We start from the raw sequence: 57671 nt of genomic DNA, 5'->3' as shown, positions 1-57671 counted from the left end.
GCTTCGCCTACCACGATCTCGTCCGGCTCTACGCGAGACAGCGCTGCCTCGACGAGGATCCGCCGCACGGGCGGCACGAAACCGTCGAGCGCGCCCTCGCCGCTTGGTATTCCGCGCCCAGAACGTCGAGCACCGCCGCTCGTACCGACCCCACGACACCGGGCGCGAACCCGGGGCATCGGCCCTGGTCCCGCTCCCGGCCCGGCCGCGGTCCGCTGCCGCGGCTCGCCGAACCGGGATCGGTACGGAACCCCACACCGGCGGCGTAGCCACAGGAGAACCAGAGTTGATCGAACGCTACTCACGCCCGGAAATGGCCGCGCTCTGGACGGAGGAATTCAAATACGCCACCTGGGTCCGGGTCGAAGTGCTGGCCAGCACCGCGCACGCCGAGCTGAACATCGTGCCCGCGGCCGACCTCGACATCATCCGGCGGGCCCCCGTTCCCGCGCCCGGCCGGGTCCGCGAGCTCGAACACACCCGTGACCACGAGATCCTCGCCTTCCTCGCCGCTTACACGGAGACGATGCCGCCGGACTCGGCACGCTGGGTACACCACGGCCTGACCAGCTATGACGTGGTCGACACCGCCCTGGGTCACATCCTGGACCGTTCCTGCGCCCTAGTGTTCGATGCCGCCCGCGCTTTCCTGAAAGCCTTGGTGCAGCGGGCATTCGAGCACTGGGACACCCCCTGCATCGCTCGTACCCACGGCGTGCACGCCGAGCCCACGACCTTCGGGCACAAGCTCGCCGTCTACGCCCACGCCATGCATCGCGGCCTGACCCGGCTCACCGCGGCCCGCAGCGCGGTCGCCGTGGGCACCCTCTCCGGCCCGGTCGGCACCTACTCCCACATTCCGCCCTATGTGGAGGAATTCGTCTGCGCCGCACTGGGTCTGGGCATCGAGCCGATGCCGACCCAGGTGGTCGCCCGGGACCGCCACGCCCAACTGCTCAGCGCACTGGCCGAAACCGGTGCGGTGGTCGAGCAATTCGCCCAGGAGATGCGAATGCTGCAGCGCACCGAGATCGCGGAGGTGGAGGAACCCAGAACCAGCGCCTACCAGGGTTCCAGCGCGATGCCGCACAAACGCAACCCCACCACCAGCGAACGGCTGTGCGGCCTGTCCCGCATTCTGCGGGCGAATGCCGGTGCGGCCCTGGAGAACATCGCCCTCTGGCACGAGCGCGACCTGGCGCACTCCTCCGTGGAACGGGTCATCCTGCCGGACAGCCTGACCGTCGCCCACTACCAATTGACCTCGGCCACAGACCTTCTCGAGGGACTGCGGATCTTCCCGGATCGAATGGCACGCAATATCGACGCGACCCACGGGCTGATCTACAGCTCGGAGGTGTTCCTCGACCTGGTCGCCGGTGGCGCCCACCGCGAGGAGGCGTACCGCCTGGTCCAGGCGGCGTCCGCCGCCGCCTGGGAGACCGGGTCGAGCCTGGCCGCCGCGCTCGCCGCCCGCGATGTCACCGTCGCGCCGGAGCAATTGAGCCCGCAACGATTCCTCGGCAACCGCACGCATTTGAGATCCCGGCTGGAAATTCTCGACAAGGAGCTAGGTAGTCATGTGGAAATGTGAGTCCGTCGTCGGCGCCGCGCTCGACGTCGACGAAGTGGCCGCGCTGTACCGGGCCTCGACCCTGGCCGACCGGCGCCCGGTCGACGATCGCGACCGGTTCGCCCGGATGCTCGCGGGCGCAAACCTTTTCATCACCGCCCGCATCGATGACCGGTTGATCGGCATCGCCCGCTCGCTCACCGACGGCGCCTACGTGACCTACCTCAGCGATATCGCCGTCGACGTCGAATTCCAGCGTCGCGGCGTGGGACGCGACCTGATCAAGGCCACCCGGGAAGCGGCGCCGCGGGCCAAGATCGTGCTCCTCTCGGCGCCGGCCGCCACCGACTACTACCCGCACATCGGTTTCACCCGTCACGAATCGGCCTGGACGCTCGATGCGCTCGGCTGATTCCCGATCGCGCATGCCCGCCCATGCGCCGATCCCCGCTCGCAATCACTCCGAACAGGCTCTGGTGATCAACAATGCGCTTGAAGACGCAGGGGTTCGATGCTCTGATCACCGCGGCCGCGCAGCAGGCGCGCGGTTGCGGTCTGGCCGCCGACGCGGTCCGGATCGCCGTCACATTGGACGGCAAAGTACCCGAACAGGTCGGCCGCGAGGCCATGAACCTGAGCGAACGGGTATGCGTGGAACTCGCGGAATCCTGTGCCGCGGGATTCGACGCGACCGCCTCCGACGGCGACCTGCTCATGCTCTCCGAATCCGGACGGCTCCGGCTCTTCCCCGATGAGATCCAGCCACCCGACCAGGGTCATCACCTGCTGGGCGCGCTGAAATGGCACTCCCGCCCGGCCTCGGTGGCCAGGCTGTGGGAGCTCACGGAGAACATCGAACGACGCCAGTTCGAGGAGATCCGCCGCTGGCTCGCCGGCCACAGCGCCGAGCAGGTCCGGCAGCGCGTCCAGACCATCGGCCACGCCCTGATCCACATGGCGCCCGTGCTGTTCTATGTGGGCGACCGCTTCTACAGCAACCTCGGCCGGTTCACCAACCTGCCCGGCCGCTCGCTGCCCATCGGCGCGCCGGCCTCGGTCCTCACCCGGCTCGCCGAGTCTCCCGCTGGACAGTGGTCGGCCGAGGACGCCACCTTCGTCGCGTGCCTGCATGCCTTGATCAACTCCGGAACACCGGTGCGCGCAGAGGAATTCAACGGACTCCAACTCGATCCCGACACCGTGGTGTCCTTCCTCGAGGAACGCGTGCAGGCATATGGCGCGCACCTGCCCGAGCCTCCGGACGGCGGCCTCGGCGCCCGCCTGGACCAGCTCGCTGACGCCTGCGCGCGGGCCCGGGCCGCGCTGCTGCGTGAAGGCGCCACCTTCTATCGGGTCATCAACGGGATCAACCTGCACAAACGCGAACAGATCATGACCGAACCGATCGGACCGCATGATCTGCCACCGATGCTGGTGGAGTTCCTCGAGGAAGTCGCGGGCCGGTCCTTCCCCGCCGATGCCGCGACCCCGGCGGTCGAGGAATTCGTCGCCCAGGCGATCCACGATCTGCCATCGGATGTCCCGGGCGGATTCACCACGCCGTACGAGAGTTTCCTGCACAGGTTCTTCGAAACCGCGGCCACCGCACTGCACTGCGATGTCGCCATGGGCCGCGGCCCGCGGCGAGTCGTGGACCTCGGCAGCGACGTGCCCGTGGCCCAGCGCGCCGGCCTGGCGACTCGTGACTTCTACTGCTGCGTCGCCCCCAGCGCCGCGTTCATCGAACGCTTCGACGCGGACTACGGGGCGCTGGCCCGCACCCTGTCCGCGTACAGCGCCCGAATGCGTTACAACACTTGGCATTACCTCCCGCACACCATGTCCTGGCCCGAGGAGGAGTCGGGCCGCGACGACTGGTTCTTCGCGCCGGTGATGCCCGATATGACCCGCTGGTCCGATCAGCACCACACCGGCCACGTCACTTTCGGTGTGCGACACGCCTTGCGGATACCGCTGGGCATCGTGCTGGGCGGCAGATACCGCCCGGGCCTGTACGACCTGCGGCTGATGCGAACCAGCGGTGGCGAATTCGGCCTCGATGATCTGCGGGCCGCGATCGCGGTGGGCCGGATCCAAGCCATGGCGCATCAGGCCGCCGCGGACCGGGGCCTGGAGATCGAGGACTTCGACAACACCTGGTATCGGGAATTCCATGGAGTCTGAGCTCCAATACGCGGGCATCGACACCATCCGCCGCCTCTACACCGACGGCACCTTGTCCCCGACCGAATACCTGGCCGTCACCTTCGACCTCCTCGACCGGCTGGAGCCGGAACTCGGCGCCTTCGTCACCCTCGCCCGCGAGCGGGCGACAGCCGAAGCCACTGCGGCACAACGGAGAGTGCGCGCGCTGGGCGTCGCCGCCTGGGGCGATCGCCCACTGCTCGGCATGCCCGTCTCGATCAAGGATTTGACGCCGACCGAGGGCATCCGGACCACTCGCGGTTCCCTGCTGCATACCGCGACCGTCCCGGCCGAGGACGCCCCCGCCGTCGCCCGGCTACGCGCGGCGGGCGCCATCATCATCGGGAAAACCAATACCTCCGAAGGTGGTTGGAGCGCGTCGGGCGTCAACCGGCTCCACGGCCCCACCCGCAATCCCTGGGATCCGGCACTGACTCCCGGCGGATCCAGCGCCGGCGCGGCCGCGGCGGTCGCGATGGGTGTCGGCGTCGCCGGCACCGGAACCGACGGCGCCGGGTCGATCAGGATCCCGGCGGCCTACTGCGGGGTGGTCGGGTTCAAGCCCACGCTGGGACGCATTCCCTACGTGCCGGCGAGTCCCGACGAGCTGTCCCATATCGGGCCGCTCACCCGCACCGTCGACGACGCCGTACTGCTGTTGCGGGTCATGTCCGGGTTCGACGCCCGCGACGCGCTGACCTTCCGGACACCACGTTGCCCCGCAACGGAATCCGACGCCGCGCCGCGCCCGCTGCGGATCGGCTGGATCTCCTCGCTCGGGGCGCCGGACCCCCATCCGGAGATCGAATCGCTCGCGCGCAGTGCGGCATGGTCCCTGGTCGCGCGGGGACACGTGGTCGAAGAGATCGCGCCACCGTTCGAGGATCCCTACCCGATTCTGGAGGTCATCCTGTCGAGCTGGGAATCCGCCACGTACGCGGATGATTTGGAGGTCGTCGCCGACCGGCTCGATCCGGACCGGTTGCGGGTCATCCGATTCGGCAACACCCTGGACGCGACGCAGCTCGTGCAGGCCTACGCGGGCCGCAGTCGACTGCGCACCCAGGTCCACGACATCATGACCCGCTACGACCTGCTGGCCATGCCCACCGTCCCCATCCCGCCGTTCGCCGCCGAACTCCACGAGCCGGCCGAACCGGTGCGGAAAGGCCGGCTGTCCTGGCTGTCGTGGACACCCGGGACCTACCCGTTCAACCTGACCGGCCAGCCCGCGGTCTCGGTGCCCGCGGGGCTCACCACGAGCGGACTCCCCGTCGGGCTGCAGCTGGTCGGCGGCATGCACGCCGACGCACTGGTCCTCGCCGTCGCACGACAGCTCGAGCAACTGAACCCCTGGCACCACCTGTACGCCGAGCTCTCGAAACGCTGGTCCTAAGGAAGATGGACAATGACGACTGTCTGGACACACCCCGCCGGCACCCGGCGCTACGCGCGGTTCTCCACCGGCAGTGTGGGTTTCGTGGAACGGCACGACGTGTGGAGCGCGGAACAGCACGCGGCGGCCGAACGACTGGAAGACACCCTCGCCACCCTGGAGTTCGTGCGGGTCGGCTTCGGTGACCCGCACGGGCTGGTGCGCTCGAAGACCCTGACCACCGACGCTTTCCGGACCGCACTGCGCAACGGCCTCGATATGAGCCCCGGGCCCTTCGTCTTCGACACCGGACACGCGGTGGGCGTCGACTTCTTCCGGCCGGGCGGGGGCATCGGGGTCCCGGAACTGACCGGCGCCGGTGACTTCCTGCTCGTCCCTGACCCGCTCACCTTCCGGGTGCTGCCCTACACCGAAGCCGCGACCGGCTGGATCATCGCGGACGAATACCTGCGCGACGGCACGCCACACCCCCTGTCCAGTCGCCACGTGCTGCGCCGGATGACCGATCGAGCGGCGGCTCGTGGCCTGGACTTCGTCGTCGGCCTCGAAGTGGAGTGGTATCTGACCCGGCTGACCGGGCAGTCGCACGCGAACATGGTGGGCGGCTTCGGAATTCAGGGTGAGCCGCCCGCGGTGGCGCCGGTCGACAGCGGCTACCAGTTCAACCTGGACACCTTCACCGACGGCGTGATGCCGGTGGTCACGCCACTGGTCCGGGCCATCCGGGAATTGGGACTGCCGCTGCGTACCGTCGAACACGAGTCGGGGCCGGGTCAGCTGGAATTCACCTTCGATCCCATGGACGGCTCGGCGGCCGCCGACGCAATGTTGTTGCTGCGCACCGTGATCAAACAACTCTGCGCCCGGCTCGGCCATCACGCCTCCTTCATGGCGCTGCCCGGGCTCCCCAACTTCGATCCCAGTGGCTGGCACCTGCATCAGTCGCTGTTCGACGTGGCCGAGGACCGCAATGTCTTCGCCGTGACCGACGGGGCCGGGCCACTGTCGGAGATCGGGCTCGGTTATGTCGCCGGTCTGCTCGAGCACGCCGCGGATCTGGCCCTGCTGGCGGTGCCGACCGTCAATGGCTATCGCCGTTTCGGCGAACGGTTTTCGCTGTCCCCGGACCGGGTCGTATGGAGTCCGGAGAACCGCGGCGCCCTGATCCGGGTGCTCGGTGGCCCGGGCGAGGAAGCCACGCATGTGGAGAACCGGATCGGCGAGCCGTGCGCCAATCCGTATCTCTACCTGGGTTCGCAGCTCGCCGCCGGACTGGACGGCATCGAGCGCGGGCTGCGACCCGACACCGCGGCGATCGATCCGCACGCCGATGCCGCGGCCAGACTGCCGGCCGACTTGGCGGAATCCGTGGACCGGCTGGAACGCGCGACCCTGTGCCGGGACCTGCTCGGTGATCCATTGCTGCAGTGCCTGATCCGGCTCAAGCGCAGTGAGGCGGCACGGTTCCGGGACTGGCTGGCGACCGCGGATCGGACCGAGGCGAACGCGGTCACCGAATGGGAGCAGCGTGAGTACTTCGGCGTGTATTGACGACGGTCATGCCTCTGGAATGTGCTTGGAAATCTGCCTGATCGGTGCCGGGCCGCGCGGTCTGTCGGTGCTGGAACGAATGGTGGCCAATACCGAAGAGTTCCTCCCGGCCGGTGCCCGGTTGCGAATCCATGTGGTGGATCCGCGACCGGGCAGCGGGCAGGTCTGGCGCACCGACCAGTCATCCGAGCTGCTGATGAACACCGTGGCCGCACAGGTGACCCTCTTCACCGACGAGAGCGTGCGCATGAACGGCCCTGTCGTGCCGGGGCCCAGCCTCTACGAATGGGCCATCGACCCTGCTCATCACACACCCGAGGAGTTCGCGAATATCATTGGGCTGGGGGCGAACTCGTACCCCACCCGCGCGCTGTACGGGCGGTATCTGGAATGGGTACTGCGCACCGTGGTGGCCCGATCATCGCCCCGCGTGAGCATCTGCTTGCACCGGCAGCGGGCCGTCCGCCTGGACGACGACCCACGCGGCCGGCAGATCGTCCATCTGGACGACACAACGGTGTTGCGGGCCTTGGACGCGGTGATTCTCGCCCAAGGACATCTGCCCGCCACGCCGACTCCGCAAGAGCGGGGGCTCGCCGAGTTCGCCAACCATCATGGGCTGTCTTACATTTCGCCGGGAAATCCGGCCGACAGAGACCTCGCCGGGATCGGGGCCGGGGAGCCGACACTGCTGCGTGGACTCGGCCTCAACTTCTTCGACTACCTGGCCTTGCTCACGACAGGTCGCGGCGGAGTCTTCGAGTACGCCGGCGGCAAGCTGGTCTACCGTTGCTCGGGTCGGGAACCACAGCTGTTTGCCGGGTCCCGGCGCGGCGTGCCGTACCACGCGCGGGGAGAAAACGAGAAAGGCGCCTATGGCAGGCACCTCCCCATTGTGCTTACCGCGCACGTGATTTCGGAGTTGCGCCGCCGTGGTGAGCGGAGCTCGGGGTTGTCCTTTCGGCGTGATGTGTGGCCCTTGGTAGCCCAGGAAGTGGAAACCGTCTACTACGCGACCCTGCTCCGCGCACGACCCGCGCCGCAGGCAGCCGCCGAACTGCTGGCCGTGAGTTCGACAGGCCCATGGACACCTCGGCAGCGCGATCGCCTGCTCGACGACCTCGGTGTCGAGACCGGACAGCGCTGGAACTGGGACCGGGTCGCCCGCCCTTGCGGTGACCGGCGATTCACCGGCAGCGCCGAGTTCACCGCGTGGGTACTCGCCCACCTGCGCACCGATGCCGCCGAGGCGCAAAAGGGGAACGTGAACAATCCCTACAAGGCGGCGCTCGATGTGCTGCGCGATCTACGCAACGAGGTCCGTCTCCTCGTCGACCACGGCGGACTGTCAGGTTCGTCCTATCAGGACGACCTGCGCGACCGGTACACCCCGTTGAACGCCTACGTCTCGATCGGTCCACCGGTCAGCCGAATCCAGGAAGCAATCGCCCTGATCGAGGCCGGGATACTCACGATCATCGGGCCCGACGCCGATTTCGGCGCCGACCCGGTCACCGGCCGTTTCATCGGTGGCTCCCCGCGCGTCGATGGGTCGCGGATCCAGGCGTCGGCCCTGATCGAGGCGCGGCTACCCGAAATCGACCTGGCCCGAACAGCGGACCCGCTGCTTACCTGGCTACGAGACACCGGCCAGTGCACGGGCCATATCGTCGACGACCCCCGGCGTCCGTTCCGGACCGGCGCGATCGCGGTCACTCAACGGCCCTATCGAATGATCGACGCGGCCGGACGAGTACATCCCCGCCGGTTCGCCTACAGCGTCCCGACCGAAGGCGTCCACTGGGTGACCGCCGCGGGCGTACGTCCCGGGGTCGACTCGGTGATCCTCGGCGACGCGGACTCGATCGCGCGTGCCGTGCTGGCACTGGCCGAGCCGATAGCGTGCCGCTCCGCCGGGACACCATCAGCTGATTTCCGCCCGGTGCGTGATGCGCACAGGATCAACGAGAGGATTGGCAAACAGTGATCGTGGCAATGGACGGACCCGATGGCGCGGGCAAGAGCTCGCAGGTCAAGCGGCTCGCCTCGTGGGCGCACAGTCTCGATATGTCCTTCCGCGTGGTCGGGAAGTGGCAGGTGCTCGAGGAGGCGGCCGTCCCGCAGGCCCGATTCCTGCGCGGGACCACATTGGACGAGCTGCGCGTGTGTATCGCGGAAATGCCCAGCCCGTCCCGCATGCTGTTCCTCGGCTGGCTGAATACCTTTGCGGCGGAACGCACCCGGCAGGCCGAAGAGGATCTGGTTGTGCTGGACGGCTATTGGATCAAACACGCCGCCACCGAACTGCTGGCCGGGTGCCCGCAATCGCTGGTCGACGCGATCGTGGACGCCATGGCGCCGGCCGATCTGGTCGTCTTCTTCGATGTCACCCCGGAGGAAGCCCTGCGCCGCAAGAAGGGTGACATCACGCCGTACGAATGCGGTCTGGATCCGGAATGCCGGCCGGAACGGTTCCTGTCGCATCAGGCCGCGGTGCGCGACGTCATGCTCGACTGGGCGCGCACCCGTGGCTGGGACGTGATCCGGGCGAATACGGCCGACGCGGCGCACCATCGGATGCGGACACTGCTGGCGCCGCACCTGGCGGCCACCGGGTCCTGATCGGGCGGCGCCTCCGGCTACGGTGCGGGATCCAGGATCCGAATGCCGGAGGCGCCCTGATCGATTCGCAGAAAGGCCAGGCGGGCGCCGGTCGCGCCGTCGCGGGCATACATCTCGGTCACCTCGGCGTGCAGGGTATCGGGGTCGGCGTGGCCCGCGGACTCCTGGAAGTGCGACATAGTGGTCTGAACCAGGGCCGAATCGGCGTCCACCGGCATTCGGTCGGTCAGCGTGACGGTGAGGCCGCACTCCGCCGTGCAGGCCCAGTCGCGCAGTTCCTCCTCCATCAGCAGCTTGCCGTCCGAGTGGAACAGCAGTGCGGTGAGGTGCGCGGTACCGCCCGGTGCGAGACGTCCCGGCAGGCCGGCGAGGACCCGGCGGCCGATGTCGAAGCCGTCCGCCCCGCTGGCTCGCACGTCGGCCGGCTCCCGGGTCGAAAAGGTAGGCAGGAACGGAACATTCGCCACGACATGGTCGTAGGTCGTCTGGTCCGGTAGCGGCTCATAGAGGTCGCCGGCGAATACCTCGACACGGTCGGAGAGGCGGTTCATCGCCGCGTTGAGCCGGGCCGCCGTGGCGGCGTCCGGGAGCAGTTCGACCAGGGTGGCCCGGCCGCATCGCTGGGCGGCCACCAATCCTTGAAAGCCGGGACCGGCGCACAGATCGAGGACCCGGGCCCCGGGCCGGTAGACGGCCCGCCGGGCCAGGTTGATCGAATCGGTGCCGAAGTAGTGACGCGGTGTGAACGGCGAAGGCGGCTCGGCGAAGAGCCATATTCCTTGCGCCCGAAGGAGACTCACGTCGACGAGCTGAACCTCGGCGCCCTGGCGTACGGCGATGCCGTGGTCGGCGAGCGTCGGCACCGCGTCCGCGACGGGGTCGGGAAGCCGGTCGATCCGCATCGGCCGCCCGAGCAGCAGCAGCCCGACCAGGTCCCGCAGCACTCCGTCGAGAGTTTCTGCCCCGCAGGCCCATTGGTGGCAGTCCACCGAATCGCCGGGGAAGGAGGCCAGGAATTCGGCCAGGCCCAGGCGTTCCAGTTCGGCGGCGAAGCGGGTCATCGTGGATTCGGCGCCCGGTGCCGGGTGTGCCGAGATGTGGCCGAAGGGCATTGCGCGCGTTCTCTTCCGATGTTCGGGGTGACGGGTCAGGGCATGGCGATCCAGGTCCGGAGCAGCAGTCGGCCGCCGGCGCCGGATCGGTCGTCCTCGAACTCGGTCCTGCCGTGCACGATGGAGCGGTTGTCGATGAAGATCATTTCGCCGGATGCGAGGCGGCCGTGCACCTGCAGATCCCGCCGGTCGAGCAGGGTGTCCAGGAAGTCCATCGCGTCGACCTGTGCGGGGGTCAGCGCCGGCACGTGCTCGTGGCGATGGCCGAGTTCGATGTATTCCCGCAGGTAGTACATGCGTGCGTGGCTCCCGCTGAGGTCCAGGATCGGGCGCTGGGTGGTCGGGGGAGTGCCGGGGGAGTCGTCCCTGGTGTCGAAATGGACCGGCAGTTGCAGGGTTTCCAGCACGTCCGGGTGTTCCCGCAGGATCTCCAGTAGATCATCGACGTGCACCGTGACCAGCGCGCCGCCGCGCGCGGCCGGGCGCAGGCAGAACAGGGTGAAGCAATCCGGCAGTCGTCCCGGCCGGTGTGCCGCGTCGGTGTGGAGGTTGCCGCCGTGGCGGCTGTCGGAATAGCGGGCGGTCGCGTCGTCGCCGATGCGGACGCCGCGGTCGCGGACTTCTCGCAGGATCGCCCCGGCGCCGTCCTGTGGGAGCAGTTCCCCGACCGTGCGTGAGGTGGCGAGGGCGAACTCGCGGGCCTGCGCCTCGGTGAGCCCGTCCAGTCCGGACAGTACGAAGTAGCCGGGTCGCCGGTCGAGGTGACGCCGGAGGTAGGACCGGAGGGTCTGCTCGAATTCGCGCCGGTGGCCTGCGGCGTGCTGGTCACCGTCGGTGATCGCCTGCGCCGCTGCGGCATCGACGTGATATCTGACGTCGGAGAACGGGTCGTTCGCGGTCATCTCAGACTCCCAGGACGTGGTGGTCGATCAGGTCGGCGCGGGCCGGATCGGAGGCGCGCAGCCAGCTGACGATCTCGGGTCCGCAGTGGTCGATCCCGGTGACGTCGGAGGCTTCGAGCGCGCGCAGTATCGTCCGGGCGACGGTGACGCGGTCGGCGCCGGCGGCCAGGACCTGAGTGATGATGTTGTCCAGCGTGATCGGCCGCGCGCGGTCGAGGGCGCAGTTGTAGACCGCCCCGGGCTCCGGAAACAGCTCGAGGGTCCGGAGCGAGCCGGTGTGGCCGGGCCGCAGGAACATTCGAGCTTCCAGGCAGTGCACCGCCGGGTCCACGGTGATCTCGCCGGGGGTGAAGGACCGTCCCCGGGCGAGTTCCAGTTGCAGCGCGATGAGGTCGGCGCCGGTCTGCGTTTCGCACATTCGAAAGGCCAGCGGCAGGCGGCCGTTCAGTTCCAGGAAGTAATAGCCGTGCGGGCCGACGATGAATTCGACGGTCGCGATATTGCGCAGCCCGATGCCGGTGACCAGCCGGGCGGTGTCCTGCCGCATCCTGGCCAGCAGCTCGGGGGCGACGCCTAATACCGGCGTTGCTTCCAGCAGCTTCATGCTTCCCGTGACCAGCAGGCTTTCCCGCTCGCCGAGTTCGAGCACGGTGCCGGTGTCGTCCACGGCGACCGTGACACCCACGACCTGTCCCGCTTGCACGTATCGCTCTGCGTACCAACCATTTTCGCCCGGCAGTGCGGCGAGGATCTGCTCGGCCGCTGCCGTCGTGTGTGCGATCTGCACACCCTGGCCGCCGCAACCGTCGGTGGGTTTGACGATGACGGGAGCGCCGATCTCCGCGACCAGCCTGGTGATCGCCGTGCGCCCGGCAGCATGCGGTAGCACCGGGATGCCGAGGCGTTCGGCCGTGGCGACCGCATGCTCCTTGTCCCGGGCCTGCGCCAGCACTTCGGCCGTCGGTCCGATGTATCCGATGCCGGCCGCCGCCAATCGATGCGCGAGTTCCGGATCTTCCGCCAGCGCACCGTATCCCGGATATACCGCGTCGGCGCCGCACCGCTGTGCGGCGGCCACGATCTGCCCGGGATTGTCGTAGGTTTCCGCGAGGCCGTCACCGTCGAGGTACTCGCAGCCGTCGGCGGTGCGCGTGTGCGAGGTTTGCGGGTCGGACCGTGCGGCGACCGCGATCGGTGAAAGTCCCAGCGCCCGTGCGGAATCGATCGCCCTGGTAGCGATCGCGCCACGGTTGGCGATCAACAGCTTTCTCATGGCCTGCTCCCGGTCCGTCATGGTCGGCGCCGCCTCAGTCGAGGGTGCGGAAGTGCGTGACCAGGCGGCGCTGGTCGTCGAGGATGTGGAAGGCCAGTCCCGGGGCGAGTTCGTAGTCGACGTCCGCGCGGCCTTCGAAGGGCAGCGGGACGGTCGAGGCCACACCGGGACCCACGCAGAGCGGGATGCCGTCGAAGGTCGTGACGGCCGCGACATGGGCATGCCCGCACAACAGCGCCACGACCTGCGGATGGCGGGGCAACAGCTCGGCCAGGCGCTCGGCACCGAACTGCCGGACACGGTCCACGAAGGGGGTATGCAGTTCCACGGGCGGATGGTGGAAACACACGAAGACCGGCAGATCGCCGGTCTCGGCGGTGAGCGCCTCGTCGAGCCAGGTCAGCGTGCGGTCGCTCAGCAGACCCTCATCACTGCCGGGAATCGTGGAGTCGCACAACATGAATACCGCGCCCGGCGCCCGCACGATGCGGTTCACCTCGTCGTCGGCGGCGCTCTCGTCGAGCAGGCCGACCCGGAACGCGGAGCGGATGTCATGGTTGCCGGGCAGCACGAGTACCGGGCACGGCAGCTTCAGCAGGGCTCGCGCCTGGTCGTATTCGGCGGCCGCGCCGTGGTCGGCGATATCGCCGGAGACCAGGACCACGTCGAGCCGGTGGGCCATATCGCGCAGGTAGTCCAGGACGCGCTCGGCCCGCCGGGTGGCCCGCGGACCGGTGTCCAGGTGCAGGTCGCTGACGTGCGCGATGGTGATCATCCCTGCCTCCCGGTGCCGGCGGCCGACGGTGTGGCTTCCCGCTGGAATCGGGCTCTGACCTCGCTGTTGGTGTGTGTGCCGGTGACCCGTGGCGGTGTCGCGCCGCCCTTGCCGATATGGATGGCCACCAGGTGCGGGCCGGGCAGGCCGGCGATCTTCTCCAGGTGGGCGTGGATCTCAGGCACTGTCCGGCAGGCTTGGCCGGTGCGGTAGCCGGCCGCGAGGGCCAGATCGGCCCATTGCATGACGGAGTCCCGGGTGCGCTGGCCGCCGGTGGAGTCGTAGGAGGCGTTGTCGAGCACGAAGTGCGTGAGATTCTCCGGCTGTCGCTCACCGGCCAGAGCCAGTCCGCCGAGATGCATGACGGCGGCGCCGTCGCCGTCGATGACGGCAATCCGCCGATCGGGGCGGTTCAATGCGGTGCCCAGGCCCAGGCCGATGGCATGTCCCATCGAGCCCTGCATGTAGAAGTTCCGTGGATTGTCGTCGGCTCCGAACAGTTCCCGGCTGATCATCCCGGTAGTGCTGTAAACCAGTGCGTCGCCCAGGTGTTCGGCCAAGGCCGCCACGGCGTCCTTGCGGCTCAACTCGTTTCGGTCGGCGGCGGGTGCTGCGTGGTAGGTGCCGATGGTCTCGGCCGGTACCAGGATCACGAACGATCGATTCTCGAGCCGCTCTTCTTCGGCGAGATCGAGCAATTCGGTCAGGCTGGACTCGTCGGAGCCGAGGATGCCGTGGGCCACGTCGATGGCTTCCAGCACGCCGATGGTCCCCGCCCCCATCGCCGCGTGGTGCGGTTCGTCGTCCTCGGCGGCAGGCCAGCCCCGCAGGCTGATGAAGAGCAGCAGCGGGATGTCGTAGGCCATGGTCAGGGAGGTGAGCGGGTCCAGCAGATTGCCGAGACCCGAATTCTGTGCCAGGACAACCGCCCGGGTGCCGGTCAACTCCGCCCCGGCGGCCATTGAGAGGGCGATGCCCTCGTTCGGCGCGGGCACATAGGTGTCCCGCTTCTCCAGCAGGGCGAAGGCGCCCTTCAGGAACGAGCACGGGACTCCGCTGAAGAACCCGAAGCCGCGGCGATCCAGTTCGGCGCAGACGAATTCGGCGTCGATCATGCGCTCCACTCCTCCCATTGCGCGACGGCGGTGAGGCTGAACAGTTCCTTCATGGACGCGATGGAGTCCTCGACGCTGTCCGTCCCGCCGTGCAGCCGGATCTCGCTGAGCACATCGCGGGTGGCCGAAACCGACGCGCGCAACGCATGATTCGCGTAGATGACCATGGCGACGCCCGCCGCTTGGGCTTCCGCGAGATTCCAGTGCGGATAGGTGGTGGGCACCACGACGACGGGTGTCCGGGCCTGCCACGCCTGGAGGAACTCCACGATCTCGACCGGAGAGGATTTCTTGGAGTGGATCAGAATGGCGTCGGCATGCGCGTCGGCGTAGAGGTGTGCGCGGCGCAGGGCTTCGTCGAGACCTTGTCCGGCGATGAGCGCTTCGGTGCGGGCGACCACGGTGAAGTCGTCGCTGCGCCGGGTGCGGGTGGCGGCCTCGATGCGGCCCGCGAACTCGTCGGCGTCCTCGAGGGCCTGCTCGCCTTCCAGGAAGCTGTTGCGTTTCGGAAACACCTTGTCCTCGAAGCAGACTCCGGCGATGCCCGCGTCCTCGAAGCGCTGGACGGTGCGGATGATATTGATCTTCCCGCCGAATCCGGTGTCGCAGTCGGCCATCAGGGGCAGGCCGGTGGCCTGGTTGATGAGCGCGGAGGCGTCGAGGAGTTCGGCCATGGTCAGCAGGCCCAGATCGGGCAGGCCGCGGGCCGCGGACAGTTCGAAGCTGGAGGCCCACAGGCCGTCGAATTCCGCGTTCTCGACGAGACGTGCGGTGAGCGCGTCCCGGGAGCCGACGATCCGGGCGATCTCCTTGCGCTGCAGTAGTTCCCGGAAGCGCGCTGCCTTCGACATCATCTCTCGTCCTCTGCGGTGGTGGCGGGCAGCTCGAAGCGGCAGTGCCAGTGGAAGGATCCCGGTGTCGAATGTTCCGAGTCGTCGGCGCTGAGCAGCTGGAACCCGTCGTGCAGGCGAACGATGTCGGCGATGTCCGTGTACAGGTGGGGATGGATCTTGTCGTCGGTGGCGTCCGGTTGTACGAAGGTGTTCGGGCTGATCTCGGTGCCGCGGCCGTATTCCAGGTTCCGTTTGGACAGCATCGTGCACTGGTAGATCCCGCTCGGTCGCAGTACCCGCCGGATCTCGGAAAGCACTGTGGCGAGCCCGGTTTCGTCGGCGTGGTAGACGACGTTGAAGGCCAGTACGTAGTCGAAGCTGTTGTCGGGGTACGGCAAGGTGGCGAAATCACCGACCTGCAAGGCGAGTTCGACGCCGAGTTCGCGGGCCGCGGTCTCGGCCGTCGCGATCGCGGCCGGGCTGCGATCGATGCCGGCGCTGGCAAATCCCTGCTGCGCGAAGAAGAGTGCGTGCCGGCCAACTCCGCATCCGAGGTCCAGAGTGTCCTCGAGGCCTCGCGTGCGCAGGCGGCCGGCCTCGTCCACGACCCAGGGATGCGGTTGCGACCAGTCGGCGCGCCCGGTGTCGGTACGCCAGACCTTGTCCCAGTAGAGATGAGCTGTCATAGGGGTGACCTCATTGATGTGTCCACATCCGGGTCCGGATGCCGAGTGCGAATGGGCTTGCGAGGCAGGACGCCTCAGCGCGTGGGAACGACCTCGCTCGTGACATCGGTGAGCAGGCCGATCTCCAGCGATTCCGCCAGCAGCGGCTGCAGTGCTCGCAGGTCGCAGCCGACGTCGGCGGCCACCTCGGCGAGGCTGCGCCGGCCGTCGAATCCGCGCAGCAGCCGCAGCCAGTCCAGATGGGTGAGGTGGTCGATGACGAACACCAGCGAGCCGTCGACCGCCACGTAGGAAGTGTTGCGGCCCTGCGCGTCATCGAGGATCAGGACATCCGGGGCGACCGCGAGCACGGTGGCGGAGTCGAGCGGGTGCTGCGGGAACAGGTCGCGGACCTCGGTGGCGTCGAAGTCGGAGACGGCGATCTCGTAGGGCGCGGGTCCGGGCGCCGGGCGAGTGGCGGGCACCGCGACCGTCATCAGATCGAGCAGCCCGAGGTTGACCACGCGCAGCAGCAGCTGGACGTGCGCCGAGCCCTGGGCCGCTTCCAACCGGCGCAGCGTGCCCCGGATGTTCCCGGCGTCCAGGTACTGGGCCGCGCGCGGTGACGAGAGCGCCTCTTCGATGAGCTCGTCGCCGTGCTGCGCCAGCATGCGGGTGAAGGTCCGGTGGGTGTGCCGCACGCCCTCGCCCTCGTAGAAGGCGAGCTTCGGCCGGTCGAGCACCTCGGCCGGCAGGATGTCCCGCACGGCTTCCCGGATGATCCGCTTGTCCCAGAACAGTCGTTTGCGGTGCGCCCGCGGCACGGTGGCCAGCAGCTCGACGATGCGATGGTCGAGGAACGGCACCCGGGCCTCGACCCCGTTCCCGGAGGCGGTCCGATCCTCGGCCCAGAGGTTGTACTGCTGCATCTCGCGGAACTTCCACGCGAAGTAGGAGCGGTAGGGGTCGTCCATCGCGCTCGGGGCATAGACGTCGATCGCGTTGTCGCTCAACAGCGGCAGATCGGCGTCCTCCCACCAGCTGGCGACGGAGGTCCGGGCGCCGAGGGCCTTGCGGCGGGCGAGAGCGTTCAGGTTGGCGAGGAAGTCGTCCCAGTCGCCGCCACCGGCCAGGCCGACGCTGTACCCGCCGCTGAATTCGTCCGCGCCGGAACCCAGCAGGATCGCCTTGAGTTCGGGGCGTTCCCTGCGCGCGAACCGGTACAGCTCGCTCTTGTAGAACTGTTCCGGTCCGCACTGCGGCGTTTCCATCAACCACAGCAACCGTTTCCATTCCGCGGTGGAGGGAATCCGGTCGGCGGGGAAGGCCACCTGATGGTTGGGCAGTCCGAGGGCAGCAGCGGTGCGATGGGCGTACGGCGCGTCCTTGTTGACCACGGTACTGCCGGTCAAGGCACTGAACGTGTGCAGACCGGTGTGCGCGGCCATGGCCGCGACGGCGGCCGAATCGATTCCGCCACTGAGGAATACACCGATCTCGGCGTCGGCGATCAGGCATTCCTGCACCGAGGACGACAGCAGATCGCCGAGGGTCTGGACGAAGTAGCTCTCCGGCACCTCGTCCGGGTCGACCGGGGCGGGAAGTTCCCAGTAGCGGTGGTCGCGGGTGGCGCCGTCGCGCAGGCTCACCGTGCGGATGGTGCCGGCGGGGACGTGCTCGACATGCTTGAACCAGGTGATGGGTTCGCCGTCGACCATGGTGAGCGCGGCGCTGAGGCCCTGTTCGGCCAGCGCCAGTTGCCAATCCAGTTCACGCGGGCACGCCGGATGGGCGAAGAGCGCCTTGATCTCCGAGGCGAACAGGATCGTGTCCTGCGCGCGATGGACGAACAACGGTTTGATGCCGAGCCGGTCCCGGGCCAGGATCAGCCGCTGTGCACGGAGATCGATGACCGCGATGCCGAACATGCCGCGCACATCGTCGAGGAAATCCAGGCCCTTTTCCAGATAGAGATGGAGCAGGACTTCGCAATCGGATTCACTGCGGAATTTCGCTTTCGAGCGGAGGCTCTTGGTGAGTTCCCGGTAATTGTAGATTTCACCGTTGGCCGCCAGGATCACATTTCCGTCATCACTGATGAACGGTTGCCTGCCGCCCTCCGGATCTATCAGTGCGAGCCTGGTGAAGGACATGCTGGCCGGCCCGGCGTGATGGAACTGCATGTCATCGGGGCCGCGTGGGCGCAGTGCGCGGGCCATATCGCGCAGAATCCGGTCGGATGTCTCCGCGAGAGAACCTCCGTCGGTACGGGCAAATCCGGCAATTCCACACATATCGATCCCGATTCTCGCGCGTCCTGGTGCGGTGAAATGCAACGTGCCACGCTTCTTGCACGCAAGAAGCGTGGCACGTCGTACGGCTGCTGTTTAGAGGACAGCGCCGATCAGTGCCGCCTGATTGACCTTCACGGCGGTGGGCTTGGTGTAAACCTTCATTTCTTTCACCTCCCGGTGGAATAGTTGCCGACTCTTGCTGTGACCACATTCCCTCGGCCCGGTGGCGTGCCGGTGGTATGCCGGTGGCACGACCGCGGTTTCGCTCCTCCGGGGTCGCCGGCATCCCGCTGAAGCGGGAAGGATCGAGCCATGAGCATGAGTACGGAGATCGAACGCCGGTTCATCGTGCGCGACGGCTTTCCGCACGAGGAGGTCACCGGGACGGAACACATCAGGCAGGGCTACCTGCCCCTCGTCCCCGGAGACAGCGAGGTCCGGGTCCGCCGACGCGGCGGCCGGGAGTTCATGACGGTGAAATCCGGCTCCGGCCTGGTCCGGACCGAGCACGAGGAACCCATCTCACCGGCCCTCTTCGACGCGCTGTGGCCCCTGACCGAGTCCAGGTCCGTCGTCAAGGAACGCCATATAGTCCCCTTGCCCGGGAACCACTCGGCCGAGGTCGATGTCTTCGAAGGCCGCCTCACCGGCCTGGTCACGGTGGAGGTCGAGTTCGAATCGACCGAAGCAGCACACGATTTCGTCGCGCCCGCCTGGTTCGGCCCGGAAACCACCCACGATCCCCGATTCCAGAACCGATCACTGGCCCTGATCGCCGACCTGACGGAGCTTCAGCTCTAGGCCGACCGGCCGGGCGATCGCCCGCGGCGGGGTGGCCCGCCCCGGTGTGGGACGCGTCACGCCGACCGGCCATGGCGGCGATGACCGTGGGTTTTCGCCCCGATTGCCAGGCTTGGGCGTCCGTTTCGTGAACACTCGGGGCGAGCCGGGTGGGTTGCGGGTATGGCGGGAATATCGCCGCGACGGGGGCGGCTATCCTTTACTGGTCATGAAGTCGGCTTTCCCGGGTCCGGTCGGTGCCCAGACGGTCTACCTCGATCACGCGGCCACGACACCCATGTTCCCGGTCGCTGTCGAGGCGATGTGTGCTGGGCTGGGGCAGGCGGGGAACGCGTCCTCGCTGCACGGGTCGGGGCGGGCGGCGCGGCGGTTGCTCGAGGAGGCTCGCGAGTCGATCGCGGCGGGGCTGGGGGCGCGGCCTTCGGAGGTCATCTTCACCTCCGGCGGGACCGAGAGTGACAATCTGGCCGTCAAAGGCATTTTCTGGGCGCGGCGGGATGCCGATGCGCGGCGCAACCGGATTCTGGTGAGCGCGGTCGAGCATCACGCGGTGCTGGACACCGTGGAATGGCTGGAGCGGCACGAGGGCGCGCAGGTCACCTGGCTGGAGGTCGACGCCGACGGACTGGTCTCGCCGCGCACGCTGCGGGAGGCGCTGTCCGCGCACGCCGACGACACCGCGCTGGTGAGCGTCATGTGGGCCAATAACGAGGTCGGCACGATTCAGCCGATAGCGGAATTGGCGGCCGTGGCGCAGGAATTCGATGTGCCCATGCATTCCGATGCGGTGCAGGCGGCGGCGCAGTTGCCCATCGATTTCGCCCGGAGTGGTCTGGCCGCCGCGAGTTTCGCCGGCCACAAGGTGGGCGGGCCGCACGGTGTCGGCGTGCTGCTGCTGGGCCGGCAGGTCGGCGCGGTGCCGCTGCTGCACGGCGGCGGGCACGAGCGGGATCTGCGTTCGGGCACCTCGGATGTGCCCGCGGCGGTCGGATTGGCCGCGGCGGTGCGGGAGACGGTTTCCGGATTGGATTCGCGCACACTGGAATTGGAGAAATTGCGGGACCGTCTCATCGACGGTGTGCGGGCCGCGGTGCCCGACGCGATTCTCAACGGCGCGTTCGGTGAGCGGCGGCTACCGGGCAATGCGCATTTCACCTTCCCCGGCTGCGAGGGCGATTCATTGCTCATGCTGCTGGATGCCGCCGGAATCGAATGCTCGACCGGATCGGCCTGCAATGCCGGTGTCGCCGGACCCTCCCATGTGCTGCTGGCCATGGGCGTGGAACCGGCGCTGGCGCGCGGGTCGCTCCGATTCTCATTGGGACACACCTCGACCGACGCCGATATCGATGCCCTGCTGGCCGTGCTGCCGCAGGTGGTGGAGCGGGCGAAGGCGGCCGGACTGGCCGGCGCGAAAGGAGGCTTCTAGATGCGTGTACTTGCTGCGATGAGTGGTGGCGTGGATTCTGCGGTGGCGGCCGCCCGCGCCGTGGACGCCGGACACGAGGTGGTCGGCGTGCACCTGGCGCTGTCCGCCTCGCCGGGCACCCTGCGCACCGGATCGCGCGGTTGTTGTTCGAAGGAGGACGCCGGTGATGCCCGGCGCGCCGCGGACGTGCTCGGGATCCCGTTCTACGTCTGGGATTTCGCCGACCGCTTCAAGGAAGACGTGATCGACGACTTCGTCGCCGCCTATGCGGCGGGGGAGACGCCGAACCCGTGCCTGCGCTGCAACGAGAAGATCAAGTTCTCGGCGCTCGCGGATCGCGCGGTCGCCCTGGGCTTCGACGCGGTGGTCACCGGCCATTACGCGCGGCTCGAGGACGGCGTGCTGCGCCGCGCGGTGGACGCGGACAAGGATCAGTCCTATGTGCTCGCGGTGCTGACGCCGGAGCAGTTGCGGCGGGCCATGTTCCCGGTCGGTGATACTCCGAAGCCGCAGATCCGTGAGGAAGCCGCCGAGCGCGGTCTCGCGGTCGCGAACAAGCCGGACAGTCACGACATCTGCTTCATTCCCTCCGGTGACACCCAGGCGTTCCTGGGCGCGAAGATCGGCATCCGCCCGGGCGCGGTGCTCGATGCCGACGGCAGCAAGCTGGGCGATCACACCGGCGTGCACGGATTCACCATCGGCCAGCGCAAGGGGCTGGGCCTGCCGGGTCCGGCCGCCGACGGCAAGCCGCGCTATGTCACCGATATCGATCCCGAATCCGGTGTGGTGCGCGTGGGTTCCGCCAAGGACCTCGAGGTGTGGACGGTGCTCGCCGACCGCGCCATCTGGACTTCCGGCGTGGTTCCGGACGGTCCGGTCGAATGCATCGCGCAGGTGCGCGCGCACGGCGGCACCGCGGCCGCGGTCGCCGAGGCGGTCGGGGACGGGCTGGTGGTGCGGCTACGGGAACCGCTCAGCGGTGTGGCCCGCGGTCAGGCCGTGGTGCTGTACCGCCCGGACGAGGCGGGTGACGAGGTTCTCGGCAGCGGCACCATTTCCGGGACCGAACGCGAAACCCACTCGTACGCGAACGAATCGGTGGAATCCGCCCGGTGAGCATCCGCCGGCCGCCACGCGACAACGGTCGTCGTTACACGACGCCGACCACCTGGAATCGACCCGGACAGATCCTCCCCACCGTGGTGCGGAGGCGGCCCGGCGCGGCTCCGCGCCGCGGCATCGGATCGTATCGGTCGTGCGGTAGCGAAGCCGCGTCGATTGCCGCTGCGGCACAGGAGAATCGGGAGATCGCCTCGACCTTCGGATCGCTGCGCGGGACCGGTGTGCTGGCGCGCGTGGTCGCCCGCCGGGTCGCGCGGGCCGAAGAACTGGTGCGCGAGTTGGGGATTCGCGTGCTGCGCAGTGTCGGGATCGGCGGCGGTGCGGCGGAACCCGCGCCCGCGAACGATCCCCGGCCGTCCCTGCCCCGGCCGCCGCACGCTTGCCGGCCGGTGGAGCCGGTGCGGGGACCGGTGGGGGACAGGGGAATCCGCAGTGTCGAATGAATTCGGTATCGAGTGAATGCGTGGTGGCGCGGTGAGTGACGGCGAGTCGGGTCTACTGCGCGGTGGCATCGCGACCGGCGTGGGCTCGTGGCCCGGCGCCGACCCGCGCGAGGCGGCGGCGACCGTCGTGGGCGAGCTGGGCGACCTGCCGCATCTGGTGGAACTGCCCGGGCGCGGTGTCGGAGCCGACATGATCGGGCGGGTGTCCGCGCTGCTCGTGGACATGCGATTCGACAGCACCACGCGCGGCTACCGGCTGGCGGCGCGCCCCGGTGGGGTGGCGCGGCGGGCGCGCGATCTGCTGCGCACCGATCTGGACGCTCTCGAAGAGGCTTGGGAGACGGCCGGTCTGGCCGGGTCCGGGCATGCGGTGAAGGTGCAGGTGACCGGGCCGCTCACGCTGGCGGCAGAGGTGGAACTGCCGGGCGGGCATCGGATCCTCACCGATTCCGGTGCGCTGCGCGATCTTTCGGAATCGCTGGCCGAAGGCCTGGTGAATCATGTGGCCGAGGTGGGGAAGCGGCTCGGCGCCGAGGTGCTGGTGCAGCTCGACGAACCGCTGCTGACATCGGTGCTGAACGGCACCCTGCGCGCGGTGAGCATGCTGAACGAGGTGCGGGCCAAACCCGAGCCGGAGGCGCTGCACATCCTGGACACGGTGATCGCCGCCCAGTCCGGGCCGGTGCTGGTGCACAGTTGCGCGGAATCGCCCGCACTCGGCTTCCTCGCCAAGAGCGCCGCCGCCGCGGTCGGTTTCGACGTGGCCACCATCGGCACCGCCGACCTGGACCGCGTCGGTGAACTCCTGGACGGCGGCAAGCATCTGGTGCTCGGACTCGTACCGACCACTGCCCCGGCCAAGCCGATCACCTGGCGCGAGGTAGCGGAACCCGGTGTGCGGCTGATCGATCGCCTCGGCTTCCGCCGCCGCCTCCTGGCCGAACAGATCCTCGTCGCCCCGGCGTGCGGCCTGGCCGGCGCACCTCTCGCCTGGGCGCGCCGAGCCCTGAGCCTGGCAGCCGAAACCGCACGAGCCTATTCCGAAGAGCCGGAATCACTTTCGTTCGAGTGACCTACGCCCGAATCCGCTCGACGATATCCATGGCGATCCGACCGGCAGCCTCGTAACTCTCCTCGTCACTGAGTTCGAGGTCGTTCATCATGGTCAAACTCCAACTGATGGCCAGCAAAGCCTGCCGCGCATGAAAAACCGCCACCGGCGCGGTATCCGGCGCCACCATCAAATCGGCGAGCACCCGGAACTGATACCGCAAACCGGTCCCGAACCCGAGATCCCGGAACGCAGGCTGATTCTCGGCCCAAAACCGAATCATCCCCTTCCCGACACTGTGCAACAACCCCCCATACCGCACCACAATCTCCCGCGCCCGCTCCTTCCCCTCCGGCGCCGATTCAGCCCACTCCACAATCTCATCGATCCCCCGCCGCAGATCCTCGGAAAGACTTACCACAATGTCTTCCTTGGTCCGAAAGTGGTAATACAGGGCAGCTTTCGTAACCCCCAACCGCTCCGCAATCTCCCGCAACGAAGTCTTCTCATACCCCCGCTCGGAAAACAACTCCATAGCCACAGCCCGAATCCGCTCCCGCGTATCGCTCCGCCGCCCATCCACCCGCTCATCCATCGAGGCAAGCCTATCCCCTCGGCTCGCGCAGGTCCTGATCTTGGTTGCGTTTGTGTCGTTTGGGGTGCATCCTTGCAGGTAGGAGATTGCGCGAAAGGAGGCATGTAATGACGGTGTGCCGTGTGGAACCCGATGTCCCGCAGTCGATGAGGAACGAAATTCGGGACGCATTGAACTCGCTGCCTCCGGCCGCTCAGGGGCAGTCGACCATCGCTATCGACGACATTCCCATTCCGGTATCGGTGGGTGTGCGGGCCGCGGTAATCGCTCTCTTGGAGCACCTCAGCGAAGGCCGCGGAGTAGCGATCACACCGGTGGACGCGTTGGTGACCACGTCGGTGGCCGCGGATCTGCTCGGACTGTCGCGGACATACGTGTGCCGGCTCGTCGATGCGGGCGAACTCGCGGTCGAATATCGAGGCACGCACCGGCGAATCCCGCTGCGGGCCATCCTCGACTATCGCGAGCGCCACCGTCGCGACCGCGGCGAGGCGCTAGACGAGGTTGCGCGTATTTCGAAGGAATCGGGTCTGTACGACGACGATTTCTGAGGGGTCCGGTGCCCCCTCGCGCCTTTCTGGATGCGAATGTCCTCGTCCCGGCGCGTCTGCGTGATGTGCTGCTGACCCTTGCCGAAGCAGAGCTGTACGAAGTCCGCTGGAGTGCCGACGTCTTGACCGAAGCTGCACGGCACCTGCCGGATTCGATGTCGGATCCCGCCAGGCGATCACTGTTCGCCGCGATGGCCCGGGCGTTTCCGGATGCCCTCGTCCAGTGGCCGGACAGCTTGCGTATCGACGTGCCGGACCTGGTCAATGCCAAGGATCGGCGTGTCGTCGCGGCGGCGATGTATTCGAATGCCGAAGTGCTGGTGACGAACGATCGCGCCCTGTGCGGACAGCTCGACGGCCGACCGGAGTTTCTGGAGGCTCAGACTGCTTCCGCATTCATCGCCTTCACCATCGACTCGGATATGGCGCGGGCGGGACGGGCTCTGATCGAGATGGCCGCGCGGCGATGGGTGGGCAGCGAGTTGCACGGTGACGCGGGGGAGATTCGGGATCGGCTGGCCGCGTGGGCACTTCGGCAGCTCGGCGGCGCGGTTGCCGATCTGGTTTCGAGTAAGGAATTTCTCGGGGGCGGGTAGCGCCGCCTCAGAGCTGGTCCTTCGGGCGCTTCGAGCCGAAGTAGGGGCGGGCGCCGGGGTGGGAGAGTTGCCAGTTGTCGGGTTTGCCGGAGGGGTAGACGACGGGGAGTTGGTCGCCGATGGCGGGCCATTGGGTGGTGTCCCAGGCGAAGCGGCCGTAGACCTCGTGGGCTACTACGGAGGGGCCGGAGATGCTGCCGCTGATGGTGACGTATTGCTCGCCGGGGGCGTCGGGGCGGGGGCTGATGCCGGTGATGTAGAGGGTGCCGGACTCGGGGTTCATCAGGCCCATCATGGCGGCGCGGCGTTCGCCCCACCCGTTCTGTTCGGAGGGGCTGATGAGGCGGCCGCGCCCGCTGCCGCGGCGGTAGTAGACGAGGGCCGCTGCCAGTGCGCCGCCGATCAGCAGGATGAACGTGAGCTGCATGAGCATGACCCCATGCTAGGCGCGCACGGGGAGGGGCCGGGGATTCGGTTGGCTGGGTGGTTGCTAAGCCGTCAGTTCGGCCGGGGATTGGGCGGTGAGTTCGGAGGTGCCCTTGAGGGTGCGGCGGAGTTGCCAGACGGTGGTGCGTTTGGCTTGGGAGCGGCCGTTGCCGCGGTCGATGAGGGTGCGGTCGGCGGTGGTGAAGATGAGCTGGGCGCCTTGGATATTGGTTTCGGGATTCTGGAACAGCTGGATGAGGCTGTCGGCGGTTTCGGGGGTGAGGTAGGAGTCGATGTCGTCGACGGCGAGCACACCACCGGTGTCGAGGGCGTCCAGCATGGGCGGGAGCAGGCGCAGCATGGCGAGGGTGGCGCTGGATTCGTCGGCGATGTCGAAGGCGGTCTCGATGCCGTCGTGCACCAGGCCCAGGCCGACGCCGCGGCGCGCGACCATGCGCGAGTAGAGGGCGTCGCGGGCCGCGTAGAGATTCGCGAGTTCGCGCTGCAGCAGCGTGATGGTGATGCCGTGTTCGAGGAACAGCTCCTCGGCGTACCCCGCCGAGGTGGTGCAGGTCTCGATTTCCTTTGTGGTGGAGGCGATATCGGTGTCGAGGTCGCGCAGGTAGTCGGCGTACATGGGGTCGTCGCCGGGTAGCAGCAGATCGGTGATGCCGAGATCGGCCGCGCGCAGCATGGTCAGCAGCCGCACGGCGTGATCGGTGGAGCGCGAGATGTGGCTGCCGACCCGGTGCGCGATCTCCTGCGGATCCGGTTGCCCGCACTGCACTTCCAGCAGCGACTGGAACCACCGGTAGGCGGGCACCAGCGGTTCGGCGTACAACTGCCCGGACAGGCTGAGCAGCAGCGCATTCGGCCGCACCAGCGGCACCACCGCGCCGAGCCCGTAGCGGGCGGCCTCGAACATGGGCCCGATGCGGATATCGTCGCCGGCGCGTTCGAAGACCACGCGTTTCCGGTTGTGCGGGTGCGAGTGCAGCCATTCCGCGGACACATCGGCATTGTCGAGCTTGAACCCGTAGGTGTACGGACAGCCTTCCGCGACGAAGTGCGCCACGAATTCCGTTGGCCGGTCCGCGAATCCGAGGTGCGGGGTGCGTACCGGCCCGGAGTAGGGATCCCACCCGGTGACCGAGTTCAGCACGGCGTCGCGCATGCGGTCGAGTGCGTCCATCATGCCGGTCTTGCCGGTGGCGGCGGCGCCGTAGAGGGCGGTCACCGGAGTGGGCACGGCGCTGCTGCCCCGGGTGAGCCGCAGTTCCTGCGGCTCGGCGAGGGAGCGGTGATTAGTCACTTGGAAGGTGCGCAACACCCTGGTCATCCTGCCGGTCGGAGCCCGGAAATGCGACTTTCTCTTATCGGGCGGTTGACATGCAACCTCGAGGTTGCCTATTCTCGGTTATGCAACCAGAAGGTTGCATGTCGCAGGTGAGGTATTCGGTGGACGAAGTATTCAAAGCCCTGGCCGACCCGAGCCGCCGCCGGCTGCTCGACAGCTTGAACGAGCGCAACGGCCAGACGCTCACCGAACTGTGCGCCGACCTCGACATGAGCAGGCAGGCGGTCAGCAAGCATCTGGCGGTACTGGAGGCAGCCAACCTGGTGACCACGCTCCGGCGTGGCCGCGAGAAACTGCACTTCCTCAATGCCGAACCCGTCAATGCGATAGCCGACCGCTGGATCAACCGCTACGACCGCGCGCGGGTGCATGCGCTCGCCGATCTCAAATCAGCATTGGAGAGTCCCACCATGAGCGACGAATTCGTCTACACCACCTACATCAAGACCACCCCCGAACAGCTCTGGCAGGCCCTGACCGAACCGGCCTTCACCAAGCGCTACTGGGGCGCCACCTTCGACACCGACTGGCGCAAGGGCTCGCGAATGGTCTGGCACCAAGGGGATTGGTCCAGCGACGACGGCAGCCAGATCATCGAATCCGACCCGTACACGCGCCTCTCCTACACCTGGCACACCTTCGACCCCTCCTTCGGCGAGAAGATGGGCATGCCCGCCGAGAAGGTCGCCGAATGGGCCGCCGAACCGCGCTCCAAGGTCACCTTCGAACTGCTCGATCTGGGCGAGATCGTGAAACTGACTGTCGTGCACGACGGTTTCGGACCGGACAGCGGTGTGCTGCCCGTCATCACCGATGGCTGGTCCGCCATCCTGTCCAATCTCAAGTCCCTGCTGGAGACCGGCGAGACCCTGCCCGACCCCAATTTCACGGCAGAGTCCTGAGCTGCGCCGACGCCGTACAGCAAATCGATCGCATGCTGCGTCTCGCGGGAATCGGAAACGGCCAATAGGCTGTCGCGGTGATTTCCGGGCGGCATGTGGTGGACGGGCGATTCGAACTGCTCGGACCGCTCGGCAGTGGTGGCATGGGAACGGTGTGGCGGGCCTACGATCTCGCCCTGCACCGCGAGGTCGCGCTGAAGGAGGTGCGGCCGCCGGAAGGCGACGCCGCCGCCGAGGTGACCGGCCTGCAGCGCGAACGCGTGCTGCGCGAGGCACGGGCGCTGGCCCGCATCGGCCACCCGAATGTGGTTGCCATCCACCACATCGTGGACGCCCCCGGCGCCCCACCGTGGATCGTCATGGAGCTGGTGCGTGGCGGCAGTCTGGCCGATCTGCTCGCGGAAGGCCCGCTGCCGCCCGCCCAGGCCGCCCACCTCGGCCGCGGCATCCTGGCGGCCCTGCGCGCCGCGCACGCCGTCGGCGTCCTGCACCGCGATATCAAGCCCGCGAATGTGCTGCTCCGCCAGGACGGTTCCCCGGTCCTCACCGATTTCGGCATTGCCGCGATCGAGGGCATGAGCGGGCTGACCTCCACGGGCAGCGTGGTCGGGTCACTGGATTATGTTGCGCCGGAACGCCTCTCCGGTCAGGAAGGTCATCCGGCCTCCGATCTGTGGGCGCTGGGCTTGGTTCTCTATGTGGCGGTCGAAGGCCATCACCCCCTGCGCCGCGATACCTCGGTGGCCACGCTGGCCGCCGTCCTGAAGGGCGAGGTCCAGCCCCCGCAGCACGCCGGGCCGCTGACCGCCGCCCTGCAAGCCGTCCTCGTCGCCGACCCGGATCGGCGTCCCGACACGGATCAATTGGACCGCATGCTCGCCGAGGCGACCGGTCTGTCCGCAGCAGGTCTCCCGCCGTTGTCCCCGGCGGTCTACACAGCCCCGGCCCCGCCGGGATCGGCCCCTCGGCCCCCGCAGCCCTACGCCACCACCCAGGATTCGCACCCGAGTTCGGGTCCCCCGCAGCCTGATTCCGCGACATATCAGCCCGGAAACACGTCCCCCAGCTATCCGCCGCACGGGCCGACACAGCCCTCGATGCCGCAGCCGCGCAGCGATGTGCCGTCGCCTGGATTCGCCTACGGGCCGGCGGCATACGACGCACCGCCATCGCCGCTGCGGTACGGCCCGGCCGACGGCGACAGCGGCCCGCGCCAAGACGGCTTCACACCGGGTTCGCAAAGCGGTGCGGCGCAATCGTGGCCGCACGAGGTGCAGCGGGCGGGCCTCGGGCACGGGCAACCGCACGGCCCCGGTGGACAGCCGCACGGCCCCGGTGGTGCGGTCCCGGCGTTCGTGCCGCGTGGCCGGAACGGATCGCGTGGTCGCAACGGCATCCTGGTGGCGCTCGGCGCACTGCTAGTCGTGGGCGTCGTGGTGGTGATCGCCGTGGTGATGTTGCCGAAATCGACCGGGCAGCAGAATGTTTCGGTGAAGACCCCGCCGGGCGTCACGGTGCCGGGCCTGGCGCCGGGCGTGCCCGCCCCGGCGCCCACCACGACCGCCGATGCACAGACGGTGGACCTGCTGACGCCCGACGGTATGCGGCAGGTGGTCGCTGCCCTCGAAAAGGCTTCGGGCGGCAAGGATTTCACCCAGACCGTGGTCTACCCGACCTACGCCAGCGCCGGAGTCCTACTCGCCGACGGATCGAAACGCTACGACAGCTACTACTACCGGGACGGCACCGCCAGCCGTCAGGGCCCAGGCGGCACCCTCACCGGCGACGACAAGTCCGTGCAACTGGACTCGATCAACTGGCACGTACTGCCCGCCCTGCTCAGCGCCGCCAATGACAAACTGGGCGTACCGAATCCGACCTCACGCTACGTGATCGTGGACCCCGGCTGGACCTTCAATGACGGCAAGCCCACGATCATGGTCTACCTCAGCGACGACTACGGCGGCAGCGCCTACCTCGCCGCCGACGTAGACGGCACGATCGTGAAGGTCTACCCGCGCGAGAAGTGAGTCACCGCACCAAACCGTAGGCGTGGTCGGGATCGATACGCACGACCACGCGGCGGTCGGCGACCATGGCCCGCCGATAGTCGTCCCAGTCCGGATGCTCACCACTGAGCGCCCGGTAGTAGTCGACGAGTTCATCCACGGTCGCATCCTGCGGGTCGGCGGCGACAGGCGTGACCTCCGCCGGCCCTTCCAGCACCGCATACGACCAGAAATCGTCACTGCTCACATGCAACGCCGCCCACGGCTCCCGCTTCAGGTTGAAGTACTTGGCCCGATCCGCCGTAATTGAGATCCGAGCGATACCGTCCTCAGGAATCCAATGCAGCACATTGGACTGCTGCGGCCGCCCGTCCTTCCGAATCGTGGTGAGGATCGACTGGCGATGGGCGCGGGCGAACTCGATGCCTTTGGCGAGGTCCATACGACCTGAAACCGGCCCACCGTCCCCCGTGTTCCCGGTCACGTGGCTTGTCAGCAATAGACCGTGCGACGTGCGCGAATGTCGCGTGGAGGTGTCGGTCGGCTCGGGTAGGTTTTGTCTTGTGAGTGAATCGGGCATCGAGATCAGCCCCGCGAGCGGGGACGAGCGCGTCGAGTGGCAGCAGCTGGCGGAGGAAGTGCGCGACCACCAGTTCCGGTATTACGTGCGGGACGCGCCGATCATCACCGACGGGGAGTTCGACGAGCTGTTCAACCGGCTGGTCGCGCTGGAGGAGGCGCATCCGGACCTGCGGACGCCCGATTCGCCGACGCAGGTGGTGGGCGGCGGGTTCACCACCGAGTTCGCGCCGGTGGATCATCTGGAGCGGATGTACTCGCTGGACAATGTGTTCAACGAGGAGGAGATGCGGCAGTGGATCGCCCGCGTCGAGGCGGACACTGGGCCGGACATCCACTATGTGTGCGAGGTCAAGATCGACGGGGTCGCGCTGAACCTCGTCTACGAGGACGGGCGGCTGGTGCGCGGCGCGACCCGCGGCGACGGGCGCACGGGTGAGGACGTCACCCTGAATGCCCGCACCATCGAGGACATTCCGCATCAGCTCACGGCGAGCGATGAATTCCCGATTCCGAAGCTGCTCGAAGTGCGCGGCGAGGCGTTCATGACGCTCGCAGATTTCGAGGCGCTGAATGCCTCGATCGTCGCGGAAGGTAAAGCGCCGTACGCGAATCCCCGCAATACCGCGGCGGGTTCCCTGCGTCAGAAGGATCCGGCGGTGACGGCGCGGCGGCGGCTGCGCATGATCTGTCACGGCTTCGGCCGGTTGGAGGGTTTCGCGCCGGAATCGCAGTACGAGGCGTATCGCGCGCTGGCGTCGTGGGGACTACCGGTGTCCGCGCACACTCTTCGGGTGCAGGGCGCGGACGCGGTTGTCGAGCGCGTCGCCTATTGGGGCGAGCACCGGCACGATATCGAGCACGAGATCGACGGCCAGGTGGTGAAGGTCGACGAGTTCTCGCTGCAGCGCCGGCTGGGCGCGACCTCGCGCGCCCCGCGCTGGGCCATCGCCTACAAGTACCCGCCGGAGGAAGCCACCACCAAGCTGCTCGACATTCAGGTGAATGTGGGCCGCACCGGCCGGGTCACGCCGTTCGCGGTCATGCAGCCGGTCACGGTGGCGGGTTCCACGGTGGCCATGGCGACCCTGCACAATGCGTCGGAGGTGCAGCGCAAGGGCGTGCTCATCGGCGATACGGTCACCATCCGCAAGGCCGGTGACGTGATTCCCGAGGTGCTGGGTCCCGTGGTGGATGCGCGCACCGGCGCGGAACGCGAATTCGTCATGCCGACGCACTGCCCCGAATGCGGTACCGAACTCGCGCCCGCCAAGGAGGGCGACGCGGATATCCGCTGCCCCAACCAGCAGTACTGCCCGGCGCAGTTGCGGGAGCGGGTATTCCACGTGGCAGGACGCGGCGCGTTCGATATCGAGGCGCTCGGCTACGAGGCCGCGATCGATCTCTTGAAGTCCGATGCCATCGGCGACGAGGGCGACCTGTTCGCGCTCGACGAGGAGAAGCTGCTCACCACAACGCTTTTCACCAACAAGAACGGCACCCTGTCGGCGAACGGCAAGCGCCTGCTGCAGAATCTGGACGCCGCCAAGGACCGCCCGCTCTGGCGGGTCCTGGTCGCCCTGTCCATCCGCCATGTCGGCCCGACGGCCGCGCGCGCACTGGCCTCGGCCTTCGGCAGCATGGACAGCATTCGTGCATCGTCCGCCGAGGAACTGGCCGCCGTCGACGGCGTCGGCCCGATCATCGCGGACGCGGTGGTCGAATGGTTCACCGTGCCTTGGCATCTCGACATCGTCGACAAGTGGGCGGCCTCGGGCGTGCGCATGGCGGACGAGCGCGACGAGTCCATCGAACGCAACCTCGAGGGCCTGTCCATCGTGGTCACCGGTTCGCTGCAGGGCTTCACCCGCGACGGCGCCAAGGAGGCCATCCTGATCCGCGGCGGCAAGGCGGCGGCCTCGGTCTCCAAGAAGACCGCCTTCGTGGTGATCGGCGACGCACCCGGCTCCAAGGCCGCCAAGGCCGAGGAACTCGGCGTCCAGATCCTCGACGAGCAAGGCTTCGTAAAGCTCCTCGAGGGCGGCCCCGACGCCGTCTCGCAAGGATCGCCCGAGGTCGGCGACGCGGAGTAACCAAGATCAGACGCGGAGTAACCAAGATCAGCGGGCACTGGTGGTGTGGCCTTCTCGGCCGACGCCGCAACCAGCGCCCGGTGATCAATTGTTCAGTTGGGGTTGGAGGTCGGCGGATGAGGACGGAGTCGTAGTGGGTTCGGGTGTGGAGATCAGGGCGGCGAGCCCGGAGGAGTTCGCCGCCGTGGGTGATCTGACGGTGGATGTTTATGTAGGTGAAGGGCACGTCAAGGCCGAAAGTCCTTATGTCGCAGAGCTGGCCGACACCGCCACCCGAGCGGCGTCGGCCGAGATTCTGGTGGCGGTGCGGGACGGTGCGGTCGTGGGCTCGCTCACGCTGGCGCGGCCGGGCACGGAGTATGCCGATATCGCCCGGCCTGGTGAACTCGAATTCCGCATGCTGGCGGTATCGAAGCAGGCGCGGGGACTCGGTGTCGGTTCGGGCCTGCTGCGGCGGGTGATCGAGATCGGCCGGGCCGAGGGTTTCGAGGCGGTGGTGCTCACCACCATGCCCAGCATGCAGGACGCACGCCGCATCTACGATCGCGCGGGTTTCGTCCATGTGCCGGAACGGGATTGGAAGACCATGGCGGGTCTCCCGCTGACGGTCATGCGCCTACCGCTGACCTGAATCTCAGGTCAGATTGCCGTCGTAGCACATGCTGACGGTGCGCCAGGTGGGTTCGGGCCGTTCGCCGTCGAACGTCCACTCCGCGACCGGGGTAGCGGCCTTCCAGATCAGGCTGCCGTCCGCGACCCGGACCACCTTGTACACGTCATCGGTGCCGGGGATGAGCTGATTGCCGACGCAGTAGTCGGTGTAGCTGGTCCCGGGTTGCCTTGCGCCCGAGCTGAATTGGCCTACGGGGTTGGCTCGCGCGCCGGGGTTCCGGACGGTGTCGCCACTCGCGGTCCGCGCCCCCTGATTCCAGTGTGGCTGCCCGCTCTGCGTGCCACAGCTGTATTCGGTGCCGCCCGCGGCGACCGTGGCGCCCGCCGGGTAGGTCGCGCCGGCCCACAGGCAGCTGGTGGCGACCCGGCTCCTGCGCTCCTCGGTTTCGGCGTCGGCCGTGGCGGCCAGTGGCAGGCCGGCCGCGGTCAGGGCGGCGACGGCCATGGGTGCGACGGCTACCCGCCGAAGTCGCCGGGTGCGGCCGGCGGTGGTGGATTTGCTCCGCGTCGTTGCGGTGGTGGGGCGCATGGTTTCTCCTCGCGTCGGGTCGAATCCGTGGTGCGGGGTGATGGGGGTCAGCAGTGGCTGGCTTGGACCGGGCAGACGGTGTAGCCGGGGCCGTCGTCGCGGGCGACGGGCTCCCAGGTCGCGGCGCCGTTGCCGTTGGTGACCGCTGCGGTCGGGGCGTCCCGGGGCTGGTTGTGGAAGTCGCGCAGGGCGTCCTGGTGTTCCTGCTGCCGCAGCGGGTTGGCGTCGCGGTGCAGGTAGCCGAAGGGGTCGCCCTGGTGGATGCCGGTGGTGTCGCCGGGAGTGATGTGGCGGCCGGAGTTGTGGTTTCCGGTATTGCCGGTCGCGGACTGCGGCGCGGCGGAATTGCCTCCGCGAGAAAGGGATTCGGCTGCCACTGGTCCGGCGGCGAGGATCATCAGGGCCGTGGCGCCGATTGCGAGTCCGAATGTTGTTGCGCCGCGCCGGATTCGGGTGGTCCGGATGGGATCAGAGGTGGTCTGCATGGCGGGTCGCCTCTCCGTTCGACGGTGAACGGTCACGGTAGTGACTCTCATCTACGTACCTAAATAGTAGATGACCTACGTAGTTGAATAGTAGGTAAAGCCCTAGAAACAGCTGAGAGAACCGTCTCTACCGGGCCGATCACCACATGAAAATGGGCCGACCGCCACATGAAAAAGGACGGCACAGCCACTGGCCGCGTCGTCCCACAGAAGTCGTCAGCGCGCGTCGGCCGCGTCGTCCCCGCGCGCGGCGGCGATCAGATCCTCGCGCGCCCGCGCCACCCGCGAGCGGATGGTCCCGGTCGGGCAGCCGCACACCTCGGCGGCTTCCTGATACGACAGCCCCAGCACCTGGGTCAGGATCAGCGCCTCCCGCCGCTCATCCGACAAGTCCGCGAGCATGATCTTCACTTCGGCGAATTCGAGCACCGCGGCATCGGCCCCGGTGCGGCGGCGGTCGGCCGCCTCTTCCCAGTCGGCGCTCCAGGACACGCGCGGCCGGGCCATCGCGGTCCGGATCTCGTCGACGCAGACCCGGCGGGCGATGGACAGCAGCCAGGCGCGGGCCGTGGACCGTCCTTCGAAACGCCGCAGGCTGCCGAGCGCCCGCAGGTAGGTCTCCTGGGTCAGGTCGTCGGCGCGGCCTGCGTCGGTACGGTGGGCGATGAATCGCCACACATCTGTTTGGGTTGCGCGGATGAACTGCTCGGTGGCGCGCCTGTCTCCCTGAGCGGCGGCCATGGCGAGCACATCGATCCGGGCATCGCTCGACGCCGAGTGCACCGACCTACCATAGCCAGATCGCACGGCCGACGGGCAAATCCGATGGTCGCCGACAATGTCACACCGATCCCCGGGAACTTCCGGCCCCGAATCGACGACACCTATCGACGTGAAGTGCGAAGTGTGCCAGGAAGCGCTGTCCGCGCGCATCGACGGAGAGGCGGAGCCGGTACCGGCCGAGCAGGTCGACAGGCATCTCGAAGAGTGCCCGGCCTGCACCAATTGGTATGCGGCGGCGGTCGCGGTGACGCGTGGGCTGCGGATGCGGCCGGTGACGTCCACCCCGGATCTCGCCGCGTCGATCGTCGAGCGCGCGGTGGCCGAGGGTGCGGTGCCCGGATTCCGGGACGGCCGGGTGGAGGTGCTGCGCCTGCTGCTCGGGGTGATCGGCGCGGTGCAGTGTGCGCTGGGTATCGCGCAGCTGGCCGGGTTCGGGGTCGGCGTGCACACCGATCACATGATGCAGTCCGGTGGCGGGCATCTGTTCAACGAGAGCACCGCGTGGAATCTCGCGCTGGGTGTGGGCATGGTCTATTGCGCGCTGCGCACGAAGGCCGCGACCGGTCTGGTTCCGGTGCTGGGCGGGTTCACCGCCGTAGTCTCGCTGTTCGTGGTCCTGGATCTGAGCCACCACGAGATGACGGTGACCCGCGCGACCTCGCACCTGGTGGTGGTGGCCGGTCTGGTGGTGGCGGTGCTGCTGCAACGGCGGCTGCGCGGCGGCCCGGAGGAACGCGGCACCGAGTACGAACCGGTGCCCGTGCCCGAGGGCGCGCGCGGCGGCCGGCGCATCCGGCATCTGTCCCGCCATGATCCGGCGGCCTGACGCCTTCGCTTCCGATTGAACCTTCGATGAACCTCCGACCAGAGAGCCGACGAGAGTGGAATCTTCGACCTTGACCGCCCCCGAACAAGAACGGGTCCGGGTGCGGTTGGCGGTGACCGGTATGAGCTGCGCCAGCTGCTCGGCGCGCGTCGAGCGCGCGCTCAACCGGATGGATGGCGTGACCGCCGCGGTCAATGTGGCGACCGGTGTGGCGACGGTCGACGCGCCGGACGGTATCGGCGCGAACGACCTGTGCGACACGGTGATCGCGGCCGGCTACGGCGCGACCGAGATCACCGGCCGGGGCCCGATGGTCGACACCGGCCCGGAGGATCGCGCGTCCGCGGACCTGTTCCGCCGCCTGATGGTGGCGCTGCTCCTCTTCTTCCCGCTCGCCGATCTGTCGATCATGTTCGCGGTGGAGCCGAGCACCCGCATCACCGGCTGGCAGTGGATCCTGCTCGGTCTCGCCCTGCCCATCGTGGTGTGGGCGGCCGCCCCGCTGCACAAGCGCGCGCTGGCCGGCTTGCGTACCGGGGCAACGAGTATGGACACCTTGGTGTCCATCGGCATCACCTCGGCCACGCTGTGGTCGATCGTCACGCTCTTCCTCCGCGACCGCGATCCCGAACCGGTGCACGGGGTCTGGAACGCGATCCTGCACGCGGACTCCATCTATCTGGAGGTCGCCGGCGGTGTGACCGTATTCGTGCTGGCCGGACGGTATTTCGAGGCAAAGGCGAAGCGCCGGGCCGGTGGCGCGTTGCGGGCCCTGGCCGCGCTGGGCGCCAAGGACGTCACGGTCCTGACCCGGGACGGCAGCGAGATCACCATCCCCATCGACGAACTCACCGAGGGCACCCGCTTCCTGGTGCGCCCGGGCGAGACCATCGCCACGGACGGCCTGGTGGTGGAGGGACATTCGAGCGTCGACGCCTCGGCAATGACGGGCGAGTCGATCCCGGTCGAAGCCGTCCCGGGCACCGCGGTCACCGGTGGCACGGTCTCGCTCACCGGTCGCCTGGTCGTCGAGGCCGCCGCGGTCGGCGCCGACACCCGCCTGGCGGGCATGATCCGCCTGGTCGAGGAGGCGCAGGCCGGTAAGGCGGCATTGCAACGCCTGGCCGACCGCATCTCCGGCGTCTTCGTCCCGGTCGTCCTGGCCTTGGCCACACTGACTTTCACCGGCTGGATGATCAGCGGCGCCGGACTCGACGCCGCCATCGGTGCGGGCCTGGCCGTCCTGGTGATCGCCTGCCCGTGCGCTCTCGGCCTGGCGACCCCGACCGCCCTCATGGTGGCATCCGGTCGCGGCGCGCAACTCGGCATCTTCATCAAGGGCCACGATGCCCTCGAAGCCAGCCGCACGGTCGACACCGTGGTCTTCGACAAGACCGGCACCGTCACCGAGGGCGCCATGACGGTCGCCGCCGTGCACATTCTCGAAGGCGAGGACCGCGCCGAAATCATCAGCCTGGCAGCCGGTGTGGAGGCCGCCTCCGAGCACGCGGTGGCCGCCGCGATCACCGCGTACGGTCGCAAGGAGGACAAGGAACTGCCGAAGGTCGAGGACTTCACGGCGCTGCCCGGTCTGGGTGCGCGGGGCACGGTCGCCGGGCGCACCGCGCTGATCGGCCGTCCCACCCTGCTTTCCGATGCGGGCGTGAGCGTCTCGTCCGGGTTGCAGCGAATGCTGGAGCGGGAGCAGAAGTTCGGCCGCACCGCGGTGTACTTCGCGGTCGACGGCCGGGCGGTAGCGGTCATCGCCGTGGCCGATACTGCGCGGCCCAGCGCGGCCGCCGCGATCGAACGGCTGCACCGGATGGGCCTGCGCACGCTGCTGGTGACCGGTGACAATGCCTTTGCCGCGCAAGCCATCGCGGATGAGATCGGTATTACCGAGGTGATCGCCGAGGTGCTGCCCGAGGGCAAGGTCGAGGTGCTCCGGAGTCTGCGCGAGCAGGGGCGCCGGATCGCCATGGTGGGTGACGGCATCAATGACGGTCCCGCCCTGGCCACCGCGGATCTGGGCCTGGCGATCGGCCGCGGCACCGATGTGGCGATCGGCGCCGCGGACATGATCCTGGTCCGGGACGATCTGGCCGCGGTCCCGGATGCGATCGAGCTTGCCCAGGCCACGCTCCGCACGATTCGCGGAAACATGGTGTGGGCGTTCGGCTACAACGTGGCCGCGATTCCGGTGGCCATGGCCGGGCTGCTGAATCCGTTGCTGGCGGGTGCGGCGATGGCGTTCTCGTCGCTCTTCGTGGTGTGGAACAGCCTGCGGTTGCGCGGTTTCCGGGGTGGCGCCTAGCGGCGTCGTTCGCTGAGCTGGGTGAGCATGGCGTTGTAGGCGGTGAGTTCGTCGTCCTCGGGATATTCGTCCTGGTGGCGGTCGATGCGCGCGGCGTCGCGGCGTTCCTGTTTCGCCCACTGCGACAGCAGGGCGCCGACCACGAGCAGTACCGGGACTTCGCCGGAGATCCAGGCGAGGGTGCCGCCGAGGTGCTGATCGGACATGAGGTCGTGCATCCAGCCCAGCATGAGCTGCGGGTAGAAGTCCTTGCCGATGAGGCTTTCCATGGACATGACGGCGACGCCGAAGAAGGCGTGGAACGGCATGATGGCGAACAGCATGCCGAGCCGGCCGAGATGCGGCAGCCGCTTGGGCCCGGGGTCGATGCCGATGATGGCCCAGTAGTAGAGGTATCCGGTGATCAGGAAGTGGATGTTCATCAGCAGGTGACCCCAGTGGAAGCGGATCAGCTGATCGAACAGCGGCGAGAAGTACAGGCCGTACAGCGAGACCACGAAGATGATCAGCGCGATGATCGGATTGCTGAGCAGCCGCGTGAACCGCGAATGCATCAGCGAGAGCACCCATTCGCGCGGTCCCGGTTGCGCGCCGCGCCCGGCGGTCGGCACCGCGCGCAGCAGCAGTGTCACGGGCGCGCCGAGCACCAGCAGCACGGGGATGAACATGTTGAGCGCCATATGCGTCATCATGTGCACGCTGAACATGGCGTATCCGTACGCGCCGATGCCGGACGAGGTGACCAGCAGCAGGCCGATGCATCCCACGACCCAGGACAGGCTGCGCCACCGCGGCCAGGTATCGCCGCGATGCCGTAGTCGGCGGGTACCGGCGAGATAGGCGACGCCGAGCAGGATTGCGGCCGTACCGAGTACGACATCGAACCGCCACACGGTGGCCAGCCGCCACAGGTTGGGCGGATGCGGCAGATCGAACCCGAGGAACACCTGCAAGGCGGTGAAGGACCGGTTCGCGAACGCCGGCGCGGGCTGGATCGCCATGCTCACCGAAATCCCCAGCCACACCACCCCGACCGCGGCCGCGCCGGCCAATACCGTTGGCAGGACCCGGGAATCGGCGGTCCCGGGCCGCAGCCATCCGATCAGCGCCACCTGCCCGGCCAGCAGCACCGCGGCCGCGACACCCAGCCATCCGTAGACGCCGCCGAAAGTGCTGGGCGGAGTGAGAATCCAGGTCAGAATGACGGCCGTCGGCACCATGACGGTCACGCACGCGATGACGATGATCCGATACCGCCGCAACGCAACCCCGAAGCGCGCCATGCCCTCAGTACTGGTCGCCCGCCGCCGCTGCCCGAGCACACACCAGGTCAACCCCGCGAGCATGGACAACGCAATGGTGAACGGAATGACCGCTCCCGTGGCGTAATCATGATTCGGCCCTTCGCCCGCATTACCCACCACCGCAGGCGAGATCACCGCGACCGCACTCATCCCCGCGAGCCCGAACATGCTGTTCCACGACAGCGAAAGCCGCAGCAACACCGCGACGGCAACCACGAGCACCGTCACCACGATCCACGCCTTCGGCTTCTCCGCCGCCCCGATCAACGGCGACAACGCATGCAACCGCACCGCCTTGGACAGCGACATCCCCGCCGCATCGGCGGCAGTCACCGGCACCAGCGCCACGGCCGCCAGCGCCCACACCAGCGCCGCCCGCTCCGCGATCCGCACCGCCGCGAACCCATCCACATCCATCCGCCCCCGCGAGGTGGGCGCCGCACAGAACAACGCGTAAACGAGCGGCCCCAATGTGAACCCACCCGCCAGGCACGCGATCAACCGCAGCACCGCGTAGGTCACCGCCGCCCCGCCCCCGGGAAACGGAATGCCCTGATCGATATAGGCCCGATCACCCACGGCCGATGTCACGGCGATCACCAGCACCGCTGCGGCGATCCCCGCAAGCGCCAGCGCCCATCCCGCGACGCGGCCACGCCGGTGCGCGACCGGCGTAGTGGGTGCGGGATCGGTGATATCGGATCGTGTGTCGGTGGGTGTGGCGGGGTTGGTGCCGGTCATCCGAGTTGATCCCTTTCTGCTGGTGAGCGGTCGGTTGGGGCGGTGACCAGGTGTGGCCGGCCGGTGAGCGGGTGGGGGACTATCGCGCTGCGGACGCCGAAGACAGTCTCGACCCGGTGCGAGGTGAGGGTTTCGGCGGGTGGGCCACTGGCCACCACCGCGCCCTTGGCGAGCAGGACCAGGTGGTCACAGTAGGCGAGGGCGTGGTCGAGGTCGTGCAGGGCGGCGACCGTCGTCAAGCCGAGGTCCTTGACCAGTTCGAGGAGTTCCAGCTGGGCGCCGAGGTCGAGGTGATTGGTGAGCTCGTCGAGGAGCAGGACGGGGGTCTGCTGGGTGAGGGCGCGGGCGAGCAGGGCGCGCTGGCGTTCGCCGCCGGAGAGGGAGGCGAAGACGCGGTCGCCCGCCCAGGCCAGCCCGACCCGTTCCAGCGCCGAATTCACGATGTCACGGTCGGCGGCATTGTCGCGGGCGAAGGCGCCCTGATGCGGAATGCGGCCCATGGCAACCATTTCCAGCACCGAGTAGCCGTGCTCCAGCCCGTGTTCCTGGGCCACCACCGCGGTGCGGCGGCCCGCCTGCCGAGTCCCGGTCCGCCACACATCGTCCGAACCGATGCGCACCACACCGGAACTCGGCCGCAGCGCGCGATACAGGCAGCGCAGCAGGGTGGACTTGCCCGACCCATTGGGCCCGGCCAGCCCGGTGAACGATCCGGGCGCGATATCCAGATGCACATCGTCGAGAATCGCCGCGGCATCGATGGCGACGCCGAGCGCGGTCACGGAGATCTTCATGCCATACCGGTCTTCCTGCGCCGCAACAGCATCAGGAACGCGGGTGCGCCGAGCACGGCGGTGATGATGCCGATGGGAATCTCATTGGGCCGGTCCACCGTGCGCGCCGCAAGATCCACCAGCACCAGGAAGATGGCACCGAGCAGCAGCGAAACCGGCAGTGCACGACGGTGATCCGGCCCGACCAGCAGTCGCGCCGCATTCGGCACGATGAGCCCCACGAACCCGATCCCGCCCGCCGCGGCCACCACGGTCGCGGTCAGCAGCGACGAGATCAGTAACAGCCACAGCCGCAACAGATTCGGATTCACGCCCAGCCCGGCGGCGGTATCGTCGCCGAGCGCGAGCGCGTTCATGCCGCGCGCCAGGGCCGGCAGCACGGCCAGTCCCGCCACCACCGCGAGCGTGGGCGCGAGCAGGCTCGACCAGCTCGCCCCGGTCAGCGATCCGAGCAGCCAGAACATCACCCCGCGCAGTTCCGCGGGTTTGGCGCGCAGCTGCAGATAGCTGGTGATCGCGGTGCCCAGATACGACACCGCGACCGCGGCGAGCAGCAGATCCGAGCCGATCAATCGCCCGCTGCGCTGCGCCAGCACGAACACCAGCGTCAAACTCACCAGCGCGCCCGCGAAAGCGCTGCCGGTGACGCCGAATCCGGTGGCCGCCAGCGCTCCCGTGGTCATGGCGATCACCGCGCCCAGTGACGCGCCCGAGGTGACGCCGAACAGATACGGGTCGGCCAGCGGATTGCGCACCAGATTCTGCAGGCACAACCCGGCCAGGCTGAGTCCGGCTCCGGCGACGGCGGCCAGTAATACTCGCGGTGCACGGAACTGCCACACGATCTGATCGGTGAGCGGATCGCTCCCGGCCCGCCCGGCGAGGTGGGCCCACAGCACCCGCACGGTGTCCGCGGGTGCGATGCTCACCGTGCCGAATCCGATGGCCAGCACGATCGCCACCGCCAGCCCGGCGCACAGCGCGCCGAGCAGCGGTCCGAAAGCCTTGCCGGACACCGCATGCGGGCCGGTCCGGCGATCAGTTGCCGGGATGGATGGCATCGGCGATTTTCTCCACGGCAATGGCATTGAGCGGTCCGATCAGCGGGCTGTCGGACAGCGTGACGAACTTCTTGTTCTTCGAGGCCGCCCACTGCGGGAACTTGGTGAAGAGCGCGTCGGCTTCCTTCGCCGCGTCCTCACTGGCCTGGTAGCGCCCGATCACCACCAGGTCCACGGGTGTGGAGGCCAGCGCTTCGGCATTGATATCGGCGAGTTCGTCGGAGGTCTTGCCGCTGAACGGGTTTCGCCCGCCGGCCCGGTTGATCACATCGTCGTAGATGCCGCCGGCGAAGACGGCGGGCAGCCCGTTGGAGTTCATGGCCGCCATGCCGGGGTAGACGAGCAGCACGTTCGGCCGCGGCTTGCCGTCCACTCGATGCTGCACGGCGGCGATCCGATCACGTTGCTGCTTCACGTAATCCACGGCCCGCTGCTGCACATCGAAGATGCGGCCGAGGGTGAGCAGCAGATCGAAGGAGGCGTCGACGGTCTGATTCTGGGCGCGGGCCTTCTCGTCGGCGGTGGCGTTCGGGTTGCCGACGGTGCAGTTGGCGGGATCGACGAAGGCCTGGATTCCGCTGGTGGACAGGGCGTCCCGGCTGATGGAGCCGATCTTGTCATCGAATTCGCCGTACCAGGTGGATACCACCAGATCCGGTTTGGCGGCCAGGATCTGCTCACGCGGGACGGCACTGTTCTGGTTGAGGGTCAGCCCGCCGGTCGGCACGGCCGCGACCTTCTCGGCCATACCGGGTTCGTCGGAGAGTCCGTACGACTGGCTATTGGCGATGATCTTGTCCTGCAGGCCCAGGGTGATGAGGCTTTCCACCTCGGCGACGGAGGCGCCGCTGGTCAGCAGGACGCGGCTGGGGGCCTTGTCGAAGGTCAGTTGTTTGCCGCAGTTGTCGAGGGTGAGCGGGTAGGAGGTGGCGGCCGCGGTGAGCGGCGGCTGCGGGAGGTCGGCGGGCGCCGGGTCCTTCGTCGCCGTTCCGCAGCCGGCGGCGAGCAGGGCCGCCGTCAGCAGGGCGGCGGTCGCCGCGTGGCGGGCACGGGGGCGGGAGCGGAGGCGCGGTGTCGCGCGGATTGCGGAGAACACATGAACAGCCGTCGGATCCGGAGGCCGTGTGGTTCCCGGGTGTCGAACAAGTCACAAAGGTCCGGTTCCTGGGAACTTGCCGGGACAGGTCCGCGACCCCTTCCTTTGGCCGTACAGGAGATCGGAGGAACCCCCGTGAGAATGACACCGCAGCCCGGTATGGGTGTCGTGGTCGAGAACTTCGACGCGGACAGCACCGAGGACGTTCAGCTGCTGAAGAAGACCGTGTACCGGGACAAGATCGTGCTGCTGCGGGGGCAGGACCTGGACGTTCCCGGTTTCCTCGCGCTCGGCCGCCGGCTCGGCACGCCGGAGGCCTACTACGAGCCCGCCTACCACCACCCCGACCATCACGAGGTGTTCGTGTCGGCGAACGTGGAGGAGAACGGGCAGCGCATCGGCGTCCCGAAGACCGGGCGGTTCTGGCATTCCGATTACCAGTTCATGCCGCGGCCCTTCGACATCACACTGACCAGTCCGCGGGTGGTGCCCACCAAGAATCGCGGCACCCTCTTCATCGATATGGCGAAGGCATATGAGGGGCTTTCGCATGAGCTGAAGCAGCGGGTCGAGGGCACCAGCGCGACCCATACCGTGCGGCGCTACTTCAAGATCCGGCCCAGCGACGTGTACCGGCCCATCTGCGAACTGGTCGCGGAGGTCGATGCCAAGACCCCGCCCGTGACCGCACCGACCGTGTACGAGCACCCGCACACCGGTGAACGCGTCCTCTACCTCAGCGAGGGCTTCACCGAATCGATCACCGACGCCGCCGGACAGCAGCAGCCGGAGCTGCTGCGCGAATTGCTCGCCGCCACCGGGCAACTCGACGACGTCCCGAACGAGGTCCCCGTGCACCTGCAGACCTTCGAAGCCGGTGACGTGCTGATCTGGGACAACCGAACCCTGGTGCATCGCGCCGTGCACACCGACACCCCCGAGCCCGCGATCTCCTGGCGGGTCACCGTGCACGATCCGGCAGGTGCGTGAAATGTCCGTCGCACCCGTACTTCTCGACAATGACGCGGCCCTGCTGGACGAGGTACTGCGCTGCTACAAACCGCACTGCCGCTACCTGAAATCGCTGACCGTCGCGGTCACCGGCGACCGGGTGATCGGCACCGGGACCTTCTCGATCCCCGAACCCTGCTACATCGACGACACCGGGCATCTCAATGCCGTCGAGGTCGGCATCTGCTACAACCAGCTGCTCTACCAGACCATGGCCACCATGGTCCGGCACTCGACCGGGCCGGTGCTGGCGGACTGGACCATGGACGAATTCCTGCGCCGGTACCTGCCGGACGTGCTGATCGCCAGCTCCCGCAATGTGTTTCGGCGCGCCATCGACTCGCAGAGTTTCACCGGCGAGTTCGTGATCGAGCGCGCGACCCGGTATCAGCCGCGGGCGGATCTGCCCGAGCGGGTGGCGCTGGAGACCTCGTACCGGTTCTGGGACGAGCTGGGCGGGGAATGCGACGGGGAGATCCGCGTCGTGGTCGTGGACACCGGGACGGCGGCGTGAACCCGCGGACCGTCGCCGATCTGGCACGCGTGCACCCTGATCCGACGGTCACCGCGGTGATCTGCGGTGACCGGACACTGACCTACGGGGAACTGGACGAGGCGGGCAATCGTATTGCCGCCGCGTTCCGGGCCGCAGGGCTGGAACCGGGTGCGCGCGTGGCCTATCTCGGACTCGAATCGGTCGATTACTACGCGGCGCTGCTCGGCTGCGCCAAGAGCGGGACCGTGCTGGTGCCCGTCAACTTCCGGCTCACGGCGACCGAGATCGCTTACATCCTCGACGATTCCGATACGGCGTTGCTGGTGGTGGACGAGTCGCTGCGGTCTTCGGCCAGTGCGCCGCAGATTCCCGTGGTGACCGCCGAGGAGTTCCCGCAGTGGTACGGCGGCCATTCCGGCGACGATCCCGGGCTCGAGATCTCCGCCGACGACGCCGTGGTGCAGCTGTACACCAGCGGCACCACCGGACTGCCCAAGGGCGTGGTCCTCGCGCATCGCAGCTTCTTCGCGGTCCGTACGGCGCTGTCCGAGGCCGGCGAGGACTGGATCGACTGGCGGCCCGGCGATATCGGGATGATCGGCATCCCCGGCTTCCACGTGGGCGGAATCTGGTGGGCCACACAGGGTTTCGCCTCCGGAGCCACCATGGTGGCGCTGCCGCGCTTCGACAGCGGCACGGCCGTGCGGCTGATCCGCGAGCTCGGCGTGACCACGGTGTGCGTGGTGCCGTCCATGCTGCGGTTGATGCTCGACGATCCGGGTGCGGATCCGGCGTCCATGGCCACGGTGCGCAAGGTGGTGTACGGCGGTTCGCCGATCTCGGAATCCTTGCTGCAGCAGGCGATCGAGCATCTGGGTTGTGAGTTCGCGCAGATCTACGGGCTCACCGAGACCGGGAACACCGCCATCTGCCTGCCGCCCGAGGCGCACGTGCCGGGCAGCGGGCTGTTGCGTGCGGCCGGGCGGTCGTATCCGGGTTTCGGGGTGAAGATCATCGGATCGGCGGGCGCGAGCCTGCGCACCGGTGAGGTCGGGGAGATCTGCCTGCGCACGCCGGGCCACATGCTGGAGTACTGGCGCCGCCCCGAGGCGACGGCGGAAACGCTGGTGGACGGCTGGATTCACACCGGTGACGCGGGCTACCTCGACGCCGACGGCTACCTGTACCTGTGCGATCGGATCAAGGACATGATCATCGTGGCGGGGGAGAACATCTATCCCGCCGAGATCGAGAACGTCCTCGCCAAATACCCGGCGGTCGCCGACGTGGCCGTCATCGGCACACCCGACGACCGGTTCGGGGAGCAGGTGCACGCCTTCGTCGCGTTGCGGCCCGAGGCCGCCGCCACGCCCCGGGACCTGTTCCTGTTCTGCCGGGATGAGCTGGCCGCCTTCAAGATTCCCGCCCGCTTCGAATTCGTCGACCGCATTCCGCGCAATCCCAGCGGCAAGATCCTGCGCCGCGAACTGCGTGACCGCTATTGGCCCGCCGCCGGCCGCCGCATCAACTGAGAGGTCGAATCCACTGTGTCCCCAGCCATCACCTTCGATACCGTGCGCGCGGATATCGCGGGCGAGCTGTTCCTCACCCCCGAGGAGCTCGACCCGGAGGCGGATCTCTTCGCCGCGGGCCTGGATTCGGTGCGCGTGCTGTCCCTGGTGGAGCGCTGGCGCGCCGCCGGCCACGAGGTCGGCTTCGTCGACCTGCTCGAGCAGCCGACCCTGCAGGCCTGGTGGCAGCTGCTGACCCGCGCGCAGGAGAACTGAATTGCGGCTCACCGCTGCCCAATACGAGATCTGGCAGCAGCAACAGCAGCTCGCGTCCACCGCAATGCTCAATATCGCCGAGTATGTCGAGATCGACGGCGGAATCGACACCGGCCTGCTGACGGCGGCCATCCGGGCCACCGTCGGCGAGGTCGAAGCGCTGCACATGCGGTTCACGGACACCGAGGACGGTCCGCGTCAGCATGCTGAGCCGACGGACTGCCAGGTCCATGTCGTCGACCTGCGGGCGGACCCGAATCCTCGTGCCGCAGCGGAGGATTGGATGGCCGCCGACGTCGGCACCGACCTGTGCATCTACAACGACCGGCTGTTCACCCACGCGATCTTCCAGCTCGACGACCGGACGACCCTCTGGTACCACCGCGTTCACCACATCCTGCTGGATGGCTACGGCCTGGTGCTCTTCGCACGCCGAGCCGCGCAGTTGTACACCGCGATGATCAACGGCGACACCCCGCCGACGGTGAACTTCGGCTCCCTCGTCGCGGTAGCGGACCACGACCACGCCGACCAGGAATCCGAAAACTACAGTCGCGCAGAAGAATTCTGGCTGTCCTACGAACGCGACCGGCCTGCCCCCGTGGGCCCGGCGGGCCGGACCGCCCCTTTGTCTCCTCGAATGACCCGGGTCATCCACGACCTACCCCGCGACCTGGTCACCGCACTACGCGCCTACAAGACCACGACCTCCGCCGAAGCAATCATCGCGGGTGTGGCCGCCTACCTGCACCGCCTGTCGGGCGCCCCGCAGGTGAGCCTCGCGCTCCCGGTAATGATGCGAATCGGCACCCCCGCCCTGCGCGTCCCCACCATGACGGTGAACGCCATCCACTGCTGGACCGCCTTCACCCCGTCCACCACCTTCACGGCGGCCACCACCCAGGTCTCCACCCACCTCCGCACCAGCCGCCCCCACCACCGCTACCGCTACGGCGACCTGCTCCGGAAACTGGTCAACACCACCGGCGACCGCCGCATCTCCGGCCCCTCGGTCAATGTCATGCCCTTCGACTTCGGCCTCCGCTTCGCCGCTTCCCCCGGCACGGTCCGCAACATAGCCGCCGGCGTGGAAGAAGACATAGCCTTCCGCCTCTACGACTACGGCGACCAAGGCATCCGCCTCGTCATAGACGCCAACCCCAACCTCTACACCACCCTCGACCTCGAATCCCACGCCCGCCGCCTGTCCCGCTTTCTGAATCGGCTCCTGGCCGATCCGAACGATCCCATCGCGGACCTCCCACTGCTCGACGCCACCGACCTATCCGTGCTGAGCGCCTGGCGCGCCGCCGAGACCGCCGCCACCCGCGCGGGCAGGTCGACCATGGCGGGGCCGGGCTCGGTGGGCGTGGCAGAGCCGGATAGCACAGTGCTCGGCATGTTTCGGGCGCAGGTGCGGCGGGCGCCGGAGCGTGTTGCGGTGGTCGACGCCGGCGGCGCGATCGGGTTCGGGGAGCTGGCGGGGCGGGTCGATCGGCTGGCGATGCGGCTGCGTGAGTGCGGGGTCGGGCCGGGATCGGTTGTGCTGCTGGTGCTTCCGCGCACGGTGGACGCTGTGGTCGGGGTGTTCGCGGTGGTGGCGGCCGGGGCCGCTTATGTGGCGGCGGATCCGAATCATCCGGCCGGGCATCTCGAGTTTCTGTGCGACGACAGCGGCGCGGACGTGGTGGTGTCGGTGCGTGAACTGGCACGGGAGCTGCCCGGCGGTCTGCTGCCGGGCCTCGTATTGGTCGACGCGCTGCCGGAGCGCAGCCCCTCGGCGATGGCGCTTCCGGAGGTCGTGGCCGATTACCCTGCGTGCCTCACGTATACGTCGGGGTCGACGGGGAATCCCAAGGGCGCGTTGATCACTCATCGTGGACTGGCGAATCTCGCTCGGCATCACCAGCGGGTGCTGATCGCTTCGGCCGAACAGCCGAGGCGGGCCGGACTCACCGCGTCGTTCTGCTTCGACACCTCCTGGGAAGCGTTGTTCTGGCTGCTCAGCGGCCATGAGCTGCATATTGTCTCGGAGCAGGTGCGGGCGCAGCCGGAGGAACTGCTGGCGTACGTGGATCGGCATCGGATCGATTTCCTGGATTTGACGCCCACGCAGGCGGAGCAGCTCGTCGCGGCGGGATTGCTGGCGGCGGGGGCGCATCGACCCGCGGTGCTCGCCCTCGGCGGGGAGGCCGCGGGGGAGGCGCTCTGGGCCGCGCTGCGGAGTGCGCCGGAGATCGACGCGTACAACCTCTACGGTCCGAGTGAAGCGACCGTCGATGCGACCTGGGCGCGGTTGGCCGACAGCTCGGAACCCGTTATCGGCAAGGCGGTTTCGGGTGTGCATTGCGAGGTGCTCGACGCCCGCCTGCACCCCGTGCCGCCGGGCATACCGGGAGAGTTGTACCTGGCGGGCACCTCGCTCGCGCTGGGGTATCACCGCCGACCGGGTTTGACGGCTGCGCGTTTCGTCGCGGATCCCGAGGGTCCGCCCGGATCGGTGCGATACCGCACCGGTGATCGGGTGCGCCGAATGCCGGACGGCACGCTCGAATACCTCGGGCGCACCGATGATCAGGTGAATCTGGCGGGTGTGCGGATCGAACCCGCGGGCATCGAGGCGGCGCTGGCCACTCACCCGCAGGTGACGTCCGCCGCCTGTGCGGTGCTCGATGACCGTCTCGTCGGGTATGTGGTCACCACCGAGCCGCATCCTCGTCCGGCGGACCTCCGGCGGCATCTGCTGGATCGGATTCCGCGGTACCTGGTGCCGTCGCTGTTCGTCACGCTCGACCGCATGCCGACCACGGTGACCGGCAAGCTGGATCGCGCCGCCCTGCCCCGGCCGTTCGCCACCGGCGGTGCGTCGCGCCCGCCGCGTGACGATCGGGAACGCGTCCTGTGCGATTTGTTCGCAGAGGTCCTGGGTGTTCCGTCGATCGGCGTCGACGATGACTTCTTCGCGCTCGGTGGCGATTCCGCCATGGCCACCCGGGTGGCCGCGCGCATCCGCGCCGAACTGTCCGCCGAGGCCGACGTGCGCACGATCTTCGAAACCGCCACGGTGGCCGAACTCGCCGCTGAACTGGATGCCGATCAGGTTCGCGTGCAACTGATCCCGGACCTCGAAGCCGATGCCCGACTCGATCCGGACTTCCGAGTAGCGGATGCCGAAGTGCGCCCGCCGCGACATGTGTTGCTCACGGGGGCAACGGGATTCCTCGGCGCATTCCTGCTGAGCGAGCTGCTGAAGCGTCCGGACACCCGGGTGACCTGCCTGGTACGAGCTCCTCGCACTGCCCTCGAAGGGCAAGGTACCGCCGACGCGGCGATGCTGCGATTGCAGGAAAGCCTGCGGCACTACGGAGTTCAGGTTCCGTGGGATCACGTGACGGTAATCGCGGGGGACCTCGCACTCCCTGGTCTCGGCCTCGATCCGGCCGATCGCCGCACGCTGGCGGAATCGGTGGATGCGATCGTGCACAATGGCGCGCCGGTGCACCATCTCACGCCGTATGCGCGCCTGCGGCCGGGCATCGTGGACGGTACCCGCGAGATATTGCGGCTGGCCGCAGCCCACCATCCCAAGCTGGTGCACTACATCTCCGCCTGCGACACCGCGGTAGCGACCGAGGGGAATCCCGAGCTCATCCTCGAACGTCGCCGCGCGCCTGCCGCGAAAGTGCTTGCGAACGGCTACATCCAGGCCAAATGGGTCGCCGAAGGCCTGGTGCTCGCGGCCGAGGAGCGCGGTCTCCCGGTCGCGGTGTACCGACCCGGCCGGATCAGCGGTCACTCCGTCACCGGTGCCGGCAACACTCGCGACGCGTTCTGGACCATGGTCCGCAGCATGGTCCGGCTGGGCGTCGCACCGGACCGGCCCGAGCTGGTGAACCTGGTGCCGGTCGACCATGTGGCAGCGGCCGTCGCACACCTGGTATCCGCCGCCACCACCGGCGTCTACCACCTCACATCCCCCGAATCGACCTCCCTCGCAACCGTTCTCGCGAGGCTCCGCGCGCACGGCTACCGGTTGACCCCGGTCCCCGAGCGCACCTGGACGGAACGCTTACCGCGGCTCGGCGGGGACGGCGAACAATGCCGCGCCCTGCTCGATGCCCGGCCCCCCACACCCCGGGAGGCGTTCCGTTTCGACCGCACCAATACGGAACGCGGTCTGCGCGACGCCGACATCGTCGCGCCACACATCGACGCTCTGACCGTCGATGCCGGGATCCGGTATTTCATGCGCACCGGATTCCTTCGCGCGCCGGATGCCCGATCCGTCGCCTGATCACCCGCTTCGCCCGAAAACGAAGTTCTCTGCACCACCAGATGAGGAGTGTGTCCTTTGCGTACCCTGAACGCAGCCGCTGTCGCCGCCCTGTCCGTCGCCGCCCTGTCGGCCACCGCCGTCACCGCGAATGCCGAACCGGCACAACCGGATCCCGCCCGGCAGCCCTCCGGCCTGCACTTCACGGCCCAGATCGTGGACCACGCCGTCGAGGTGAGCACCGACGGCGGCACCCTCACCGCCACCGACGGCCGCTTCGAGGTGCACGGCGCGGACGGCAGTGTCCTGGACGGCATTCCGCTCACCTACCAGCGTGCCGGCAAGGTCTGGCCGATCGCCGCCGAAATCCACGGCACCACCGCCACCCTCACTCCCGGCACCGACCCGGCGCAGGCCGTCCCGGTCCCCGACCACGCCACCCCCGCGGTCCCCACGGCCCTGACCGATGCGGCCCTGCACGATATCGCCATCGACTGGCAGTCCACCGACTTCAATACCGCCGTCATGAACTTCGCCACCATGGCCGGCCTGGGCGTCACCCTGGGCACGCTCGTCGGCACGGTCATCGGCGCCACCGTCGGCTGCGTGGCGGGCGGCATCGTGGTCGGCGCCGCCGCCGGCACGGTAACCGTTGGCGCCCTTGCCATCCCCGGCTTCCTCGGCGGCTGCCTGGTAACCGGCGCCGCCCTCGGCGCCATCGGCGCGGTCATCGGCAATATCTTCATCGCCGGCCCGCTGGGCGGCGTCGGCGTCCTCCAGTTCCTGGACGCCATGAACCGCCAGGCGAACAAATAGCCATCGCGCCCGATCTTCCCTATGTTTGACCGATGGCGCCGGTCAAACAGATCCAGGTCACCTTCGACTGCGTGGAACCCGAGCGCGTCGTCCGATTCTGGTGCGAGTGATGTTCTCCATCGCGCTCGGCGCCGATGGCGCCCGTCTGTGCCCGCTCGAACCGTGGCAGGCCGAGGAGTTCCTGGCTCACCTCGATCGTGGGAGGGAATTCATCGGGCAGTACATCGCTTTCGCGGACCGAGCCACTGATCTGGACTCCAGTCGGGCTCTGCTGCGTGCCTATGCGGACAAGGCGGCTACCGACACCGGCCGGATCTACGGCATCTGGAGCGATGACGTCCTCGTGGGCGGTGTGCTGTTCCGGCGGATGGACTTCGAGCACGGAGTCGTCGAGGTGGGCTGCTGGCTCGAGCCGGCAGCCATCGGCAAGGGCCTCGCCACCCGGGCCGCTCGGGTGATCATCGATTGGGCGGTGCGGACCCGCGGCGCGCATCGCGTGGAATGGCAGGTCAAGGCGGGCAATCTGGCCAGCATCGCGGTGGCACGCCGCCTGGGGATGACCCTGGACGGCGTGCTCCGCGAAGCCATGGTGCACCACGGAAACCGCTTCGACGTCGAAGTCTGGTCGATCCTCGCACCGCAATGGCGCGCACTGTCCGGATGAACGGGGCTGCCGTGTAACGGTTTTGCCTCAGCCGAAGACGTAGCTGCTCGGGGGGAGCGGCAGTTCGCGGGCCGGAGATCACCTCGACGATGTAGCTGATGGCGATCCACAAATTGGAACCGACTGTTCGATGAGGCTTTCCGTACCTTGGCTCGCCACCCGCGCCACGCCATTCGGGGACAGTCGTGAAGCGGTCCTCGCCGCACTGACGCAGATGCGCGCCGACCTGACTGCCCACCCACTCCCGCTGCCCCTGGACCGGACCTTCAGCGGAAACGACTTGAACACAGTCCTTTTCAGCGTGAACAACGGACCGTTCGAGGCACTGGAGCAGAAGCTGCTCACCCTCCGGGCCGCAATGGATCACCCCGCCTTCGGCGCACTCTTGAACGTCGCCATGACCTTTCGCGTATCGCCCCTCATCGATGTCTTCGGTGAACACCTCCTCGAAGCCGGCCCGCGCCTCGGCTGGTGGACCGCACGCAACTGCAACGAGGCCGGCTGGAGCCACGACCTCGACCAGGTCGTCACCGCCGCCCAGCAACTGGCGACCGAAGCACCCCTGACCTACCTCGGTATGGGTTTCACCGCCCCCTGCGCTTTCTGGCCCGCCGCCCACCGCGATCCGAACCCGGTTCCCCTCGACCGCATCACCTCCGCTCTCCTGATCGGTAATGAAAAGGATCCGGTAACCCCGCTCTCGGGAGCCCGATCAGTTCACGTCGCCATCCCAGACTCCCGCCTCATCACCATCTCCGGCACCCAACGCCACCTCGCCCTCCCCGAAACCATGCCCAACGGCCTCCCCGGCTCGATCCCCGGCACCAGCGCCTGCGCCACCTCCGCCGTCATCGAATACCTCGTCCACGAACAACTCCCGCCCACCGACACCACCTGCCAACCCGACGGGCAATGAGACCCGGCTAGCCCGATAGTTGGCGGTAAACGGGTTCGGTCAGCGGGCGGTCATGCGTAGTGGTAGGTGGCGCAGGCCGGTGTGGCGGTTGCTGCGTGTCCACTCGATCGGGCCTGCGAGTTCGAAGTTCTCGAAGCGCGCGAACAGTTCTTCGAAGACGACTCGCATCTCCAGGCGGGCCAGGTGTGCGCCGAGGCAGAAGTGGATGCCCTGGCCGAAGCCCAAGTGTGGATTGGGGTCTCGATGGATGTCGAAGTGGCCGGCGCGATCGAATCGGAGCTCGTCGCGATTCGCCGAGGCCTCCCAGACCAGCACCTTCTGGCCCGGCGCCAACCGATGCCCGCCGAGTTCGGTGGGCTCGGTGACCGTGCGGCGTTTGGATGGTGACGGTGCGGTCCAGCGCACCATTTCCTCGATGGCGACCGGCAGCAGCTGCGGGTTCTCGCGCAATTCGGCTAGCTGCGAAGGGTTTTCGATCAATGCGAGCAGTCCGGCGGCAATGGCATTGCGGGTGGTGTCGGCGCCGCCGGAGAACAGCAGGTTGAAGAACGATCGTAATTCCTCGTCGGACAGGCGCGGTGGATCCTCGTCCGGCATCTCCGCGTGCACGACCAGCGACAGCATGTCCGCCCCCGGATCGGCCCGGCGCTCGGCGATCTGCGCCAGCCCGTACGCGTAGAGATCCCCGATCGACCGCAGTCGTTCCGGGCTGGGGGACAAGTAATCCTGGCCCTCGGGGATATCGAAGACATGCTCGAGCAGCCCGAACAAATGGTGCCGATCCGCCTCGGGGATACCGAGCAGAAAACAGATGGCCTGCATCGGCAACTCCGCCGCGATCTCGGCGAGAAAATCATGCTCGCCACCGCTCTCGACGGTATCCAGCAACCGCCCGGTGCGAGCCCGCAGATCCTCCTCCAGCGCGCGAACAGTCCTGGGCGTCAACCCTTTCGACACCAGCCGTCGAATTCTGGAATGCCGCGGATCATCCATCATGTTCAACATCGACCCCGCGACTGGCAGATCCTGCAGCACGGTACCCCCATAAGGCCGATCACCCCCGGTCTCGGAGGAATAGACACCCGGGCTGGTCAGTACCTCTCTGGTCTCGGCATAAGTAGCCACCGACCAGAACCCCTCCCCATCAGGTGTATGCCCCGTGGGTTCATGCCAATAGACCGGAGATTCCTTGCGGTGCAAGGCGAACAGATCATGCGGGAACCCCGCGGCGAAGTTGTCCAGATCGGTGAGGTCGACGGACGAGAGCGTCTCAGCCATACCTTACGAACCTACTGATGGTGCTCCGAAACAGAAGCTGTTTCAGCCGACTCGCAAAGCCAGTGCTGCGCGGAGGAATTCGCGGATCTCCGTCCGGGCGGCCTCGGCCTGCGGTTCCACGCCCGGCAGGGTGAGGAATGCGTGCCGGGCACCCGGGTATTCGGTGAGGTGCACAGGCGTTCCGGCCTTTTCCAGGCGTTCGGCGTAGCGGCGGCCGTGATCGGCCAGTGCGTCGTGGGTCGGTACCAGGACCAGTGCGGGGGCGAGAGCGCTCAGGTTGTCTGCGTGTAGTGGGGAGACGGCGCGGGCTTCGGTTGATGGTGGGATGGCGAGCCGTTGGAGGAGCTTCAGTACTGGGAGGGCTCGGCTCGGGGTGTAGGCGTACTCGGTGATCGAGGGGTAGTCGTACATCGTGGCGGTCACGTCGAGTGCTGGGTTGACCAGGATTTGTGCGGCGAGGCGCAGGCCGGCCTCGCGGGCTCGGATGGCGGTCAGCGCGGTGATCAGTGCGCCGAAGCTTTCGCCGAAAACGGCTGTGCGCGCTGGGTCGACACCCCATTCTGCGGCGTGCTGCAGCACGTGCTCGAGCACGTCCCAGCCGTCGGCGGCGGCATGGGCGAGCGGGTTGCCGGGGTCGACGAGGCGGTGTTCTACCGAGACGACGACTGCGGGCAGGTGGGTGGCGAGATGGCTGTTGGTCCAATCGCATTGCGCCGCCGTGCCGACGAAACCGCCTCCGTGCACGTGGATTACGAGCGGCAGGTCGGTTCGGGTGGCGGCCGTCGACGTCGGCCGGTACGTCCGCACGGGAAGGTCGCGGCCCGGCAGCGCCAACTCTCGCCACTCGATCGTGGCGTCGGGATCCGGCTCGCCGAGGTACGGCCATGCCGCGCTGGATGCCCGCCAGCCGCCGCGGCACTGCGCCTGCGGGAAGCGTTCGGCCGGCACCCGCAGGTCGCCGCGATCTGGGGACGCTACGGTTCCGGCGGCACGGGTTCCCGGCTGGTCATGGAGGAGGTGCTACAGGCCCTGCGGACCTCGGGGCTGCCCGATGCGGAGATTCCGCGCCACTACCACCGGATCGTCATCCTCATCGCCGCGCTCATCGCGTCCGAGGCCGGCATCGACACCCTCACCCCCGACGAGTACGAACAGGGCATGGAACAGTTCCGGGTCGCGGTACTCGGCGCCGACCCCGACCGCTTCCCGGCCCTGTCCCACTTCGCTCGTGAGATCCGCCCCCTCGGCGCCGACCGCCGCGCCGCCTTCGAAGAGATCCTCGCCGCCCACCTCGCCCGCATCGAAGCCGAAATCGGCTGACACGCAGGCACTTCGGCGTTAATGGGTCAGCGCAGTCCGGCGAATAGGTCGGACTCGTGTGCGGGTGCGGCCGCGACGCGGTTGAAGTGGCGGACGAAGCTCTCGCTGCCGAACATCGCCTGCTGGAGTTCGGCGGGCATGTGCAGGAACGGCATGCTGTCGGCCTGACTGCCGTGGACCGCGAGGGCCTTGAGCTTGCGCTGGGCGTAGGCGCTGACATCCAAGGTCGCGGTGATCTGATCCATCGGCGTACCGAAGTCTTCCGGCGGCTCGAAATCGACCAGGCCGGTCGCCTTCAAGGTTTTGAACAGCTCGCGCGAACTCTCGCGCGGAATCGCGGTGTAGTAGAGCTTGTCCGGGATATCGGTCGCCGCGGCCGCCGCCAGCGTGATGCGGTTGGCCTGGATGTGATCGGGATGGCCGTAGTTGCCGTTCTCGTCGTAGGTGACGACCACCTGCGGCCGGTAATGCCGCATGAGCTCCGCGAGTCGCGGAGCCGATTCCTCGACCGGAATGTTCCAGAAGGACTGCGAGTCGTTATTGGCGTCCCACCCGACCATCCCGGAATCGTGATACCCGAGCAGTTCGACATGCTCGATCCCCAGCAAGGCCGCCGACTCCTGCAGCTCGGCGAGTCGTTGCGCCCGTACCGCACTCGGATCATGGCCCGGCTCACCGGGTTTGATCCCACCCGGCGCATCACCCTGCTCACCATTGGTGCAGGTCACCAGCACCGTCCGGATCCCTTCGCCGGCGTACCGAGCGAAAACCCCACCGGTACCGATGACCTCGTCGTCCGGATGGGCGTGTACCGCCATGATCGTCAATTGGTCGCCCATGAGTCCCTGTCTTGATGCACTCGGCAATACATTGCTCCCACTCTACGAACGAACACCGCCACCCGCGCCAGTGATTCCGGCTACCCCATTCGCGATCCACATTCCGGGCCGGATGGCCGACAGCAATAGCCGGGTCAACCGATCGAGATCAGCCTCGAGATCGATCTCAGGACGTCGGCTCCCCCGCCGCCCGCGGCTGTAACCCGCACCCGCCGAAGCTTTCTCCGAAACGAAAGAACTCCGCGACCCCCGAGCGGGTCGCGGAGTACAAGATATTTGGCGCTGTGGAATTCCCTCAGCCGAGCACGGTGGCGATTATTCCGGCGAGGTACCCGAGCCGGGCCACTTCGGAGGGCCGGAAGTCCGGTCCACCCGGACGACCCAGCAGCAGTACCTTGCCGGTATTGCCGAGCGGCGCGGCCGCCAGCTTGGTGTCCATGTCGCGCCACAACTGTGGCACCCAGTCGCCTTCACCGTCGAGCACCGACGGCTTCTCCAGCGGCATCCACGGCGCCGAAGCCGCCTGCGTGGACGGCGCGGATCCGGAGCCGACCACGCGGTAGGCGCCGGAGGGACCCATGTCGATCACGGTGGACCAGCCGACGCGCAGCACCCGCGGTACGCCGTCGACCAGCACCTGCAGCCGGTCGTCGCGGGCATTGGCGACCTGGTCGATGAGCTCCAGCTCGCGATGCGTGTCGAGCATGCCGGAGTAGGGGCGCAGCGAATCGACCTGCACATCATGGATGGATTCGGCTGCGGTGATGAGGGTGTCGGGCAAAGCGCCCGGCGGCACTTCCACCACGATGTCGTCTATCGCGAAGCCATCACCGCGTTCGACCACATCCAGGGAGAGGATATCGGCGCCGACGGTTCCCAGTGCGAGTGCGAGCGACCCGAGGCTGCCTGGGCGATCCGGAAGTTGCACGCGAAGCAGGTATGACACGTGCCTTCCTTTCTTTCTTGTGCGACCGACACTTTCGGACGTATACCCGAGTCCCGCAATACTTACACTCTCGAGAGCGGGTTATCGAATCGAAGCGTCCGCGGTGATGTAGGCCACTTACCCAACGGTTACCTATCGACGGTAGCCGGTCCGGGCCACTCCTGTGCGGGGGAGCCGGTCACGACCCACTAGGCTGTCGGTTGCCGATCACCATGCTCGAACCATGCCGAAAGGGGTCTCGCGGTGCCCGCCATCTCCAGGGACGAGGTCGCTCACCTCGCCCGGTTGTCCCGGCTCGCTCTGACGGACGACGAACTCGATCTGTACGCCGGTCAGCTGGATTCCATCCTGACCCACGTCGCCCAGATCTCGCAGGTCGCCGCCGCCGACGTACCCGCCACCGCATCCCCGAATCCGGAGACCAATGTGACGCGCCCGGATGTGGAG

At 68.0% G+C, this 57671-nt stretch carries 54 protein-coding genes (2 of these 54 only partly in view); 31 read left to right on the top strand and 23 right to left on the bottom strand.

Translation table 11 applies throughout. The features are described 5' to 3' along the window. The 8 genes from ACH438_RS09345 to ACH438_RS09310 form a co-directional block, all read left to right on the top strand. On the top strand, positions 1–269 hold the final stretch of the coding sequence (locus tag ACH438_RS09345; RefSeq protein ID WP_397003041.1) for a BTAD domain-containing putative transcriptional regulator. Its footprint begins 1741 nt before the window's first position; only the last 269 of its 2010 coding nucleotides appear in the window; its start codon lies beyond the left edge, outside the window; it ends in the stop codon at positions 267–269. Positions 270–286: 17 nt separating this feature from the next. Next, entirely contained in the window at positions 287–1594 is a 1308-nt protein-coding gene (gene purB / locus ACH438_RS09340; protein WP_397003039.1) for an adenylosuccinate lyase, read from the top strand. Further along, positions 1581–1985, top strand: a complete 405-nt coding sequence (locus tag ACH438_RS09335) for a GNAT family N-acetyltransferase (protein WP_397003037.1) — start codon at positions 1581–1583, stop codon at positions 1983–1985. The genes purB and ACH438_RS09335 overlap by 14 nt, the downstream gene beginning before the upstream one ends. 74 nt (positions 1986–2059) lie before the next feature. Next, positions 2060–3757, top strand: a complete 1698-nt coding sequence (locus ACH438_RS09330) for a hypothetical protein (RefSeq protein WP_397003035.1) — start codon at positions 2060–2062, stop codon at positions 3755–3757. Beyond that, on the top strand, positions 3747–5174 hold the full coding sequence (locus ACH438_RS09325; protein ID WP_397003033.1) for an amidase: 1428 nt from the start codon (positions 3747–3749) through the stop codon (positions 5172–5174). The genes ACH438_RS09330 and ACH438_RS09325 overlap by 11 nt, the downstream gene beginning before the upstream one ends. 12 nt (positions 5175–5186) lie before the next feature. Further along, positions 5187–6725 (top strand): glutamine synthetase family protein, encoded by a 1539-nt coding sequence (locus ACH438_RS09320; protein WP_397003031.1) that lies wholly within the window; start codon positions 5187–5189, stop codon positions 6723–6725. A 19-nt stretch (positions 6726–6744) separates the two neighbouring features. After that, a complete protein-coding gene (locus ACH438_RS09315) occupies positions 6745–8712 on the top strand; it encodes an FAD/NAD(P)-binding protein (RefSeq protein ID WP_397003029.1) in 1968 nt (655 codons plus the stop codon). Positions 8713–8720: 8 nt separating this feature from the next. Then, positions 8721–9347 (top strand): hypothetical protein, encoded by a 627-nt coding sequence (locus ACH438_RS09310; protein ID WP_397003027.1) that lies wholly within the window; start codon positions 8721–8723, stop codon positions 9345–9347. A gap of 17 nt (positions 9348–9364) precedes the next feature. Here ACH438_RS09310 and ACH438_RS09305 read toward each other — a convergent pair whose 3' ends face one another. The 8 genes from ACH438_RS09305 to asnB all read right to left on the bottom strand — a co-directional run bounded on the left by ACH438_RS09305 (position 9365) and on the right by asnB (position 18316). Further along, a complete protein-coding gene (locus tag ACH438_RS09305) occupies positions 9365–10459 on the bottom strand; it encodes a methyltransferase (RefSeq protein WP_397003025.1) in 1095 nt (364 codons plus the stop codon). Positions 10460–10494: 35 nt separating this feature from the next. After that, complete coding sequence (locus ACH438_RS09300) at positions 10495–11361, bottom strand: TauD/TfdA family dioxygenase (RefSeq protein WP_397003023.1); 867 nt, start codon at positions 11359–11361, stop codon at positions 10495–10497. A gap of 1 nt (position 11362) precedes the next feature. Further along, positions 11363–12634, bottom strand: coding sequence for a biotin carboxylase N-terminal domain-containing protein (locus ACH438_RS09295; RefSeq protein WP_397003021.1), 1272 nt, complete (start codon positions 12632–12634; stop codon positions 11363–11365). A 34-nt stretch (positions 12635–12668) separates the two neighbouring features. Continuing rightward, the gene (locus tag ACH438_RS09290; RefSeq protein ID WP_397003018.1) at positions 12669–13409 is read right to left on the bottom strand and encodes a metallophosphoesterase; all 741 of its coding nucleotides are present in this window, start codon (positions 13407–13409) and stop codon (positions 12669–12671) included. Then, positions 13406–14524 carry a phosphonopyruvate decarboxylase gene (gene aepY, locus ACH438_RS09285; RefSeq protein ID WP_397003016.1) on the bottom strand — a complete coding sequence of 373 codons (1119 nt, stop codon included), beginning with the start codon at positions 14522–14524 and terminating at the stop codon, positions 13406–13408. Before aepY ends, ACH438_RS09290 begins: the two co-directional genes overlap by 4 nt. Beyond that, positions 14521–15378, bottom strand: a complete 858-nt coding sequence (locus ACH438_RS09280; protein ID WP_397003013.1) for an isocitrate lyase/phosphoenolpyruvate mutase family protein — start codon at positions 15376–15378, stop codon at positions 14521–14523. Before ACH438_RS09280 ends, aepY begins: the two co-directional genes overlap by 4 nt. Next, complete coding sequence (locus ACH438_RS09275) at positions 15375–16043, bottom strand: class I SAM-dependent methyltransferase (protein WP_397003011.1); 669 nt, start codon at positions 16041–16043, stop codon at positions 15375–15377. The genes ACH438_RS09280 and ACH438_RS09275 overlap by 4 nt, the downstream gene beginning before the upstream one ends. A gap of 74 nt (positions 16044–16117) precedes the next feature. Continuing rightward, positions 16118–18316, bottom strand: coding sequence for an asparagine synthase (glutamine-hydrolyzing) (gene asnB, locus ACH438_RS09270; RefSeq protein WP_397003009.1), 2199 nt, complete (start codon positions 18314–18316; stop codon positions 16118–16120). Between the two features lie 312 nt (positions 18317–18628). Between asnB and ACH438_RS09265 the strand changes: the two genes are divergently transcribed. From ACH438_RS09265 to ACH438_RS09245, 5 genes are all read left to right on the top strand, one after another. Beyond that, positions 18629–19117: a hypothetical protein gene (locus tag ACH438_RS09265; protein WP_397003007.1), complete on the top strand. Its 489-nt coding sequence runs from the start codon at positions 18629–18631 to the stop codon at positions 19115–19117. Positions 19118–19325: 208 nt separating this feature from the next. Further along, the gene (locus tag ACH438_RS09260) at positions 19326–20546 is read left to right on the top strand and encodes a cysteine desulfurase family protein (protein WP_397003005.1); all 1221 of its coding nucleotides are present in this window, start codon (positions 19326–19328) and stop codon (positions 20544–20546) included. Beyond that, a complete protein-coding gene (gene mnmA / locus ACH438_RS09255; RefSeq protein ID WP_397003003.1) occupies positions 20547–21665 on the top strand; it encodes a tRNA 2-thiouridine(34) synthase MnmA in 1119 nt (372 codons plus the stop codon). It abuts the gene before it with no gap. After that, positions 21662–22114 carry a hypothetical protein gene (locus tag ACH438_RS09250; protein WP_397003001.1) on the top strand — a complete coding sequence of 151 codons (453 nt, stop codon included), beginning with the start codon at positions 21662–21664 and terminating at the stop codon, positions 22112–22114. Before mnmA ends, ACH438_RS09250 begins: the two co-directional genes overlap by 4 nt. Positions 22115–22145: 31 nt before the next feature. After that, positions 22146–23186, top strand: a complete 1041-nt coding sequence (locus tag ACH438_RS09245) for a methionine synthase (RefSeq protein WP_397002999.1) — start codon at positions 22146–22148, stop codon at positions 23184–23186. 1 nt (position 23187) lies between these two features. Here the strand turns inward: ACH438_RS09245 and ACH438_RS09240 are convergent, their stop codons facing one another. Further along, positions 23188–23760 carry a TetR/AcrR family transcriptional regulator gene (locus ACH438_RS09240; protein WP_397002997.1) on the bottom strand — a complete coding sequence of 191 codons (573 nt, stop codon included), beginning with the start codon at positions 23758–23760 and terminating at the stop codon, positions 23188–23190. A 107-nt stretch (positions 23761–23867) separates the two neighbouring features. On the opposite strand from ACH438_RS09240, the gene ACH438_RS09235 reads away from it, so the two are divergent. Further along, positions 23868–24311, top strand: a complete 444-nt coding sequence (locus ACH438_RS09235) for a helix-turn-helix domain-containing protein (RefSeq protein ID WP_397002995.1) — start codon at positions 23868–23870, stop codon at positions 24309–24311. Positions 24312–24319: 8 nt separating this feature from the next. After that, on the top strand, positions 24320–24907 hold the full coding sequence (locus ACH438_RS09230; protein WP_397002993.1) for a PIN domain-containing protein: 588 nt from the start codon (positions 24320–24322) through the stop codon (positions 24905–24907). A gap of 7 nt (positions 24908–24914) precedes the next feature. Here ACH438_RS09230 and ACH438_RS09225 read toward each other — a convergent pair whose 3' ends face one another. Then, positions 24915–25340: a hypothetical protein gene (locus ACH438_RS09225; protein ID WP_397002991.1), complete on the bottom strand. Its 426-nt coding sequence runs from the start codon at positions 25338–25340 to the stop codon at positions 24915–24917. A 57-nt stretch (positions 25341–25397) separates the two neighbouring features. Beyond that, complete coding sequence (locus ACH438_RS09220) at positions 25398–26672, bottom strand: ATP/GTP-binding protein (protein WP_397002989.1); 1275 nt, start codon at positions 26670–26672, stop codon at positions 25398–25400. Positions 26673–26791: 119 nt separating this feature from the next. Between ACH438_RS09220 and ACH438_RS09215 the strand changes: the two genes are divergently transcribed. Further along, positions 26792–27592 (top strand): ArsR/SmtB family transcription factor, encoded by an 801-nt coding sequence (locus ACH438_RS09215; RefSeq protein ID WP_397003718.1) that lies wholly within the window; start codon positions 26792–26794, stop codon positions 27590–27592. A 77-nt stretch (positions 27593–27669) separates the two neighbouring features. After that, positions 27670–29622 (top strand): protein kinase, encoded by a 1953-nt coding sequence (locus ACH438_RS09210; RefSeq protein WP_397002987.1) that lies wholly within the window; start codon positions 27670–27672, stop codon positions 29620–29622. Position 29623: 1 nt separating this feature from the next. On the opposite strand, the gene ACH438_RS09205 is transcribed toward ACH438_RS09210, so the two are convergent. Continuing rightward, positions 29624–30043 (bottom strand): PPOX class F420-dependent oxidoreductase, encoded by a 420-nt coding sequence (locus ACH438_RS09205; RefSeq protein WP_397002985.1) that lies wholly within the window; start codon positions 30041–30043, stop codon positions 29624–29626. Positions 30044–30164: 121 nt separating this feature from the next. Between ACH438_RS09205 and ligA the strand changes: the two genes are divergently transcribed. Next, complete coding sequence (gene ligA / locus ACH438_RS09200; RefSeq protein ID WP_397002983.1) at positions 30165–32273, top strand: NAD-dependent DNA ligase LigA; 2109 nt, start codon at positions 30165–30167, stop codon at positions 32271–32273. A 133-nt stretch (positions 32274–32406) separates the two neighbouring features. Then, positions 32407–32904: a GNAT family N-acetyltransferase gene (locus ACH438_RS09195; protein WP_397002981.1), complete on the top strand. Its 498-nt coding sequence runs from the start codon at positions 32407–32409 to the stop codon at positions 32902–32904. Between the two features lie 3 nt (positions 32905–32907). On the opposite strand, the gene ACH438_RS09190 is transcribed toward ACH438_RS09195, so the two are convergent. The 3 genes from ACH438_RS09190 to ACH438_RS09180 all read right to left on the bottom strand — a co-directional run bounded on the left by ACH438_RS09190 (position 32908) and on the right by ACH438_RS09180 (position 34700). Continuing rightward, complete coding sequence (locus tag ACH438_RS09190; protein WP_397002979.1) at positions 32908–33474, bottom strand: hypothetical protein; 567 nt, start codon at positions 33472–33474, stop codon at positions 32908–32910. Between the two features lie 47 nt (positions 33475–33521). After that, positions 33522–33959 carry a hypothetical protein gene (locus tag ACH438_RS09185; RefSeq protein ID WP_397002977.1) on the bottom strand — a complete coding sequence of 146 codons (438 nt, stop codon included), beginning with the start codon at positions 33957–33959 and terminating at the stop codon, positions 33522–33524. A gap of 216 nt (positions 33960–34175) precedes the next feature. Then, on the bottom strand, positions 34176–34700 hold the full coding sequence (locus tag ACH438_RS09180; RefSeq protein WP_397003716.1) for a sigma-70 family RNA polymerase sigma factor: 525 nt from the start codon (positions 34698–34700) through the stop codon (positions 34176–34178). A gap of 151 nt (positions 34701–34851) precedes the next feature. On the opposite strand from ACH438_RS09180, the gene ACH438_RS09175 reads away from it, so the two are divergent. Both ACH438_RS09175 and ACH438_RS09170 read left to right on the top strand, forming a co-directional pair. Further along, complete coding sequence (locus tag ACH438_RS09175) at positions 34852–35568, top strand: zf-HC2 domain-containing protein (protein WP_397002975.1); 717 nt, start codon at positions 34852–34854, stop codon at positions 35566–35568. Between the two features lie 55 nt (positions 35569–35623). After that, a complete protein-coding gene (locus ACH438_RS09170) occupies positions 35624–37882 on the top strand; it encodes a heavy metal translocating P-type ATPase (protein WP_397002973.1) in 2259 nt (752 codons plus the stop codon). Here ACH438_RS09170 and ACH438_RS09165 read toward each other — a convergent pair. The 4 genes from ACH438_RS09165 to ACH438_RS09150 are packed head-to-tail and all read right to left on the bottom strand — an operon-like array spanning position 37879 to position 42878. Next, a complete protein-coding gene (locus tag ACH438_RS09165) occupies positions 37879–39927 on the bottom strand; it encodes a cytochrome c oxidase assembly protein (protein WP_397002971.1) in 2049 nt (682 codons plus the stop codon). The genes ACH438_RS09170 and ACH438_RS09165 overlap by 4 nt on opposite strands. After that, a complete protein-coding gene (locus ACH438_RS09160) occupies positions 39924–40721 on the bottom strand; it encodes an ABC transporter ATP-binding protein (RefSeq protein ID WP_397002969.1) in 798 nt (265 codons plus the stop codon). Before ACH438_RS09160 ends, ACH438_RS09165 begins: the two co-directional genes overlap by 4 nt. After that, entirely contained in the window at positions 40718–41782 is a 1065-nt protein-coding gene (locus tag ACH438_RS09155) for a FecCD family ABC transporter permease (protein ID WP_397002967.1), read from the bottom strand. Before ACH438_RS09155 ends, ACH438_RS09160 begins: the two co-directional genes overlap by 4 nt. Beyond that, the gene (locus ACH438_RS09150) at positions 41760–42878 is read right to left on the bottom strand and encodes an ABC transporter substrate-binding protein (protein ID WP_397002965.1); all 1119 of its coding nucleotides are present in this window, start codon (positions 42876–42878) and stop codon (positions 41760–41762) included. Before ACH438_RS09150 ends, ACH438_RS09155 begins: the two co-directional genes overlap by 23 nt. A 141-nt stretch (positions 42879–43019) precedes the next feature. Here ACH438_RS09150 and ACH438_RS09145 point away from each other — a divergent pair, with 141 nt between their 5' ends. The 8 genes from ACH438_RS09145 to ACH438_RS09110 all read left to right on the top strand — a co-directional run bounded on the left by ACH438_RS09145 (position 43020) and on the right by ACH438_RS09110 (position 52841). Continuing rightward, the gene (locus ACH438_RS09145; protein WP_397003714.1) at positions 43020–43868 is read left to right on the top strand and encodes a TauD/TfdA dioxygenase family protein; all 849 of its coding nucleotides are present in this window, start codon (positions 43020–43022) and stop codon (positions 43866–43868) included. A 1-nt stretch (position 43869) separates the two neighbouring features. Next, on the top strand, positions 43870–44403 hold the full coding sequence (locus ACH438_RS09140) for an FcoT family thioesterase (RefSeq protein WP_397002963.1): 534 nt from the start codon (positions 43870–43872) through the stop codon (positions 44401–44403). Further along, on the top strand, positions 44400–45917 hold the full coding sequence (locus ACH438_RS09135; protein ID WP_397002961.1) for a long-chain-fatty-acid--CoA ligase: 1518 nt from the start codon (positions 44400–44402) through the stop codon (positions 45915–45917). Before ACH438_RS09140 ends, ACH438_RS09135 begins: the two co-directional genes overlap by 4 nt. A gap of 15 nt (positions 45918–45932) precedes the next feature. Continuing rightward, positions 45933–46172: a phosphopantetheine-binding protein gene (locus ACH438_RS09130; RefSeq protein ID WP_397002959.1), complete on the top strand. Its 240-nt coding sequence runs from the start codon at positions 45933–45935 to the stop codon at positions 46170–46172. 1 nt (position 46173) lies between these two features. Beyond that, on the top strand, positions 46174–50466 hold the full coding sequence (locus tag ACH438_RS09125) for an amino acid adenylation domain-containing protein (RefSeq protein ID WP_397002957.1): 4293 nt from the start codon (positions 46174–46176) through the stop codon (positions 50464–50466). A 57-nt stretch (positions 50467–50523) separates the two neighbouring features. Beyond that, entirely contained in the window at positions 50524–51261 is a 738-nt protein-coding gene (locus ACH438_RS09120) for a hypothetical protein (protein ID WP_397002955.1), read from the top strand. A gap of 109 nt (positions 51262–51370) precedes the next feature. Continuing rightward, positions 51371–51925 carry a GNAT family N-acetyltransferase gene (locus ACH438_RS09115; RefSeq protein ID WP_397003712.1) on the top strand — a complete coding sequence of 185 codons (555 nt, stop codon included), beginning with the start codon at positions 51371–51373 and terminating at the stop codon, positions 51923–51925. 130 nt (positions 51926–52055) lie between these two features. Then, positions 52056–52841, top strand: a complete 786-nt coding sequence (locus ACH438_RS09110; protein WP_397002953.1) for an alpha/beta hydrolase — start codon at positions 52056–52058, stop codon at positions 52839–52841. A gap of 39 nt (positions 52842–52880) precedes the next feature. Here the strand turns inward: ACH438_RS09110 and ACH438_RS09105 are convergent, their stop codons facing one another. Both ACH438_RS09105 and ACH438_RS09100 read right to left on the bottom strand, forming a co-directional pair. After that, positions 52881–54119 carry a cytochrome P450 gene (locus ACH438_RS09105; protein ID WP_397002951.1) on the bottom strand — a complete coding sequence of 413 codons (1239 nt, stop codon included), beginning with the start codon at positions 54117–54119 and terminating at the stop codon, positions 52881–52883. Between the two features lie 42 nt (positions 54120–54161). After that, entirely contained in the window at positions 54162–55067 is a 906-nt protein-coding gene (locus ACH438_RS09100) for an alpha/beta hydrolase (RefSeq protein WP_397002949.1), read from the bottom strand. On the opposite strand from ACH438_RS09100, the gene ACH438_RS09095 reads away from it, so the two are divergent. Further along, entirely contained in the window at positions 54981–55439 is a 459-nt protein-coding gene (locus tag ACH438_RS09095; RefSeq protein ID WP_397003709.1) for a TetR/AcrR family transcriptional regulator C-terminal domain-containing protein, read from the top strand. The two genes, ACH438_RS09100 and ACH438_RS09095, sit on opposite strands and share 87 nt — an antisense overlap. Positions 55440–55465: 26 nt before the next feature. Here ACH438_RS09095 and ACH438_RS09090 read toward each other — a convergent pair whose 3' ends face one another. After that, entirely contained in the window at positions 55466–56278 is an 813-nt protein-coding gene (locus tag ACH438_RS09090; RefSeq protein WP_397002947.1) for a PIG-L family deacetylase, read from the bottom strand. Between the two features lie 295 nt (positions 56279–56573). Then, positions 56574–57224: an amino acid-binding protein gene (locus ACH438_RS09085; protein WP_397002945.1), complete on the bottom strand. Its 651-nt coding sequence runs from the start codon at positions 57222–57224 to the stop codon at positions 56574–56576. A gap of 243 nt (positions 57225–57467) precedes the next feature. On the opposite strand from ACH438_RS09085, the gene gatC reads away from it, so the two are divergent. Beyond that, a protein-coding gene (gatC, locus tag ACH438_RS09080) for an Asp-tRNA(Asn)/Glu-tRNA(Gln) amidotransferase subunit GatC (protein WP_397002943.1) crosses the window boundary here: on the top strand, positions 57468–57671 show its 5' portion. The gene runs 96 nt beyond the window's last position; only the first 204 of its 300 coding nucleotides appear in the window; it begins with the start codon at positions 57468–57470; its stop codon lies beyond the right edge, outside the window.

Source organism: Nocardia sp. NPDC020380, from assembly GCF_044386975.1.
Taxonomy (GTDB): Bacteria; Actinomycetota; Actinomycetes; order Mycobacteriales; family Mycobacteriaceae; genus Nocardia.
The sequence above is the reverse complement of the archived record's forward strand: the minus strand, read 5'-3'. Positions and strand labels throughout refer to the sequence as shown.

Coding starts and splice junctions, on each gene's coding strand:
- ACH438_RS09315 (WP_397003029.1), top strand. CDS start 6,745: ATGTGCTTGGAAATCTGCCTGATCGGTGCCGGGCCGCGCGGTCTGTCG.
- ACH438_RS09140 (WP_397002963.1), top strand. CDS start 43,870: ATGTCCGTCGCACCCGTACTTCTCGACAATGACGCGGCCCTGCTGGAC.
- ACH438_RS09115 (WP_397003712.1), top strand. CDS start 51,371: ATGTTCTCCATCGCGCTCGGCGCCGATGGCGCCCGTCTGTGCCCGCTC.
- ACH438_RS09145 (WP_397003714.1), top strand. CDS start 43,020: ATGACACCGCAGCCCGGTATGGGTGTCGTGGTCGAGAACTTCGACGCG.
- ACH438_RS09180 (WP_397003716.1), bottom strand. CDS start 34,700: ATGGCCGCCGCTCAGGGAGACAGGCGCGCCACCGAGCAGTTCATCCGC.
- ACH438_RS09335 (WP_397003037.1), top strand. CDS start 1,581: ATGTGGAAATGTGAGTCCGTCGTCGGCGCCGCGCTCGACGTCGACGAA.
- ACH438_RS09290 (WP_397003018.1), bottom strand. CDS start 13,409: ATGATCACCATCGCGCACGTCAGCGACCTGCACCTGGACACCGGTCCG.
- ACH438_RS09185 (WP_397002977.1), bottom strand. CDS start 33,959: ATGCAGACCACCTCTGATCCCATCCGGACCACCCGAATCCGGCGCGGC.
- ACH438_RS09305 (WP_397003025.1), bottom strand. CDS start 10,459: ATGCCCTTCGGCCACATCTCGGCACACCCGGCACCGGGCGCCGAATCC.
- ACH438_RS09110 (WP_397002953.1), top strand. CDS start 52,056: ATGAGGCTTTCCGTACCTTGGCTCGCCACCCGCGCCACGCCATTCGGG.
- ACH438_RS09220 (WP_397002989.1), bottom strand. CDS start 26,672: ATGACCAGGGTGTTGCGCACCTTCCAAGTGACTAATCACCGCTCCCTC.
- ACH438_RS09155 (WP_397002967.1), bottom strand. CDS start 41,782: ATGCCATCCATCCCGGCAACTGATCGCCGGACCGGCCCGCATGCGGTG.
- ACH438_RS09325 (WP_397003033.1), top strand. CDS start 3,747: ATGGAGTCTGAGCTCCAATACGCGGGCATCGACACCATCCGCCGCCTC.
- ACH438_RS09330 (WP_397003035.1), top strand. CDS start 2,060: ATGCGCTTGAAGACGCAGGGGTTCGATGCTCTGATCACCGCGGCCGCG.
- ACH438_RS09160 (WP_397002969.1), bottom strand. CDS start 40,721: ATGAAGATCTCCGTGACCGCGCTCGGCGTCGCCATCGATGCCGCGGCG.
- ACH438_RS09300 (WP_397003023.1), bottom strand. CDS start 11,361: ATGACCGCGAACGACCCGTTCTCCGACGTCAGATATCACGTCGATGCC.
- ACH438_RS09190 (WP_397002979.1), bottom strand. CDS start 33,474: ATGCGCCCCACCACCGCAACGACGCGGAGCAAATCCACCACCGCCGGC.
- ACH438_RS09310 (WP_397003027.1), top strand. CDS start 8,721: ATGGACGGACCCGATGGCGCGGGCAAGAGCTCGCAGGTCAAGCGGCTC.
- ACH438_RS09165 (WP_397002971.1), bottom strand. CDS start 39,927: ATGACCGGCACCAACCCCGCCACACCCACCGACACACGATCCGATATC.
- ACH438_RS09090 (WP_397002947.1), bottom strand. CDS start 56,278: ATGGGCGACCAATTGACGATCATGGCGGTACACGCCCATCCGGACGAC.
- ACH438_RS09260 (WP_397003005.1), top strand. CDS start 19,326: ATGAAGTCGGCTTTCCCGGGTCCGGTCGGTGCCCAGACGGTCTACCTC.
- ACH438_RS09105 (WP_397002951.1), bottom strand. CDS start 54,119: ATGGCTGAGACGCTCTCGTCCGTCGACCTCACCGATCTGGACAACTTC.
- asnB (WP_397003009.1), bottom strand. CDS start 18,316: ATGTGTGGAATTGCCGGATTTGCCCGTACCGACGGAGGTTCTCTCGCG.
- ACH438_RS09240 (WP_397002997.1), bottom strand. CDS start 23,760: ATGGATGAGCGGGTGGATGGGCGGCGGAGCGATACGCGGGAGCGGATT.
- ACH438_RS09235 (WP_397002995.1), top strand. CDS start 23,868: ATGACGGTGTGCCGTGTGGAACCCGATGTCCCGCAGTCGATGAGGAAC.
- ACH438_RS09225 (WP_397002991.1), bottom strand. CDS start 25,340: ATGCTCATGCAGCTCACGTTCATCCTGCTGATCGGCGGCGCACTGGCA.
- aepY (WP_397003016.1), bottom strand. CDS start 14,524: ATGATCGACGCCGAATTCGTCTGCGCCGAACTGGATCGCCGCGGCTTC.
- ACH438_RS09295 (WP_397003021.1), bottom strand. CDS start 12,634: ATGAGAAAGCTGTTGATCGCCAACCGTGGCGCGATCGCTACCAGGGCG.
- ACH438_RS09275 (WP_397003011.1), bottom strand. CDS start 16,043: ATGACAGCTCATCTCTACTGGGACAAGGTCTGGCGTACCGACACCGGG.
- ACH438_RS09265 (WP_397003007.1), top strand. CDS start 18,629: ATGAGCATGAGTACGGAGATCGAACGCCGGTTCATCGTGCGCGACGGC.
- ACH438_RS09280 (WP_397003013.1), bottom strand. CDS start 15,378: ATGATGTCGAAGGCAGCGCGCTTCCGGGAACTACTGCAGCGCAAGGAG.
- ACH438_RS09205 (WP_397002985.1), bottom strand. CDS start 30,043: ATGGACCTCGCCAAAGGCATCGAGTTCGCCCGCGCCCATCGCCAGTCG.
- mnmA (WP_397003003.1), top strand. CDS start 20,547: ATGCGTGTACTTGCTGCGATGAGTGGTGGCGTGGATTCTGCGGTGGCG.
- ACH438_RS09320 (WP_397003031.1), top strand. CDS start 5,187: ATGACGACTGTCTGGACACACCCCGCCGGCACCCGGCGCTACGCGCGG.